Source organism: Streptomyces sp. NPDC001514 (assembly GCF_053597075.1).
Window position 1 is genome coordinate 1 of sequence record NZ_JBSFHO010000013.1, and the last position, 56,685, is coordinate 56,685.

At 70.8% G+C, this 56,685-nt stretch carries 52 protein-coding genes and 7 tRNA genes (1 of these 59 only partly in view); 43 read left to right on the top strand and 16 right to left on the bottom strand.

What is annotated here, in order from left to right; translation table 11 throughout:
* Positions 1-127 precede the first annotated feature (127 nt).
* Positions 128-1,360, bottom strand: coding sequence for a serine/threonine-protein kinase (locus ACWCXB_RS15785; protein ID WP_450723104.1), 1,233 nt, complete (start codon positions 1,358-1,360; stop codon positions 128-130).
* Positions 1,361-1,592: 232 nt separating this feature from the next.
* Between ACWCXB_RS15785 and ACWCXB_RS15790 the strand changes: the two genes are divergently transcribed.
* The 4 genes from ACWCXB_RS15790 (at position 1,593) to ACWCXB_RS15805 (ending at position 4,098) form a co-directional block, all read left to right on the top strand.
* Positions 1,593-1,829 (top strand): hypothetical protein, encoded by a 237-nt coding sequence (locus tag ACWCXB_RS15790; protein ID WP_450723105.1) that lies wholly within the window; start codon positions 1,593-1,595, stop codon positions 1,827-1,829.
* Between the two features lie 233 nt (positions 1,830-2,062).
* Positions 2,063-2,269, top strand: a complete 207-nt coding sequence (locus ACWCXB_RS15795) for a hypothetical protein (RefSeq protein ID WP_450723107.1) — start codon at positions 2,063-2,065, stop codon at positions 2,267-2,269.
* 541 nt (positions 2,270-2,810) lie between these two features.
* Positions 2,811-3,767: a phosphotransferase family protein gene (locus ACWCXB_RS15800; RefSeq protein ID WP_450723109.1), complete on the top strand. Its 957-nt coding sequence runs from the start codon at positions 2,811-2,813 to the stop codon at positions 3,765-3,767.
* Between the two features lie 52 nt (positions 3,768-3,819).
* On the top strand, positions 3,820-4,098 hold the full coding sequence (locus ACWCXB_RS15805; protein WP_450723111.1) for a TFIIB-type zinc ribbon-containing protein: 279 nt from the start codon (positions 3,820-3,822) through the stop codon (positions 4,096-4,098).
* Positions 4,099-4,152: 54 nt separating this feature from the next.
* Here ACWCXB_RS15805 and ACWCXB_RS15810 read toward each other — a convergent pair.
* From ACWCXB_RS15810 to ACWCXB_RS15830, 5 genes are all read right to left on the bottom strand, one after another.
* Positions 4,153-4,224 (bottom strand) — tRNA-Val (locus ACWCXB_RS15810).
* 34 nt (positions 4,225-4,258) lie between these two features.
* A tRNA-Val gene (locus ACWCXB_RS15815) sits at positions 4,259-4,330 on the bottom strand.
* A 21-nt stretch (positions 4,331-4,351) separates the two neighbouring features.
* Positions 4,352-4,423, bottom strand: a tRNA-Val gene (locus tag ACWCXB_RS15820).
* A 1-nt stretch (position 4,424) separates the two neighbouring features.
* Positions 4,425-4,498 (bottom strand) — tRNA-Cys (locus ACWCXB_RS15825).
* Between the two features lie 38 nt (positions 4,499-4,536).
* Positions 4,537-4,609 (bottom strand) — tRNA-Gly (locus ACWCXB_RS15830).
* A gap of 201 nt (positions 4,610-4,810) precedes the next feature.
* Here ACWCXB_RS15830 and ACWCXB_RS15835 point away from each other — a divergent pair.
* From ACWCXB_RS15835 to ACWCXB_RS15845, 3 genes are read left to right on the top strand one after another with little or no spacing between them, the layout of a single operon-like run.
* The gene (locus ACWCXB_RS15835) at positions 4,811-5,857 is read left to right on the top strand and encodes a chorismate-binding protein (RefSeq protein ID WP_450723113.1); all 1,047 of its coding nucleotides are present in this window, start codon (positions 4,811-4,813) and stop codon (positions 5,855-5,857) included.
* Positions 5,857-6,693, top strand: a complete 837-nt coding sequence (locus ACWCXB_RS15840) for an aminotransferase class IV (protein WP_450723115.1) — start codon at positions 5,857-5,859, stop codon at positions 6,691-6,693. Before ACWCXB_RS15835 ends, ACWCXB_RS15840 begins: the two co-directional genes overlap by 1 nt.
* Positions 6,694-6,743: 50 nt before the next feature.
* Positions 6,744-7,589, top strand: a complete 846-nt coding sequence (locus ACWCXB_RS15845) for a GNAT family N-acetyltransferase (RefSeq protein WP_450723117.1) — start codon at positions 6,744-6,746, stop codon at positions 7,587-7,589.
* A gap of 92 nt (positions 7,590-7,681) precedes the next feature.
* Here ACWCXB_RS15845 and ACWCXB_RS15850 read toward each other — a convergent pair whose 3' ends face one another.
* On the bottom strand, positions 7,682-8,203 hold the full coding sequence (locus ACWCXB_RS15850; protein WP_450723119.1) for a DsbA family protein: 522 nt from the start codon (positions 8,201-8,203) through the stop codon (positions 7,682-7,684).
* Positions 8,204-8,429: 226 nt separating this feature from the next.
* Between ACWCXB_RS15850 and ACWCXB_RS15855 the strand changes: the two genes are divergently transcribed.
* Both ACWCXB_RS15855 and ACWCXB_RS15860 read left to right on the top strand, forming a co-directional pair.
* The gene (locus tag ACWCXB_RS15855; protein ID WP_450723121.1) at positions 8,430-8,873 is read left to right on the top strand and encodes a hypothetical protein; all 444 of its coding nucleotides are present in this window, start codon (positions 8,430-8,432) and stop codon (positions 8,871-8,873) included.
* Between the two features lie 225 nt (positions 8,874-9,098).
* Positions 9,099-9,251 (top strand): hypothetical protein, encoded by a 153-nt coding sequence (locus ACWCXB_RS15860; protein WP_450723123.1) that lies wholly within the window; start codon positions 9,099-9,101, stop codon positions 9,249-9,251.
* Between the two features lie 24 nt (positions 9,252-9,275).
* On the opposite strand, the gene ACWCXB_RS15865 is transcribed toward ACWCXB_RS15860, so the two are convergent.
* Complete coding sequence (locus tag ACWCXB_RS15865) at positions 9,276-9,839, bottom strand: CGNR zinc finger domain-containing protein (RefSeq protein WP_450723125.1); 564 nt, start codon at positions 9,837-9,839, stop codon at positions 9,276-9,278.
* Between the two features lie 200 nt (positions 9,840-10,039).
* Positions 10,040-10,453, bottom strand: coding sequence for an SsgA family sporulation/cell division regulator (locus tag ACWCXB_RS15870; RefSeq protein ID WP_003959770.1), 414 nt, complete (start codon positions 10,451-10,453; stop codon positions 10,040-10,042).
* A 189-nt stretch (positions 10,454-10,642) separates the two neighbouring features.
* Between ACWCXB_RS15870 and ACWCXB_RS15875 the strand changes: the two genes are divergently transcribed.
* Positions 10,643-11,122 carry a TIGR02611 family protein gene (locus ACWCXB_RS15875; RefSeq protein ID WP_450723127.1) on the top strand — a complete coding sequence of 160 codons (480 nt, stop codon included), beginning with the start codon at positions 10,643-10,645 and terminating at the stop codon, positions 11,120-11,122.
* 65 nt (positions 11,123-11,187) lie between these two features.
* A tRNA-Val gene (locus ACWCXB_RS15880) sits at positions 11,188-11,262 on the top strand.
* 79 nt (positions 11,263-11,341) lie between these two features.
* Here the strand turns inward: ACWCXB_RS15880 and ACWCXB_RS15885 are convergent.
* A complete protein-coding gene (locus tag ACWCXB_RS15885) occupies positions 11,342-13,930 on the bottom strand; it encodes an SCO7613 C-terminal domain-containing membrane protein (RefSeq protein WP_450723129.1) in 2,589 nt (862 codons plus the stop codon).
* A gap of 105 nt (positions 13,931-14,035) precedes the next feature.
* Between ACWCXB_RS15885 and ACWCXB_RS15890 the strand changes: the two genes are divergently transcribed.
* The 3 genes from ACWCXB_RS15890 (at position 14,036) to ACWCXB_RS15900 (ending at position 16,621) form a co-directional block, all read left to right on the top strand.
* The gene (locus ACWCXB_RS15890; protein ID WP_450723131.1) at positions 14,036-14,497 is read left to right on the top strand and encodes an SRPBCC family protein; all 462 of its coding nucleotides are present in this window, start codon (positions 14,036-14,038) and stop codon (positions 14,495-14,497) included.
* A gap of 39 nt (positions 14,498-14,536) precedes the next feature.
* Positions 14,537-14,608 (top strand) — tRNA-Val (locus tag ACWCXB_RS15895).
* Positions 14,609-14,950: 342 nt separating this feature from the next.
* Positions 14,951-16,621 carry a carbohydrate binding domain-containing protein gene (locus ACWCXB_RS15900; protein WP_450723133.1) on the top strand — a complete coding sequence of 557 codons (1,671 nt, stop codon included), beginning with the start codon at positions 14,951-14,953 and terminating at the stop codon, positions 16,619-16,621.
* A gap of 144 nt (positions 16,622-16,765) precedes the next feature.
* On the opposite strand, the gene ACWCXB_RS15905 is transcribed toward ACWCXB_RS15900, so the two are convergent.
* Positions 16,766-17,494 carry an exonuclease domain-containing protein gene (locus ACWCXB_RS15905; protein WP_450723135.1) on the bottom strand — a complete coding sequence of 243 codons (729 nt, stop codon included), beginning with the start codon at positions 17,492-17,494 and terminating at the stop codon, positions 16,766-16,768.
* A 260-nt stretch (positions 17,495-17,754) separates the two neighbouring features.
* Here ACWCXB_RS15905 and ACWCXB_RS15910 point away from each other — a divergent pair, with 260 nt between their 5' ends.
* The 3 genes from ACWCXB_RS15910 (at position 17,755) to thrS (ending at position 22,010) form a co-directional block, all read left to right on the top strand.
* Positions 17,755-18,318 (top strand): DUF4365 domain-containing protein, encoded by a 564-nt coding sequence (locus tag ACWCXB_RS15910; protein ID WP_450723137.1) that lies wholly within the window; start codon positions 17,755-17,757, stop codon positions 18,316-18,318.
* Positions 18,318-19,586, top strand: coding sequence for a hypothetical protein (locus ACWCXB_RS15915; RefSeq protein WP_450723139.1), 1,269 nt, complete (start codon positions 18,318-18,320; stop codon positions 19,584-19,586). Before ACWCXB_RS15910 ends, ACWCXB_RS15915 begins: the two co-directional genes overlap by 1 nt.
* A gap of 447 nt (positions 19,587-20,033) precedes the next feature.
* Positions 20,034-22,010 (top strand): threonine--tRNA ligase, encoded by a 1,977-nt coding sequence (gene thrS, locus ACWCXB_RS15920; protein ID WP_450723141.1) that lies wholly within the window; start codon positions 20,034-20,036, stop codon positions 22,008-22,010.
* Between the two features lie 43 nt (positions 22,011-22,053).
* Here the strand turns inward: thrS and ACWCXB_RS15925 are convergent, their stop codons facing one another.
* Positions 22,054-22,722 (bottom strand): potassium channel family protein, encoded by a 669-nt coding sequence (locus ACWCXB_RS15925; protein ID WP_450723143.1) that lies wholly within the window; start codon positions 22,720-22,722, stop codon positions 22,054-22,056.
* Positions 22,723-22,788: 66 nt separating this feature from the next.
* Here ACWCXB_RS15925 and ACWCXB_RS15930 point away from each other — a divergent pair, with 66 nt between their 5' ends.
* Positions 22,789-23,352 carry an HIT family protein gene (locus ACWCXB_RS15930; protein ID WP_450723145.1) on the top strand — a complete coding sequence of 188 codons (564 nt, stop codon included), beginning with the start codon at positions 22,789-22,791 and terminating at the stop codon, positions 23,350-23,352.
* A gap of 15 nt (positions 23,353-23,367) precedes the next feature.
* Here ACWCXB_RS15930 and ACWCXB_RS15935 read toward each other — a convergent pair whose 3' ends face one another.
* Both ACWCXB_RS15935 and ACWCXB_RS15940 read right to left on the bottom strand, forming a co-directional pair.
* Positions 23,368-25,026 carry a hypothetical protein gene (locus ACWCXB_RS15935; RefSeq protein WP_450723147.1) on the bottom strand — a complete coding sequence of 553 codons (1,659 nt, stop codon included), beginning with the start codon at positions 25,024-25,026 and terminating at the stop codon, positions 23,368-23,370.
* Positions 25,027-25,251: 225 nt separating this feature from the next.
* Positions 25,252-27,459 (bottom strand): elongation factor G-like protein EF-G2, encoded by a 2,208-nt coding sequence (locus ACWCXB_RS15940; RefSeq protein ID WP_450723149.1) that lies wholly within the window; start codon positions 27,457-27,459, stop codon positions 25,252-25,254.
* 258 nt (positions 27,460-27,717) lie between these two features.
* Here ACWCXB_RS15940 and pgsA point away from each other — a divergent pair, with 258 nt between their 5' ends.
* The 15 genes from pgsA to ACWCXB_RS16015 all read left to right on the top strand — a co-directional run bounded on the left by pgsA (position 27,718) and on the right by ACWCXB_RS16015 (position 43,052).
* On the top strand, positions 27,718-28,383 hold the full coding sequence (pgsA, locus tag ACWCXB_RS15945) for a phosphatidylinositol phosphate synthase (protein WP_450723151.1): 666 nt from the start codon (positions 27,718-27,720) through the stop codon (positions 28,381-28,383).
* Positions 28,380-29,291, top strand: coding sequence for a phosphatidylinositol mannoside acyltransferase (locus ACWCXB_RS15950; RefSeq protein ID WP_450723153.1), 912 nt, complete (start codon positions 28,380-28,382; stop codon positions 29,289-29,291). Before pgsA ends, ACWCXB_RS15950 begins: the two co-directional genes overlap by 4 nt.
* Positions 29,288-30,496, top strand: coding sequence for a glycosyltransferase family 4 protein (locus tag ACWCXB_RS15955; RefSeq protein WP_450723154.1), 1,209 nt, complete (start codon positions 29,288-29,290; stop codon positions 30,494-30,496). Before ACWCXB_RS15950 ends, ACWCXB_RS15955 begins: the two co-directional genes overlap by 4 nt.
* Positions 30,497-30,651: 155 nt before the next feature.
* Positions 30,652-31,194 carry a hypothetical protein gene (locus ACWCXB_RS15960; RefSeq protein WP_450723156.1) on the top strand — a complete coding sequence of 181 codons (543 nt, stop codon included), beginning with the start codon at positions 30,652-30,654 and terminating at the stop codon, positions 31,192-31,194.
* 108 nt (positions 31,195-31,302) lie between these two features.
* Complete coding sequence (pdxS, locus tag ACWCXB_RS15965; RefSeq protein ID WP_450723158.1) at positions 31,303-32,229, top strand: pyridoxal 5'-phosphate synthase lyase subunit PdxS; 927 nt, start codon at positions 31,303-31,305, stop codon at positions 32,227-32,229.
* A 6-nt stretch (positions 32,230-32,235) separates the two neighbouring features.
* Positions 32,236-32,829, top strand: coding sequence for a pyridoxal 5'-phosphate synthase glutaminase subunit PdxT (gene pdxT / locus ACWCXB_RS15970; protein WP_450723160.1), 594 nt, complete (start codon positions 32,236-32,238; stop codon positions 32,827-32,829).
* Positions 32,830-32,892: 63 nt separating this feature from the next.
* The gene (locus ACWCXB_RS15975; RefSeq protein WP_450723162.1) at positions 32,893-33,645 is read left to right on the top strand and encodes a YebC/PmpR family DNA-binding transcriptional regulator; all 753 of its coding nucleotides are present in this window, start codon (positions 32,893-32,895) and stop codon (positions 33,643-33,645) included.
* A gap of 168 nt (positions 33,646-33,813) precedes the next feature.
* Entirely contained in the window at positions 33,814-34,347 is a 534-nt protein-coding gene (gene ruvC, locus ACWCXB_RS15980) for a crossover junction endodeoxyribonuclease RuvC (protein ID WP_450723164.1), read from the top strand.
* Positions 34,344-34,955, top strand: a complete 612-nt coding sequence (ruvA, locus tag ACWCXB_RS15985) for a Holliday junction branch migration protein RuvA (RefSeq protein ID WP_450723166.1) — start codon at positions 34,344-34,346, stop codon at positions 34,953-34,955. The genes ruvC and ruvA overlap by 4 nt, the downstream gene beginning before the upstream one ends.
* A gap of 123 nt (positions 34,956-35,078) precedes the next feature.
* A complete protein-coding gene (gene ruvB, locus ACWCXB_RS15990; protein WP_450723168.1) occupies positions 35,079-36,176 on the top strand; it encodes a Holliday junction branch migration DNA helicase RuvB in 1,098 nt (365 codons plus the stop codon).
* 163 nt (positions 36,177-36,339) lie between these two features.
* Positions 36,340-36,819 (top strand): preprotein translocase subunit YajC, encoded by a 480-nt coding sequence (yajC, locus tag ACWCXB_RS15995; protein WP_450723170.1) that lies wholly within the window; start codon positions 36,340-36,342, stop codon positions 36,817-36,819.
* 147 nt (positions 36,820-36,966) lie between these two features.
* Positions 36,967-38,715 (top strand): protein translocase subunit SecD, encoded by a 1,749-nt coding sequence (secD, locus tag ACWCXB_RS16000; protein ID WP_450723172.1) that lies wholly within the window; start codon positions 36,967-36,969, stop codon positions 38,713-38,715.
* Position 38,716: 1 nt separating this feature from the next.
* Complete coding sequence (gene secF, locus ACWCXB_RS16005; protein ID WP_450723173.1) at positions 38,717-39,838, top strand: protein translocase subunit SecF; 1,122 nt, start codon at positions 38,717-38,719, stop codon at positions 39,836-39,838.
* A complete protein-coding gene (locus tag ACWCXB_RS16010; protein ID WP_450723175.1) occupies positions 39,835-40,377 on the top strand; it encodes an adenine phosphoribosyltransferase in 543 nt (180 codons plus the stop codon). Before secF ends, ACWCXB_RS16010 begins: the two co-directional genes overlap by 4 nt.
* A gap of 167 nt (positions 40,378-40,544) precedes the next feature.
* Positions 40,545-43,052 carry a RelA/SpoT family protein gene (locus tag ACWCXB_RS16015; protein WP_450723176.1) on the top strand — a complete coding sequence of 836 codons (2,508 nt, stop codon included), beginning with the start codon at positions 40,545-40,547 and terminating at the stop codon, positions 43,050-43,052.
* A gap of 171 nt (positions 43,053-43,223) precedes the next feature.
* On the opposite strand, the gene ACWCXB_RS16020 is transcribed toward ACWCXB_RS16015, so the two are convergent.
* A complete protein-coding gene (locus tag ACWCXB_RS16020; RefSeq protein WP_450723178.1) occupies positions 43,224-44,453 on the bottom strand; it encodes a DUF349 domain-containing protein in 1,230 nt (409 codons plus the stop codon).
* Positions 44,454-44,627: 174 nt separating this feature from the next.
* On the bottom strand, positions 44,628-45,419 hold the full coding sequence (locus ACWCXB_RS16025) for a peptidylprolyl isomerase (protein ID WP_450723180.1): 792 nt from the start codon (positions 45,417-45,419) through the stop codon (positions 44,628-44,630).
* Positions 45,420-45,570: 151 nt separating this feature from the next.
* On the opposite strand from ACWCXB_RS16025, the gene ACWCXB_RS16030 reads away from it, so the two are divergent.
* The 10 genes from ACWCXB_RS16030 to mltG all read left to right on the top strand — a co-directional run.
* Complete coding sequence (locus ACWCXB_RS16030; RefSeq protein ID WP_450723181.1) at positions 45,571-46,284, top strand: MBL fold metallo-hydrolase; 714 nt, start codon at positions 45,571-45,573, stop codon at positions 46,282-46,284.
* An 11-nt stretch (positions 46,285-46,295) separates the two neighbouring features.
* On the top strand, positions 46,296-47,564 hold the full coding sequence (gene hisS, locus ACWCXB_RS16035) for a histidine--tRNA ligase (protein ID WP_450723183.1): 1,269 nt from the start codon (positions 46,296-46,298) through the stop codon (positions 47,562-47,564).
* A 148-nt stretch (positions 47,565-47,712) separates the two neighbouring features.
* A complete protein-coding gene (locus ACWCXB_RS16040) occupies positions 47,713-48,360 on the top strand; it encodes a vitamin K epoxide reductase family protein (RefSeq protein WP_450723185.1) in 648 nt (215 codons plus the stop codon).
* A gap of 64 nt (positions 48,361-48,424) precedes the next feature.
* Positions 48,425-49,792, top strand: a complete 1,368-nt coding sequence (locus ACWCXB_RS16045) for a replication-associated recombination protein A (RefSeq protein ID WP_450723187.1) — start codon at positions 48,425-48,427, stop codon at positions 49,790-49,792.
* 370 nt (positions 49,793-50,162) lie between these two features.
* Entirely contained in the window at positions 50,163-50,777 is a 615-nt protein-coding gene (gene rpsD, locus ACWCXB_RS16050; RefSeq protein WP_450723188.1) for a 30S ribosomal protein S4, read from the top strand.
* A 391-nt stretch (positions 50,778-51,168) separates the two neighbouring features.
* Positions 51,169-51,603: a DUF948 domain-containing protein gene (locus tag ACWCXB_RS16055; protein WP_450723190.1), complete on the top strand. Its 435-nt coding sequence runs from the start codon at positions 51,169-51,171 to the stop codon at positions 51,601-51,603.
* Positions 51,604-51,609: 6 nt separating this feature from the next.
* Entirely contained in the window at positions 51,610-51,969 is a 360-nt protein-coding gene (locus ACWCXB_RS16060) for a DUF6167 family protein (protein ID WP_450723192.1), read from the top strand.
* Positions 51,969-54,638, top strand: coding sequence for an alanine--tRNA ligase (gene alaS, locus ACWCXB_RS16065; RefSeq protein WP_450723194.1), 2,670 nt, complete (start codon positions 51,969-51,971; stop codon positions 54,636-54,638). Before ACWCXB_RS16060 ends, alaS begins: the two co-directional genes overlap by 1 nt.
* A 5-nt stretch (positions 54,639-54,643) precedes the next feature.
* The gene (ruvX, locus tag ACWCXB_RS16070) at positions 54,644-55,108 is read left to right on the top strand and encodes a Holliday junction resolvase RuvX (RefSeq protein WP_450723196.1); all 465 of its coding nucleotides are present in this window, start codon (positions 54,644-54,646) and stop codon (positions 55,106-55,108) included.
* 101 nt (positions 55,109-55,209) lie between these two features.
* A protein-coding gene (gene mltG / locus ACWCXB_RS16075; protein WP_450723198.1) for an endolytic transglycosylase MltG crosses the window boundary here: on the top strand, positions 55,210-56,685 show its 5' portion. 291 nt of this gene lie beyond the right edge of the window; 1,476 of the gene's 1,767 nt are visible here — the first part of the coding sequence; the start codon lies at positions 55,210-55,212; its stop codon lies beyond the right edge, outside the window.

The window sequence follows — 56,685 nt, forward strand, 5'->3', positions numbered from 1 at the left end:
CCTGCCTTCGGCGGGGGGACCCCCACCTCCGCCTTGCGATGTACGGCACCAGACCCCGCTCACTGATCCGGCCTGATCGACCGGACAGGACCTAGCCGAGAGGCCGAGAGGGGGCCTGTGGGCGCTGCTAGCCCCGCAGACCCTGCGCCACCGTGATCCCCAGCGCCACGACCAGGGTCACCACGACGAACACGAAGATCCGCTGACGCAGCAGCCGCGGATTCGCGGGCCTGCGCCCGGTGGACGTCGTCCGCACACCGGGCCGGGAGGCGGCGGGACGACCACCCGTGCCCGTGCCGCCCCGGGACTGCGACGGGCGCGAGTCACCCGTGCGCGGCCCCGACGGACGCGAAGTCCCCGAGGAGCGCGACGGATGGGACGGGCGGGACACCCGGTCCCGGGGCGCGGGCGCGCCCGCGGTCCCCGCCGGGCGCCCCTGCGTGTTCCGCTCCGTGTACCGGGCGGTGTGCCGTCCCGACGACAGGTCCTGCTCGGCCCGCTCGCGCTGAGCCGGCGGCCGTGCCTCGGGCAGCAGCCCCTGAGCCTCGCGCGCGGCGATCTCCTTCAGCCGCATCGACAGCTGCAGGGTGCTCGGACGCTGGTCCGGATCCTTGGCCAGACACGCCCGCAGCAGCGGGGCCAGCGCGTCCGGCACGCCGTACAGTTGCGGCTCCTCGTGCACCACCCGGTACAGCATGACCTCGGAACTGCCCTGCCCGAAGGGGGAGTCGCCGGTCGCGGCGTACGCAAGCGTCGCGCCCAGTGAGAACACGTCGGTCGCGGGAGTGACGGCGGCGCCGCGCACCTGCTCGGGCGCGAGGAAGCCGGGCGAGCCCACCGCCGTACCGACGTGCGTGAGCGTGGACGCCCCCGTCGCCCAGGCGATGCCGAAGTCGATGATCCGCGGACCCTTGGGGGAGAGGAGAATGTTCGACGGCTTCAGGTCACGGTGCACGACCCCGGCCTCGTGGACGGCCACCAGGCCTTCCGACAGCGCCGCCCCGATCGCCGCGGTCTCGGCCGCGGTGAGCGAGCCGCTCCCGGCCACCTTGTCGTGCAGCGAGGGCCCGGGCACGTACTGGGTGGCGAACCAGGGCCGGTCGGCCTCGAGATCGGCCGCCACCAGCCGGGCCGTGCAGCCGCCCCGGATCCGCCGCGCGGCGGACACCTCGCGGGCGAAGCGGGAACGGAACTCCTGATCCTCCGCCAGATCCGGCCGGATCACCTTCAGCGCCACACGCTGCCCGCGGCGGTCGGAACCGAGGTACACGACCCCCATCCCGCCCGCGCCGAGCCGCCGGTGCAGCCTGAACGAGCCGACGACACGCGGATCCTCGCGCCGGAGCCGCATCATCGCCATGTCCGTCCCCTACCTACGGTGGGGAGACCCCACCCCCGCAGCCGCGGTTATCCGTTTGACGTGGCACAGCTTACGTATCCGCAGCCCGGTGTGCTCATAGGCCGCGCCCTCGCAAGCCGATCGATTGTCAGTGCCGGGTGGGAAACTTGAAGGGTGGTCAGGAAGCCGTCGGTCCAGGGCTTCCGGTCCGTGCGATTTCCCAATGGTCCGTCGCAGAAGGGGGATTGGATCGATGAAGGGTGACCGGGTGGAGATAGTCGTGGACGCGGGTGACACGACAAGGACGTACGAAGTGGTGGCAAGCCGGGCGGGGCGCCGGGTGGAGACGGCGGTGCGGCGCGGGGTGGTGGAAGTGAGCGAAGTCACGCGCAACGGGACGGTGGTGCGGACGGCCCGCTTCATGGCCAACAGGGTGCTGGCGCTGGTCGAGCAGCCGGTGCCGAGGGAGGACTCCTCGGAGGGCTCGTAGGAGGGCTCGTCGAGGCGTCCCCTCCGGGAAGACCCTCAGGCCTGGGTCCACTTCTCCACCCAGGGGAGTACGTGAGCGGCGGGTGGCTCATCCTCCGGGAGGCCCGGCAATCGGTACGCGGGCATGACGCCCGCGGCCGACCGCGTCCCTAGTGTTGAGGTCAAGCGGCGGGTGGAGCACTCGTCCCCCGAGGTCAGACACCCGCCGCTGCCAACCACGACAGGAGAGGACCCATGGCGGGTACGGCATCGCGGACCATGATCCGCACGCAGGGACGCAAGGCTTTCGCCGCGTTCGGCGGCCGCCCGTCCGGCCGACGTCACCCGTTGGTGGCGACGGTGATGGTGCTCCCTCTCGCGACCCTGCTCGTCGTCGCCTTCGGCGGCTGGGAAGCGGTGGTCACACAGGCGTCGTCCGTGGGCGTGATGCTGGGGCGCTGAGCGGCGCCCCGGACCCGGGAGAGCGGCCCGGGTCGGGGACATCCCACCCATACCCCGTGGGGACGGGGGTGCGGCGGACGACAGCGTTCGGCCGGCCAGCTGGGGAGCTGGCCGGCCAACGCCATGTCTTGTTCCCGGGGCCTGCCGCCCCCGGCCCCCCGCAACCGCCTCCGGACGAGGGTGCCCGGTGCCGTGGTGGCGTCCGGTGTGTCCGTCCCAAAGCTCCCCCTACGCCCTGCGGCGTGGGGGCACCCCCGGACGGGCTGGGTGCGGCTGCTGTGGGTGGGTGGTGGGGCGGGGTCCCTCCGGGCTCGCCTCCTCGAAATCGGTTGGGTACGGCGTCATCCGGCACAAGCCGCCGATTTCTGCGGGGGCGACCCTGCACAGCCCCGCCCCGGTAGTCCGCCGTCCGCCCTGGTTTGTGGGCAGTCGTTCCGCTGGGGGTCCCCCAGGACGAAGTCCTAGGGGGAGGAACGGGTGGACACAAACCACCCACCGGGCCGCAGACGGACACGCACCCCGAGCCCCGTAAGCTCGCAGCGTGGAGCATGGCAACAGCACACTCGTGGGCGTGCTTTCGGAGGTCGCGCGGGGCGCCGCCCACGTACCGGGGCAGGCAGCCTGCCGGGCCTGCGGGCGGGCCACGGACGTACTGGCCGAGCGCGAGGACGGCGTCGTCGTACGGCACGGGCAGGCCGTCGCCAAGGCGCACGCGGCCGGCACCGATCCCGATGGGCACGACATACGCGTCGCCGTCGCCGCGCACCCACGGCTCGCGGGGATTCTGCTGCCGCCCATCCCCCTTACCGCCCCCGCGCTCGACGGGCGCCCCGTCTCCGCCTGGCCGTACGGGACGCCCGTGGACCCCAGGGACCCGGACGCGGCCCCGTGGGAGGAGGCCGGGGCCCTCCTCGCCCGGCTCCACCTCGTGCCGCTCGACGGGCTGCCCGGCCCGCTGCCGCCCATGCGCGGCCCCGCCAAGGCGGCCGCAGCCGTCGCGCGGGCAGCGCAGGCGCACCACCCCGCCGCCCGGCCCGTCCTCGACGCCTGGCGCACACTCCCCGCCTGGGCCCGTGACGAGGCTCCCTCGCCCCGCCCGTCCAGGCTCTGCCATGGAGACCTGCATCTCGGACAGCTCGTCCGCCACCCCGCACACGACGGCCCCTGGCTGCTCATCGACGTCGACGACCTCGGCCTCGGCGACCCCGCCTGGGACCTCGCCCGCCCCGCCGCCTGGTACGCGGCAGGGCTCCTGCCGCCCGACGTCTGGACGCGCTTCCTCACCGCTTACCGGGCCGCCGACGGTCCTGCCGTCCCGCCCGCACCCTACGACCCCTGGCCCCAACTCGACGTCCCCGCCCGCGCCCTGACCGTGCAGAGCGCCGCCCTCGCCCTCGCCAAGAGCGCGGCGGAAGGCCGCGGTCTCGATGACGTGGAACGGCTGATGGTGGACGCCTGTGCCCGAATTGCCTCCCTCCTGCCCGAGTTGGAGGCATGATCCCGTCGTAGGCTGAAACCATCATCCGAACGGCGAGGAGCTGAGCCGAACCATGCAGTGTCCCAAGTGCCATGCACCCATGCACACCTACAACCGCAACGGCGTCCAGATCGAGCAGTGCAGCGGCTGCCGGGGGATATTCCTCGACTACGGCGAGCTGGAGGCGCTGACCCGCCTGGAGTCCCAGTGGACCCAGCAGGCCCCGCCCGCGCCTCCGGCGCCGCAGGCCTACCCCGCGCCCGCCGCCCCGGCCTGGGGTGCCCCGCAGCACGGCCACCACGGCGGCCACTACCGCCAGCGGAGCTTCGGCCGGATGCTCTTCTCCTCCTGAGCGGGCACACGACGGAGCCCCCGGCCGCGATGTGCGGCCGGGGGCTCCGGGCTGTGGACGATACTGGGATTGAACCAGTGACCTCTTCCGTGTCAGGGAAGCGCTCTCCCGCTGAGCTAATCGTCCTCGGGACCACGGCCCGGGGGCCATGGGCACTGCGTGCGCGATACTGGGATTGAACCAGTGACCTCTTCCGTGTCAGGGAAGCGCTCTCCCGCTGAGCTAATCGCGCGGGGGACCCTCGCAGGTCCAGTGGACGATACTGGGATTGAACCAGTGACCTCTTCCGTGTCAGGGAAGCGCTCTCCCGCTGAGCTAATCGTCCTTGGAGGTGGAGACGGGATTTGAACCCGTGTAGACGGCTTTGCAGGCCGTTGCCTCGCCTCTCGGCCACTCCACCAGGAGCTGCAGGGGTTCTCGGGAAGATCCCCCACTTCGAGCGGACGACGAGATTCGAACTCGCGACCCTCACCTTGGCAAGGTGATGCTCTACCAACTGAGCCACGTCCGCCTGTCGTTTCCCGGTCCGCTCTCGCGTCCCGGCGACGTGTTGAACTCTAGCGGATTCCCGGGCCAGCACAAAAACGCGTTTCCGCAGCGTGCTGAGCTGTGTTCACGGCGGGTTCACCACCGGGTGCAGGTCGCAGCCGACGGAAACCGTCCCGGAGCAGGCCCGCAGCGGCCGCCACCGGCCCGCCATAGACTCACAGCCGTGCACGACCTCGCTCCTCTGGCCCGCTTCGGCGGCCTCGTCGCAACCGACCTCAGGGATGTCACCAGTGACCCCGAGGCCCTCGACTCCTCCGGCTTCTGGGCCGTCGCGGCCGACTTCGAAGGCAGCCTCACCTGCGCCCGCTTCGGAGACGTCCGCCCCGCGCCGGTGCCGGCGCCCGACCCGGAGGCCTGGCGCGGGCCCGCGGCCGAGGCCTGGACGTCGTCGCTGGACCGGGCCGCGTACACCGCGGGCGTGCGCCGCATCCGCGAGCACATCGCCGCAGGCGAGGTCTACCAGGCGAACCTCTGCCGCGTCCTGTCCGCACTCCTGCCCGACCCGGACGCCGCCGACGTCGACGCCCTGACCGCTCTCCTGGCGCGCGGCAACCCGGCTCCGTATGCAGGAACGATCCGGCTGCCCGCGCACGGCGTGGAGATCGCCACCGCGTCGCCCGAGCTCTATCTCCGACGTGACGGCCGCACGGTCGAGTCCGGACCGATCAAGGGCACCGGCCGTACGGCCGCCGATCTGCTGGAGAAGGACCACGCCGAGAACGTGATGATCGTGGACCTGGTCCGCAACGATCTGGGGCGGGTCTGTGCCACCGGTTCGGTGACCGTGCCGGCCCTCTGCGCCGTCGAGCCCCACCCGGGGCTCGTCCACCTGGTGTCCACCGTGCGCGGTGAGCTCACCCCCGGCGCGGGCTGGCCCGAGCTGCTCGACGCCACCTTCCCGCCCGGCTCGGTCACGGGCGCGCCCAAATCGAGCGCCCTGCGGATCATCGAGGCCCTGGAGACGGCGCCGCGCGGGCCGTACTGCGGAGGCATCGGCTGGGTCGACGCCGACCGCCGCACCGGCGAGCTGGCGGTCGGGATACGCACCTTCTGGATCGACCGCGCCCTCGGCGTCCTGCGCTTCGGCACCGGCGCCGGCATCACCTGGGGATCCGACCCGGACCGCGAGTGGGACGAGACCGAGCTGAAGGCCTCCCGGCTGCTCGCGGTAGCGTCGGGCACGTACGCGCAGAGTGGAAGGACCGCGTGATGAGGATCTGGGTCAACGGCGGACTGCGGGACGCGGACACCGCCCTGGTGTCCGTGTTCGACCACGGGCTGACCGTGGGCGACGGCATCTTCGAGACCGTGAAGGCGACCGAGGGCCGCCCCTTCGCCCTCACGCAGCACCTCGACCGGCTCACCCGCTCCGCCCGCGGCCTCGGTCTGCCCGACCCGGACCACGACGAGGTGCGCCGCGCCTGCGAGGCCGTCCTGGAAGCCAACCCCATGCCGCTCGGCCGGCTGCGGATCACCTACACCGGCGGGCTCTCGCCGCTCGGCTCGGACCGGGGCAACCAGGGCGCCACCCTCGTCGTCGCGGCCGCCGAGGCCAAGCGCCGTCCCGACACCACTGCCGTGATCACCGTTCCGTGGACCCGCAACGAGCGCGGAGCGCTGGCCGGACTCAAGACCACCTCGTACGCCGAGAACGTCGTCGCCCTGGCCCGCGCTCACGAGCAGGGCGCGTCCGAGGCGCTCTTCGCCAACACGGTGGGGCAGCTCTGCGAGGGCACCGGTTCCAACGTCTTCGTCGTCCTCGACGGCCAGCTGTACACGCCGCCCCTGTCCTCGGGCTGCCTCGCCGGGATCACCCGTGCGCTGACGATGGACTGGACCGGCGCGCTGGAGGCCGATCTGCCGCTGGACGTGCTGGACCGGGCCGAGGAGATCTTCCTGACCTCCACCACCCGTGACGTCCAGGCCGTGCACCGCGTCGACAGCCATGAGCTGTCCCCGACGCCCGGTCCGCTGACGGCCAAGGCCATGCGGATCTTCGAGGACCACGCCGCTGCCGACCCCGATCCGAGGGCCCCGAGCCGGTAACCCGGCAAAACCTGGTGACGGGCAGCCGCGGGACAGGTAGAACACCCCTGATGACCACGACCCTGCGGCCGTCCGGGCCGCTTCAGCTCAGCGACGACGGTGTCCGGTCGCGTACGTACGACGTCTGTGTGAACAGCAGGCCCGTCGGAGCGATCGAGCTCGCCACCGATCCCGGGCTCGGCCCGTCGGCAGGCGTCGTACGGTCCCTGCGCATCGACGAGGCCGATCGGCGGCGCGGAAGGGGCACGGTCGCGGCGCTCGCCGCCGAGGAGGTGCTGCGCGGCTGGGGCTGTACGCAGATCCTCGCCTCCGTACCGGCGGAGGACACCGCGGCGCTGCGCCTGATCACCGCGCTCGGGTACACGGAGCGCAGCCGCAACATGCTCAAGGAACTGCCCGACGGACCACTGCCCGGGCTGCCCCACGGGGTCGAAGGGCGGCCCATGACCGAGGGTGAGTTCCAGGAGTGGCTGACCGCCGCGGTGGAGAACTACACGCGTGAGTGGGTCGCCCGCGGGGTGCCGCACGACCAGGCCCGCGCGAAGTCCGAGGCCGATCACCGCAATCTCCTCCCCGACGGCTTCGCCACCCGCGGCGCCTGGCTGAACGTCCTGGTCGCCGACGGCACGGTGGTGGGGCATGTCTGGGTCGCGGAGCGCGAGGTCCGTCCGGGGGAGCAGGGCGCGTACGTGTACGACGTCGAGGTCGCGGAGGCGCACCGGGGCCGCGGGTACGGGCGGGCGCTGATGCTCCTCGCGGAGCGGGTCGCCCTTGCGGAGGCCGGGGTGTCACTGCTGGGGCTGCACGTCTTCGCGGGCAACACCCCGGCGCTCGGGCTGTACGAGTCGCTCGGTTACCGGACGACTCAGATCAACTACTTCAAGCAGTTGCTGTAGGAGGCTCTTCTTGCCCGTCCGGTGTTCGAGGACGGGCACCCGGGCCCACCGGTCGGTACCGGGCGGGCCGGGGTGAGGGGCGGAGCCCCGGACTACGCGTCGCTCGACTCGGCGAGGAGGCGGTCGGTGATCTCCTCGATCCGCTCGCGCAGGCCTTCCTGGCTCTTGCCGCCGTCGAGACGCTCACCGCCGACGACATACGTGGGCGTGCCCGTGACCCCGATCGCCTTGCCCTCGGCCTGGTCGGCATCGACGATCAGGATGTGGCGACCGTCGACGAGGGCGGTGTCGAACTCGTCCGTGTCCAGGCCGAGTTCCCGCGCGATCTCCAGCAGGAACGGTTCGCCCTTGCCGTCCAGCTCCTCGACCCGGTCGAGGACGGCCTCCACGTAAGGCCACCCCTGACCCTGCACGATGGCCTCCTCGGCGGCCTGCGCGGCGGCGAAGGAGTGCTTGTGCTTCTCCAGGGGGAAGTGGCGCAGCCGCAGCTCGAGCCGGTCGCCGTAGCGTTCGCGCAGCGCGCGCAGATCGGTGAGGGCGGCACGGCAGTCGGGGCACTGCAGCTCGCACCACACGTCCAGGACGATGGGCACGGCGGGGGAGGTGTCACTCATGGGCCCAGTCTTTCAGCAGCGCTCGGGCCGTCCCAACCGGACCGACCGGTTCCGACCCGGCCCCACCGGGACCTGGGGAGGAGTCGCGTCCCGGAGATCTCCCTGATGTGCGGGCGGACCGTGGCCCGCAAGGGCCCGGACAGGGCAGGATGGAAGGGACGTACCGCCTTCCCCCAGAGCATCGCCTGGGGCGTCCCCATTCGCTTCGCTCGGCCTGGAGGACCGGATGCTTGCCGAGACCATTTGTTCCGCGGTGTCCGCGGCCGGGCTGGGCATCGCCGCGATCACGGCGTACCGGAAGCGGTTCCGGACCGCGACCCGTATCGCCGCGTATGCGCTGGTGCCGCTCGGCCTGGTGCTGACGGGTGCCGTCCAATGGATCGCCACCACGGCGTTCAGCTTGACGGCGTGGGTGGGCGTCGGTGTCCTCGGGCTCGCCTGGGTGCTCTTCATGACGACCCGGGTCGCGGAGCGCCGCGCCCTGGGCAAGGCCGCCAAGGACGGCGCACGCCCGGGGGCGATCGCCCCGTCGGCCTCGGCCCCGGCCGGCTCCCCGGCCCTCGGCAGCGCGTCCCGGCCCGCGGCCCGGCCGAAGGGGAAGGCGCGCGCCGCCGACCCGGGAGACGACTTCAGCGACATCGAGGCGATCCTGAAGAAGCACGGCATCTGACCTGCGCGCCGGCTCCGGTCAACATTCGTACCGGGGAGACGAGTTGACGCGCGCACGGCAGAACGTGGGCGCCATCGAGGCGGATGACGCAGGTCAGAGCCCGTGCACGACTCGAAGGTGTCCGCCGACCGGGACCGTCGCGGCCACGGAATGTGATGAACTCGCCGTATCGCAAGGCGTGTTGTTCGATCATCGCGGGGCGCGCTGCGACATCATCGCCCCGAGATGCAGGATACCTCCCGGGGCCAGACCCCCGCCCCCGCCGACGAGCCGCGTGGCTGTCTCTTCGCGCTCTCTCAGCCGCCCCTGATGATCTTTCTCGCGGTGATCGGCTTCCTGCTGCTCATCGCCTCGGTCCACGACCTGTTTCTGCTGTGACGTCCCCGGTGAGGGCGACGACCGTCAGCCGGCGGCCGCCTCCTTGCGGCGCGCACGGTACGCGGCGACGTGCAGACGGTTGCCGCAGGTGCGGCTGTCGCAGTAGCGGCGGGAGCGATTGCGGGAGAGGTCGACGAAGGCGCGCCCGCAGTCCGGCGCCTCGCAGCGGCGCAGCCGCTCCTGCTCGCCCGCGACGACGATGAAGGCCAGCGCCATGCCGCAGTCGGCGGCGAGGTGGTCGGCGACGGAGGCGCCGGGCGCGAAGTAGTGGACATGCCAGTCGTAGCCGTCGTGGTCCGTCAGCTGCGGGGTGGTGCCCGCGGCGGCGACGAGCTGGTTGATCAGCTCGGCCGCGGCACGCGGGTCCTTCGCAGCGAAGGCCTCCGCGAAACGGCCCCTCACCTCCCGTACGGAGTCGAGATCGGCCTCGCCCAGCTCACCCACTCCACTGACGTTGTGGCTTCGTACGAAGTCGTACAGGGACGAGACGTCCTTGAGCGCATCACCCTCTGCTCGCTCCGGCGTGGCGGTGTTCACCAGATCGACGACGGTGTCAAGGGCTATGCGGGTGTCGTGGGGGATCAGCACGATTCGCTCCCTGGCCGGCTGCGGGCGGGCGTCGCCCACCGAATTGCGCTGACTCTAGCGTCTCGCTCACGCACGCGACGGCGCCGTCACCGCGGGATGATCCGCGGTGACAGCGCCGCCGTATGCCGTATGCCGTATGTCGTTGTCCGCAGGGCGCCGTCTCCCCGAGTCGGACGGCGCCGAGCAGCCCTCGGTCTGGCTCAGCTTTCGGCCAGGATGTGCGAGAGCTCCGTATCGAGATCGAAGTGACGATGCTCGGTGCCCGGTGGCACCGCGGCGTCGGTCCGCTTCAGGAAGGACTCGAGGGCCCGCGCCGGGGCCTCGAGCAGGGCTTCGCCCTCCGGGGAGCTCAGCGCGATGCAGACGACGCCCTGGCCATGACTGCGCGACGGCCAGACTCTGACGTCGCCGGTGCCGGTGGGCCGGTGCAGCCCCTCGGCGAGGAGATCACGGGCGAACACCCACTCGACCGTCTCCTCGGCTCCGGTATGGAAGGTGGCGTGCACGGCATAAGGATCGGCCGTGTCATACCGCAGGCCCGCGGGTACAGGCAGTGAGGACTCGCTCGATACAACGAGGCGCAGGTGCAGCTCGCAGCTGACCGTGGTGTTCATAAGCGCCAGGGCCTTTCGCTCAGTGTGCGCTCGGGGATTCGCACGTCGGCGAAATCGACATGCCACCTACGGTGCCGTTGTAAACCCCTCTGTCTGTTTTGTGATCCTTGAGGTACCCCGTACGGAGGAGTCCGACCTACGACCGTGCGGTCATTCCCGAGGGGCCTCCCGTCAGGTACTTTGGGGATCATGAATGCGGAGAGTGACGAGCGGGAGAAGGCGGCCGCGACCTCGGCCGCGGAACCCGTCACGGGGGACGTGACCGCGGACGTGAGCGAGGACGAGGCGGCGCATGAGCGGCCGCTCGGATCGCGGGCGCCCGAGTTCGTGAAGGCGCGCAGGACGCTGCACCTCAGCTGGCAGGTCGGCGTCTTCATCGTCGGCCTCGCCGTGGTGGTGGCCGGCGTGATCATGCTGCCGCTGCCAGGGCCCGGCTGGCTGGTGATCTTCGGCGGTATGGCGATCTGGGCCACCGAGTTCGTCTGGGCGCAGCTCGTCCTGCGCTGGACGAAGCGGAAGGTGACCGAGGCCGCACAGCGGGCACTCGACCCCAAGGTGCGCCGGCGCAACATCACCCTGACCACGATCGGTCTGGTGATCATGGCGGTGCTGATCGGGATCTACGTCTGGAAGTTCGGGTTCATCATGCCCTGGAAGATCGACGAGTGACGCCGGGGTGACGGCCCGATGGTCAGGGAGCACCGCTGACATGCGGTAATGTGTGCGGTGCGCCCGGGCGATTAGCTCAGTGGGAGAGCGCTTCGTTCACACCGAAGAGGTCACTGGTTCGAACCCAGTATCGCCCACCACCCGGACCGAAGGCCCCAGAGACCGAGAGTCTCCGGGGCCTTCGGCGTTTCACCCGTACGGCCCATCGGTGTGTCCGGCTCACCGCATCCGGGTCAGGGTGTCCCGGAGCCTGCGGGCGTCGCGCAGACGCTGTTCGTACGTCGCGCCTGCCGCGAGGAGCAGCAGTCCGGCGAGGGCGGGCGGCAGCCAGCGCGGGAGCGCGCCGACGACCTGTACGACGTACGGGGCGAGCTCGTGCAGTGCGTCCAGCGTCAGAGTCAGCCCGCCGAGCACCAGCAGGGCCTGCAGCCGCAGCCTGGCGCCGGCCAGGGTGACCGCGAGCGCGGCCGCACCGAGGAGCAGCGGGCGCAGCCAGTGCGCGTCCCCCCAGGCCGCGAACAGGCTCGGGACGAGTGTCGCGGCCAGACCGGGACCGTACGCGACCCACGACGAAGCCTCCGGGTCCCTGCGCCGGCGCAGCAGGCCGACGGCGAGCGCCGGAACGGTCACCGGGAGCGTGTACGCCTCGGGCGCGGACACCTCCGACGCCGCGAGCCGCACCCACGTGGCCGCCACGAACAGCACCGCGGCGACATGTCCGGCGGCGGGCCGCCGCTCGGCCCGCACGGCCGTGCCGGCCGCGACGACGCCCGCGAGGGCGAGCACCAGCGCGAGGGTGGGCGGGTGCGGCACCGCCAGACCGATGGCGACCAGTCCGGCCGAGGCTCCGGTGAGCTCGACCGGAAGCGCGACGGCGTGGCGGCGCAGGTGTGCGGCGGCGAGCAGCGCGGTGGCCGCGGGCACCGCGAGGAGCGCGAGTGCGGCCTGGTGGGACGGCAGCCCGGCGGCCGCGGCCGCGGCCCCGACCAGCCCGGTGGCCCACACGACCGCCGCGCACGCCAGAACGGCCTGGACGGCCCCGCGCGCCACGAGCGCCGCCGCGACGGACACGACGGTCAGCACACCGAGCACGGCGAACGTGGCAGGCCGTGCGGTCAGCCCCAGCAGTGCCACGCTCAGCCCGCCGGCCAGGCCGCAGACGAGCGCGGTGAGGGCCGTGGCACCCGGGCGGGCAGGCTCTTCGCCGTGGTCGCCGTGGTCGCCGTGGTCGCCGTGGTCGCCGTGGTCGCCGTGGTCGCCGTCCGGCGTCCGGTCCGGGGCGTCGGCGCGGAGTGCGGGGACCAGCGCCGCAGTCACCAACAGGAGCTGCACCGCGAGCGTGGCCGCGTACGGCAGGGACAGCGTCGCGGGCACGGTGAAGGCGCCGCCCCAGGCGAGGACGAGCGCGATGCAGGACATCGCCGTGCGGGGGAGGGACACGGCCGCGAGGAGGCGGGGCACCGCCCACAGGACGGCGGCCACCGCGGCCAGGACCAGCGGGGCGGTGAACATCCCCGGCAGCGGCGCGGTCAGGGCGGGGGTGCCCGACCAGACGTCGTCGACGACCGCGACCGGGGCCAGGAGCGTGGTCGCCGCGTACGGCAGCGCCCAGGCGGCCGCGGCCCCGTGGACCACGGCCGAGGCGAGGCCGAGGCCGATCAGGATGCCGCGCGGAGCCCGGGACCGTACGGCCGCGAGAAGCGCGAGGAGCGCGACAGCGCACAGCAGATACCCGGGCACGGCCCAGTCGTCCGGCACCGTCGCGCGGAGCACGCCGCCGACGCCCGCGATCAAGGCCAGCCCCGCCACCACGGCCGTTGCGATCGAGGCCGTCGCCGTCGCCGTCGTCGTGGCCGCCGATGCGGCCGGCGCGGCCTGCGGTCCGTTCGGCTGCCCGTCCGGCGAGAGGGTCGGCGTTGCACGCCATGCCGCGACCAGTGCGAGAGCCGAGGCCGCGAGGAGCAGAACGCCAGGCTTCACGGCCTCCGCCGCCGTTCCGGCGCTGACCGACAGCCAGAGCCCGGTCAGCAGCGACCAGCCACCGGTGACCACCGCACCAGCGACCGCCGGCCCTCGGACGGCCGTCGGCTTCACGACGAGCGCGATCACGACATCGATCGCGGCGGTCGCCAGCGTCGCCCACGCGATCGTCCGGGCGCTCGCGTCCGCCGCCAGAGCCCAGAGCGGCAACGGGAGTTGTACGGTCACGACGGCCACCGGCAGCGGTATGCGCAGCTTGCGCAGCGCCAGCCCGTAGGCCGCCCAGAGCACGGCCAGCGTGCCCGAGGCGACGGCCGCGTACCCGACGGCGTGCGTATGCGGCAGCGCCGCGCGGTGGAGGGCGTACGCGTCGAGGACCATCAGGACCAGACCCAGTGCCGCCACCGATTCGGCGGTCGACGAGAGCCCGCGCCGCAGCAGCAGGACCGGCGTGGCGAGAGCCGCCACCGTGACCGCGCCGAGCGCCAGGGAACGTCCGGCGATGCCCATATGACCCCAGCTGACCAGGGTGAAGGCGATCGCGGCGATCGTCAGCAGGATCCCGCCCAGGGTGAGGAGCACGTTCTGAGCGCTCGGGGGCGAGGTCTCGGGGGCGGGGCGAGAAGGCCACGCGGGCCCCCCGGCCCCGACCGGTCCCCCGGCTGCAGCGGCAGCCGCGGCGTGCGGCCGGTGCTGTGTCTGCAGTGCCTGCAGCGTCTGCACCAGCCAGGTCCTGCGGGCCAGCAACTGGGCCCGTCGCGCGTCGAGTTGAGCCAGCTCGCCGTCGAGGAGCCGCAGTTCCTCGGCGGGCGGCAGTACGTTCTCCATGCCGAGCAGTGTGGTGTGCGACACACGACTCCGAAATGCGCGCGGATACTCAGGCGGATACTCAGATCGCGCGTGAGTACGCCCTTCCCTGCGCAGAGTCCGGACATGGACTGGCACCACTACCGCTTCCGCAGCGTCTGGGAGCTGCCCACCGAGCCCCGCCTCGTCTACACCGTGCTGGCGCAGGCCGAGAACTATCCCCGCTGGTGGCCGCAGGTCCGCGAGGTCACCCCCGTGGACGACCGCAGCGGCACCGCCCGCTTCCGCTCCGTCCTCCCGTACGACCTCGTCGTCACCGCCCGCGAACGCCTGCGCGACCCCGACTCCCGGATCCTGGAGGTGGAGCTCGCCGGTGACCTCGTCGGCTGGGCCCGCTGGACCCTGGTGCCGCGCATCGGCGGCGGTACGCGCGCCCGCTACGACCAGGAGGTGGAGGTGCGGCGCAGACTGATGCGGCTGCTGGCCGTACCGGGGCGTCCGGTCTTCCGGGCGAATCACGCGCTGATGATGCGGGGCGGGCGGCGCGGGCTCATCACGTATCTGCGGGAAGCCCCGAAGGGAGTTTGAAGGAAACCCGCCGGTACCTGTATGGTTCAGTGCGTTCCCGGGCGATTAGCTCAGTGGGAGAGCGCTTCGTTCACACCGAAGAGGTCACTGGTTCGAACCCAGTATCGCCCACCGGGAGAGGCCGGTCCGTCAGTCGACGGACCGGCCTCGATCATTTTCCGGCCGGCGCGTGCGACGTGGACCGCGACGTGGGTTGTACCAATGGCGCGTCAGGGCGGGTTCGCCGTGCTCCGGCCCTTGACAAGGCGTAGACCAATCGCCGGGGAATTCACGGGCTGCTGACCGAACGCCAGAACTGCGATGACCGGGGCGAGTTGTGGGCCCCCGGCCTGCCTGCTCGCGCTCTTGACGGGGGCGCGGCGCTTCGCTTCAATCCGCCTGGCAGGTCCAGACCAATCGTGGCGCCGCGACAGGGTCCGCCGAACCGTCCCCCACCCCTCACCGGGAGGTCACGTGCGTTCCAGACACCGGCTCTTGGCCGGCCTCAGCGCGGCGCTGCTGGCCGCGGCCGCCGCCATCGCCCTGCCCAGCACCGCGCAGGCCGCCAATCTGCTCACCAACCCCGGGTTCGAGTCCGGGTCCCTCTCCGGCTGGTCCTGCACCGGCGGACTGGGCTCGATCGTCAGCAGCCCGGTGCACAGCGGTACGAAGGCACTGGCCGGCGCCGCGAGCACCAGTGACAACGCCAAGTGCACCCAGACCGTCGCCGTCCAGCCCAACACCGCCTACACGCTCTCCGGCTGGGTCCGCGGCAACTACGTGTACCTCGGCGTCACCGGCGGCGCCTCCACCTGGACGCCGTCGGCAGCCTCCTACACCCAGCTCACCGTCGGCTTCACCACCGGCGCCTCGCAGACCAGCGCCGAGATCTACCTCCACGGCTGGTACGGCCAAGGCACGTACAACGCCGACGACATCAGCCTCGACGGACCCGGCGGCGGAGGTGGCGGCGACACCCAGGCGCCCACCACGCCGACGAATCTGCGCTCCACCGGCAAGACGTCCTCCAGCGTTTCCCTCGCCTGGAACGCCTCCACCGACAACGTCGGCGTCACCGGCTACGACGTCTACCGCGGTTCCACCCTCGCGACCACGGTGACCGGCACCAGCGCCACCGTCACCGGCCTCGCGGCGAGCACTTCGTACAGCTTCACCGTCCGGGCCCGCGACGCGGCCGGCAACGTCTCTCCCGCGTCGTCCGCCGTGAGCGTCACCACCGACCCGGGCGGTGGCGGCGGTGGCGGCTTCAAGCAGGCCGCGCCGTACCTCTACCTCGGCTGGGGCGACCCGCCGAGCGCCACATCCGTGATGAGCGCCACGGGCATCAAGTGGTTCACGATGGCCTTCATCCTCTCGTCCGGGGGCTGCAACCCCGCGTGGGACGGCAGCAGGCCGCTCACCGGCGGCACCGACCAGTCCACCATCAACGCCATCCGTGCCGCGGGCGGTGACATCGTCCCGTCCATCGGCGGCTGGAGCGGCAACAAGCTCGGCCCCAACTGCTCCACGCCGGAAGCGCTCGCGGGCGCGTACCAGCAGGTGATCAACGCGTACGGGCTGAAGGCCATCGACATCGACATCGAGAACAGCGACGAGTTCGAGAACGAGGCCGTCCAGGACCGCATCCTCAACGCCCTGAAGATCGTCAAGCAGAACAACCCGGGCCTGCGGACCATCATCACCTTCGGCACCTCGACGACCGGCCCGACCTGGTGGGGCAGCCGGCTCATCGAGCGTGCCAACGCGCTCCAGGCGAACATCGACGTCTTCACGATCATGCCGTTCGACTTCGGCGGCGGCGCCGACATGTACGGCAACACCGTGAACGCGACAGAGGGGCTGAAGACCAAGCTGAAGAGCACCTTCGGCTGGGACGACGCCACCGCCTACGCCCACATCGGCATCTCGGGCATGAACGGCCTCAGCGACCAGCAGGAGCTGACCAGCCCGGCGACCTGGACCCAGATCAAGGACTGGGCCAACTCCCACCACATCGCGCGGCTGGCCTTCTGGTCGGTCAACCGTGACCGGCCCTGCCCCGGCGGCGGAGTGGTCAGCAACTGCTCCGGAATCAGCCAGAGCAACTGGCAGTTCACGTCCATCACCGCCGGATTCACCGGCTAGGTCCTGTCCTGTCCTGCCGGTCCGGTCCGGTCGACCGGACCGGACCGGCAGGTACGGCCCGGGCGGAGCGGCCGGACCGGCCGAATCCGCAGCCGTACGGGGCCCCGAAGTGGCGGGGCACCGGTAGTACCGGGCCATCCGCACTCACGCCGCCTGTGCCGGGACCTCCGGCCGCAGCGGCCACGCGGGATCGACCGACTCCTCCGAGCCGTTCCGCGCGAACCACGCCTGCAGGCCACGCGCCTGCGCCGCGTGCCAGACCGCCTGGAGCGTGTGCAACTCCGCCGGAGACAGCCGCTCCAGGCGGGCGGCGAAGCGCCGCCCCACCGCCCGCACGACCTCCAGCGCGGCGGTCGCGTCCGCCGCGGCGTCATGCGCCCCGTCCAGCTCCACCCCGTACTGCGCGCACAGATCCGTCAGAGTGCGCCGGCCCTTGCGGTAGCGGTCCAGATGCTTGTCGAGGACGCGCGGGTCCAGGACGCACATCGGTACGTGTTCCAGATAGTGCGCCAGCGACGAACACCGGTGGCGGCGCAGTTCGCGGTCCAGCAGGGTCAGATCGAACGGCGCGTTCATGACGACGAGCGGCCGGCCCGCCGCACACTGCTCGGCAAGAGCCCGGCCTATCTCCTCCATCACCGGCGCGGGCCAACGGCCGTTGTGCTGCAGATGCTCATCGGTCAGTCCGTGAACGGCGGTGGCCTCCGCAGGCACCGGTATGCCCGGATTGACCAGCCAGCTGGTGACGCGCGGGCGACTTCCCGCCGAATCCTGGACGACCAGCGCGGCGGACACGATCCGGTCCGCCTCGACGTCCACGCCTGTCGTCTCCGTGTCAAATGCCGCCAGGGGCCCCTCGTACCAGAGTGTCATCCCCGAACTCCTCGCCCTTGCCTGGCAGATGGCGTGATTCCCCTGCCCGAATCGGTGATACCCGGACTGTTTGCGCAGTACGCAAGCGGGTGACAACACAGATGACGGGGCGCGAAGTTGACGGCCCGTCGCGTGAGCCGAAGGGGCGCGCGGCTGTTGAGGGCGAGCACCATCGACCGTCGACAGACGCTTGAGCGGCCCGGAGGCGAAGCGGAGCAAGGGGCAAATCGATCGGCACAGCCCGGAAGGCAGACGGAGCCATGGCGCTCGCGCAGCCCGAACCGGGTGCGCTGCCCGAGCGGACCGTACCGCTGCGCGGAGCACTCGCCACCACCGCCTGCATGGAGACCCTCCAGGTGGGGTATCTCCACGCGGTGGCGGCTGCCGCCGGCTGCTCGTTGTCCCAGCCGTTCCCGGACAACGGGATCGACTGGCACGTCAGCCACAGCGCTCCCGGACACATCGTCGACGACGAAGTCACCATCAAGGTGCAACTGAAGGCGACCTACCAGATCCCGCCGCACCCACCGGGTCCGGCTTTCTCTTTCACCCTCGACAACGAGCACCTGGTGAAGCTGGCCCGGACACCGGTGTCTGTGCACAAGATCCTCGTCGTGATGATCGTGCCGAGGAGTCAGGACGAATGGCTCCGGGCCAGCCATGACCGGCTCGACCTGCGGCACTGCTGCTACTGGATCAACCTGGCCGGCCACCCGGTGACGGGCCGGCGCAGGACCAACGTGCGGATCCCGACCTCGCGCATCTTCGACGACCGGGCGCTCTGCGAGATCATGACCCGGGTCGGGGCGGGAGGGAGACCGTGATGCACCGGCCGATCGACGAACCCGTACAGCCATACGCAGGCTCCCACCCGCTGCCGCACCCGCATCCCCTGCCGCTGCCGCTCCCTGACGACGTGCCCGCGCCCTGGTACGGGAGCGACGGGCCCGATCCCGCGCACGTCGACCCCGTCGTGCTGGGCGCTCTTCTCGACCGGCACGGGTGGCGGCGGCGCGGGGGAGCGGCGGGGCGGTACGCCCGCTGGACCCCACCCGGCCCGGCCGCCGGGGGCACGAGCCTGCTCGTCCCGGAGAGCCGGGCCTTCCCGGACAGCGAGGACCTGCTGAGCGAGGCGCTCACCGCGCTCGCCCGGTCCGCCGCGCCGTCGGCCCGAGAGGTACTCGTCGGGCTCGCCGTGCCCAGCGACGAGATCCGCTGGTGGCGGGACGTGCCGCAGGGGCCTTCGGGTGCGGCGGCCTGGACCGTGCAGGAACAGCTGCGCTCGGCCGCCCGGCAGATGCTGCTCGCGGGCGCGCTCGCCGCACGCGGACGGGCCGGGTACTACGGAGCGCGGCACCGCCGGCAGGCGCTGGCGGCGCTGGGGGGCATCCTGGTCGGGCCGGCGCCGGGCGGGCGGGGGCTCACCGCGTTCGTTCCCGTGGAGACCGGGCGGGCCGTCGCCGTCAGCCTGCACCACGCGCTGCACGCCACCCGCGAGGCGGTCGACTACCAGCGGGCCACCGGCGGCATGGAGGCCTTCGACGCCGCCGTGGTGGCCGGGGTCAGCCGTGAGCTGACCGAGGCCGTCGTGGCGCTGGTGCGCGGTGCCGAGGGCGCGCGGATCGCCCTGGCCTGGTCACCGTCGGCGGGAGTACCGGAAGGCTGCGCGGCCCGTCCGGAGCCCATCGAGTTCTCGCCGGGCGATCTGCCCGCCCTCCGCGAGGCCGGCGCCCGTTATCTCCGCGACGAGCCGTCCGTCCCCGTCCGGATCACCGGCGCGGTGGTGCGGATGCGCCGCTCGGGCACGCGCGGCGAGGGCACCGTACGGCTGCGCGTCCTGGCGGGTGCGGAGGTCCCTCACGTCCGCGCGGTCCTCGACGAGGAGTCCTACCGCACGGCGGGCCACGCCCACCTTGTGGGCCTGCCCATCCGGGTCATCGGCCGCCTCGAGAGCCGTGGGGGGTTCCGGCGCCTCACCGATGCGACCGGTGTCGTGCCGGTGCAGGTCGACGAGGCCGAGCGCGACCGCCTGATGAAGTCGCTCCACGAGAACCTCGACTTCTTCGAGGAGGCCTGCGGCGGCGAGGACTGACGGACCTGCTGCCGGCTCCCGCGTTCCGGGCGTCGCCTGCGGCGTGCCTCTCCCCGCCCCGCCCCTTCCCGAACCGGGGCTGCGCCCCCAGACCCGTCGGGGCTCCGCCACGGGCCCCGCTTTGCGGGGGCTCCGCCCCGGTCCTTCTCTGCGCCCTGCGGGCGTGGGGGCCGGCGGGGCTCCTTCGGAGCCCGTCCGGCGTTCGAGGACGGACGCCCCGGCTCGCCGGGCGGTGCCGGCTCCTGTTGAGCCGGTCCGGCGTTCGAGGACGGACACGCGGGCCCACCACGCGGCCCCCGGGCACAGCCCCGGGGCCCGGGGGCCGGCCCCCAGGCCCCCCGCCCCGCCGCGCGGACCGTTTCGCGGGCGGGGCACGGGGCTCGGTAGCATGACGTATTGCGTGCGTCATACGACAGCGTGCGCATCCCCATCAGGCAGGAGAGACCGGTGTCAGACGTCCGTGTGACCATCCAACGCGATTCCGAGCGGGAAGAGCGCCTGGTGACGACGGGCACTACGGCAGCCGAGCTCTTCGCCGGTGAGCGGACCGTCATCGCCGCGCGCGTCGGCGGCGAGCTGAAGGACCTCGCGTACGAGGTCAAGGACGGCGAGGCGGTCGAGCCCGTCGAGATCTCCTCCGAGGACGGTCTCAACATCCTGCGCCACTCCACCGCACACGTCATGGCCCAGGCCGTGCAGGAGCTCTTCCCCGAGGCCAAGCTCGGCATCGGACCGCCGGTCAAGGACGGGTTCTACTACGACTTCGACGTCGAGAAGCCGTTCACTCCCGAGGATCTCAAGGCCATCGAGAAGAAGATGCAGGAGATCCAGAAGCGCGGCCAGCGCTTCTCGCGGCGCGTCGTCACCGACGAGGCCGCCCGTGAGGAGCTCGCGCGCGAGCCGTACAAGCTGGAGCTCATCGGCATCAAGGGCTCGGCGTCGCACGACGACGGCGCGGACGTCGAGGTGGGCGGCGGCGAGCTGACCATCTACGACAACCTGGACGCCAAGACCGGCGAGCTGTGCTGGAAGGACCTCTGCCGCGGTCCCCACCTTCCCACCACCCGCAACATCCCGGCGTTCAAGCTCATGCGCAACGCCGCCGCGTACTGGCGCGGCAGCGAGAAGAACCCGATGCTGCAGCGCATCTACGGCACCGCCTGGCCCTCCAAGGAGGAGCTGAAGGCGCACCTGGACTTCCTCGCCGAGGCCGAGAAGCGCGACCACCGCAAGCTGGGCAACGAGCTGGACCTGTTCTCCTTCCCTGACGAGGTCGGCTCGGGTCTCGCCGTCTTCCACCCCAAGGGCGGCGTCATCCGCCGGGTCATGGAGGACTACTCGCGCAAGCGCCACGAGGAGCACGGCTACGAGTTCGTGTACTCGCCGCACGCGACCAAGGGCAAGCTGTTCGAGAAGTCGGGCCACCTGGACTGGTACGCCGAGGGCATGTACCCGCCCATGCAGCTCGACGAGGGCGTGGACTACTACCTCAAGCCCATGAACTGCCCAATGCACAACCTGATCTTCGACGCGCGCGGGCGTTCCTACCGTGAACTGCCGCTGCGTCTCTTCGAGTTCGGCACGGTGTACCGGTACGAGAAGTCGGGCGTCGTGCACGGCCTGACCCGTGCCCGCGGCTTCACCCAGGACGACGCGCACATCTACTGCACCAAGGAGCAGATGGCGGAGGAGCTGGACTCCACCCTCACCTTCGTCCTCGACCTGCTGCGCGACTACGGCCTGACCGACTTCTACCTGGAGCTGTCCACCAAGGACCCGAACAAGTTCGTCGGCTCCGACGAGGTCTGGGAGGAGGCCACCGAGGTGCTGCGTCAGGTGGCCGAGAAGCAGGGCCTCCCGCTCACCCCGGACCCCGGCGGCGCGGCCTTCTACGGCCCGAAGATCTCCGTCCAGGCGAAGGACGCGATCGGCCGCACCTGGCAGATGTCGACGGTCCAGCTCGACTTCAACCTGCCGGAGCGCTTCAACCTGGAGTACACCGGCCCCGACGGCACCAAGCAGCGTCCGGTCATGATCCACCGCGCGCTGTTCGGCTCCATCGAGCGCTTCTTCGCGGTGCTCCTCGAGCACTACGCGGGCGCGTTCCCGGCCTGGCTGGCGCCCGTCCAGGCGCTGGGCATCCCGATCGGTGACGCCCACGTCCCGTACCTGCATGAGTTCGCCGCCAAGGCGAGGAAGCAGGGGCTGCGCGTCGAGGTGGACGGCTCCTCGGACCGGATGCAGAAGAAGATCCGCAACGCCCAGAAGCAGAAGGTGCCCTTCATGGTCATCGCGGGCGACGAGGACATGGAGAACGGTGCGGTGTCCTTCCGCTACCGCGACGGCTCGCAGGAGAACGGCATCCCGGTCGACGAGGCGATCGCCAAGATCGTGAAGGTCGTCGAGGAGCGCGCACAGATCTGAGGCCGGCGGCTTCGCAAGCCGCGGCGAGGGCCCCCGGAGGACGTCATTCCCCCGGGGGCCCTTTCTCGTCCTCCCGGGTGAAGACCTGGATCAGCCAGGACGAGAACGAGCCGGTCACGGCGCCGAGCAGGGCCAGCCCGCACATCATCATCCCCACCGCGATGAGCCGCCCCGTCCTGGTCACGGGCGTCACATCCCCGTAGCCGACCGTGGTCAGCGTCTCGCATGCCCACCACAGGGAATCCCCGAAGGTACGGATCGTCGCCTCCGGCGCCGAGTGCTCCGCGTGGTAGACGGTGAGAGCTCCGGAGTAGCCCAGCAGGACCGCCGTCACCCCGGCGTATGCGATCACACGTGCGTACAGGCTCAGCCGCGCGCGGTCGCGCCGTCGCTGCACCGCCGTGTACACCTTGACGAGGCGCAGGGGACGCAGGAGCGGCAGGATCAGGACCAGGGTGTCCAGCCAGTGCCTCCGCAGGAACCGTGGCAGTCGCTGACCGCTCAGCCGCAGGCGCACGGCGTAGTCGGCCGCGAAGATCAGCCACATCAGCAGCATCAGAGCGAGCGCGAGGTTCCGCCAGATCACGTCCACGTCCTGGGCCAGCACCCGCACCGAGTACCCGCCCAGGAACAGCAGCGAGCCCCAGAACAGTGGCAGCTCCACCCGCTGCTCCCAGCGCGCGAGGGGGGTGTCCGCGTCGTCGGCGTCCATCGGCCCAGGATCTCCGGCGGCTGCCCGGCCCCGCCCCGGCGACACGCTCCGTACGGGCGAAGTCATATGCTGCACCACATGACGAGTGAGCCGGAGCAGCAGATCGGAGTCGGTATCCAGGACGCCTTCCAGCGTCTGTGGACGCCCCACCGGATGGCGTACATCCAGGGTGAGAACAAGCCGACCGGACCGGGGGCCGACGACGGCTGTCCCTTCTGCTCCATCCCCGCGAAGTCCGACGAGGACGGACTCGTCATCGCGCGCGGCGACAGCGTTTACACGGTGCTCAATCTGTACCCGTACAACGGCGGGCATCTGATGGTGGTGCCCTACCGGCACGTCGCCGACTACACGGACCTCGACGACGCGGAGACCGCCGAGCTCGCCGCGTTCACCAAGCGGGCGATGACGGCGCTGCGTACGGCCTCCGGGGCGCACGGCTTCAACATCGGCATGAACCAGGGCAGCGTCGCCGGGGCCGGTATCGCCGCCCATCTGCACCAGCACGTCGTGCCGCGCTGGGGCGGCGACACCAACTTCATGCCGGTCGTCGGCCACACCAAGGTGCTGCCCCAACTCCTCGCCGACACGCGGAAGATGCTCGCGGACGCCTGGCCCGACACCCCCTGACGGCCCGCCCGGTCGTCAGGCGTCGTACACGTCCGCCTTGCGTGGCGCCGGGTCCTGGACCAGCCCGCTCACGATCATGGAGCGGTTGCTGAAGCGCTCGGTGTCCACGCCGTTCTCCTCCAGCACCCGCATCGCCGCCGCAAGCGTCACCCGCAGCACGGGCGTCGCCGCGCGCATCGCGTCGTCCGCCATGAAGCGGTGCCGCCAGGGCTTGTCCGCCCAGGCGTGCCGCAGGCCGAACGGCTCCGGGAGCACGAGCTTCCCGCCCAGGAAGTCCAGCAGCGGCGGGTACCAGGTGAACGGCGCCCGGACCATCAGCCGGACCACCTCGGGAGTCTCCACCAGCGGCAGCTGACGCTTGGTGGTCTCCCAGAACCGGACGGTCTTGGCGACCTCGACGGTCTTGGGCTCGGGCTTGGTGGTGAACAGGGAGTGCACCGGGCCGAGCGCGTGTCCGGTCACCTCGATGCGCAGCGTCTCGTAGAGCACCGTCACGGTGATCATCATCGTGATCACCAGCTGGCCGTCCCACAGCGTGAACTGCACGCCCAGATAGTGGCGGTTTCCGCTGCCGAACTGCTGGTGGTCGCAGATCCGCTGTATCTCGTGGCGCTTGACCTGGAACTTGTTCTCCACGTCCTGGCCCGCGGGCCTGGCCACCTCCGTCGCGTTCTCCCCGACCGGCACCACGACCCAGTGCTTCACCGAGGGCGGCGGGAAGCCCCCCGTGTTCAGCGGGCCGCGCTGCAGCAGCGTCAGCTGGTCGTGGATGACCTTGATGACGTCCCAGCTGCGGAACTGATGGAACTCCTTGTGGGGCGCCTTCGGCACCAGCTCCTCGGCGAGCTGCCAGCTGCCCCAGCGGGTCCCCATGCCGAGTATGCCCTTGGGGCCCGCGTAGAAGACCGAATTGGAGTGCTGCTCGGCGGTGAGCAGCTCCAGGCCCTGGCGCAGCTGCTCGGCCGCGGTCTCGTTCGGGTTCCCCGGGACGGCCTCCGGCACCTTCGCGCCGATGCCGCCGCCGGAGAGCAGACTGCCCCAGCGCTCGCGCATGTCCTTCGCCGTGGACTCGCAGATCCGCTTCGCGAGCAGCCAGCCGACGACCGGGGCCACGATCATGCCGCGCAGGTAGTACCCCCAGAATCCGGTGAACGGCAGCCGGAGCAGGAAGACCACCGCCAGGAGGCCGACCGCGGCCAGCAGCGCACCACCCAGCGCCCCCGTCTTCTTGTCCTGCGCCCCCGCGATGGTCCGGCGCAGCTGGAACACACCGATCCAGAGCAGCATCCCCGGCAGGAACAGCAGCCCGAACAGCGCCATGATCCCGGTGAGTCTCGCGTCCCGTTCCTTGCGGATCCGGGTCGCCGCGAGCGCGTGCTCGACCACGGCCTGCGGCTCGGTGCCGAACGACTGGATGAGCGGCTTGCGCCCGCCGCCGAGCATCCGTACCTGGACCGCCCGCGAGAAGGCCTCGCCCAGATTCGGTTCGAACAGCGAGAACTTGGGCTTGGTGACCTTCGACTCGTGCCACTCGCTGTTGGCCTTGAGGATGTCCTCCAGCTTGCCGTCGCGGTACGCGGCCGAGGCGAGGGCGTGCGTCGCCGCCGTCTGACCGGCCGCGCCCTGCAGCGGGACCTGCGCCCCTGGAGAGAAATCGAATGCCTGGTCCGCCACTGCACCGCCCCCATCGCCGCAACCGTCCGCTCTGCGGCCTGTTCCCCACTACGGAGCCCCGCACACCTTCTGAGCTGGGCACCACAGCGTATCGAGGACTCGCCGTGCGCGTGCCGTCACCATGAAGCTTCGTCCGGGGGAGCGCCCCCCGGACGCGCGAAGTGCCGCCCGCCGCAAGGGGGGTACGGCGGGCGGCACGCTCAACCGGTAGGGCAGCACCCCCAACTAGGAGCCGGCTTCCGCCTGTTCGCGGATCCTGTCGGCCAGTTGCGGAGGCATCGCCTCATGGCGTGCGTACGAGCGGTCGAAGCGCCCCGTGCCGTGCGAGATCGACCGCAGATCGACCGCGTACCGCCCGATCTCGATCTCCGGCACCTCGGCCCGCACCAACGTCCGGCCGGGGCCCGCCTGTTCGGTGCCGACCACCCGGCCGCGCCGGCCCGACAGATCGCTCATCACCGGGCCGACGTACTCGTCGGGCACCATCACCTGCACCTCGGCCACCGGCTCCAGCAGATGGATCCGCACATCGGCCGCCGCCTCGCGCAGCGCCAGCGCACCCGCCGTCTGGAACGCGGCGTCCGACGAGTCCACGGAATGCGCCTTGCCGTCCAGCAGCGTCACCCGCACGTCGACGAGGGGATAGCCCGCCGCGACGCCTTTCGCCGCCTGCGCCCGGACGCCCTTCTCCACCGACGGGATGAACTGCCGGGGGACCGCGCCGCCCACGACCTTGTCGACGAACTCGATCCCGGAGCCTGCCGGCAGCGGTTCGACCTCGATCTCGCAGATCGCGTACTGGCCGTGGCCGCCGGACTGCTTCACATGGCGGCCGCGCCCCGCCGACCGCTCGCCGAACGTCTCCCGCAGCGACACCTTGTGCGGGACCACGTCGACCTGGACCCCGTACCGGCTGCGCAGCCGCTCCAGCGCCACATCCATATGGGCCTCGCCCAGGCACCACAGCACCACTTGATGCGTGTCCTGGTTCTGCTCGAGCCGCATCGTCGGATCCTCGGCGACCAGCCGCGAGAGCCCCTGCGAGAGCCGGTCCTCGTCCGCCTTGCTGTGCGCCTGGATGGCCACCGGCAGCAGCGGGTCGGGCATGGCCCAGGGCTCCATCAGCAGCGGGTCGTCCTTCGAGGAGAGCGTGTCCCCGGTCTCCGCGCGCGCCAGCTTCGCGACGCACGCGAGGTCGCCCGCGATGCACTCGCCGACCGTGCGCTGCTGTTTGCCGAACGGCGACGACAGCGCGCCGATGCGCTCGTCGACGTCATGGTCCTCATGGCCGCGGTCCGCCAGCCCGTGCCCCGACACATGCACCGTCTCGTCCGGGCGCAGCGTCCCGGAGAACACCCGGACCAGCGACAGCCGGCCGACGTACGGGTCGGACGCGGTCCTGACCACCTCGGCGACCAGCGGCCCCGTCGGGTCGCAGCTGATCGCGGGGCGCTCCTTGCCCTCCGGTGTCGTGACCGCGGGGGCCTGACGCTCCAGCGGGGTCGGGAAACCGCCGGTGATCAGCTCCAGCAGCTCGACCGTGCCGAGCCCCTTCTTCCCGCCGTCGGTGGCGGGCGCCGCGGCCAGCACCGGATGGAAGACGCCGCGTGCGACGGCCTTCTCCAGGTCGTCGATGATCGTCTTGAGGTCGATCTCCTCGCCGCCCAGATAGCGGTCCATGAGGGTCTCGTCCTCGCTCTCCGAGATGATCCCCTCGATGAGCCGGTTGCGGGCCTCCTCGATCAGCGGCAGCTGGTCGGGACCGGGCTCACTCTCCGTACGCACGCCGGAGGAGTACTCGAACAGCTTCTGTGACAGCAGCCCGATCAGCCCGGTCACGGGCGCGTGCCCGTCCGCGGCCTCGGGGCCGTGCAGGGGCAGATAGAGCGGCAGTACGGCGTCGGGGTCGTCGCCGCCGAAGATCTGTCCGCAGACCCGCGTCAGCTCCTCGAAACCGGTACGGGCCGTCTCCAGGTGCGTGACCACGATCGCCCGGGGCATGCCGACCGCCGCGCACTCCTCCCACACCATGCGGGTCGAACCCGCGACGGCGTCGGCCTCCTGGGCCGCGGAGACGACGAAAAGGGCCGCGTCCGCGGCTCGCAGACCGGCCCTGAGTTCCCCGACGAAGTCGGCGTATCCGGGGGTATCCAGCAGGTTGATCTTGTACCCGCCCCATTCGACCGGGACGAGGCTGAGCTGTACGGAGCGTTGCTGCCGGTGCTCGATCTCGTCGTAGTCCGAGACCGACGCCCCGTCTTCGACCCGGCCGGCCCTGTTGACCGCCCCCGCGGTCAGTGCGAGAGCCTCGACCAGCGTCGTCTTGCCCGATCCACTGTGGCCGACCAGCACCACATTCCGTACGGATGTCGGCCGGTCGGCCGTTGTCGCCCTGCCGGCGGCTCCGGGGTGTGCGTTCGCCTTGTCGCCCATGATTGTCCTCCCGACTGCTTGCACGGTGAGGTGTGAGGGCGCGGACCCGGGGGAGCCGACTGGGGATGCCCTCGGCCGATGGCGAGGGGGGAGCTCCGGCGATGCCCGCGGTGGTCTTTCGAGCTTTCCACTCCCGTCATGGTGCGTCCATACGTCGTACGCGACCGGGGGAGTCAGCTGGCGTGGGACGGTCGTGACTACGATGGGCCCGCCGGCGGCCGTAGGGGCCGCTCGGCCCTCCGACCCCTCGGGAAGGCCATGCTGAACAAGTACGCGCGTGCGTTTTTCACGCGTGTCCTCACGCCGTTCGCCGCGTTTCTTCTCCGTCGCGGAGTGAGCCCGGACGCGGTCACGCTCATCGGCACGGCCGGGGTCATGGTGGGCGCGCTGGTGTTCTTTCCGCGCGGAGAGTTCTTCTGGGGGACCATCGTCATTACCCTGTTCGTCTTCTCGGACCTCGTCGACGGGAACATGGCGCGCCAGGCCGGGGTCTCCAGCCGCTGGGGCGCCTTCCTCGACTCGACGTTGGACCGGGTCGCGGACGGTGCGATCTTCGGCGGCTTCGCCCTCTGGTACGCGGGCAACGGCGACGACAACGTGTTGTGCGCGGTGGCCATCTTCTGTCTGGCAAGCGGGCAGGTGGTCTCGTACACGAAGGCGCGCGGCGAGTCGATCGGACTGCCGGTCGCGGTGAACGGGCTGGTGGAGCGGGCCGAGCGGCTCGTCATCTCGCTGGTCGCCGCGGGCCTGGCGGGGCTTGGCGCCTTCGGGGTGCCCGGGGTCAGCGTCCTGCTGCCGATCGCGCTGTGGATCGTTGCGGTGGGGTCGCTGGTCACTCTGGGCCAGCGGGTGGTGACGGTACGCCGGGAGGCGGCCGAGGCGGACGCGGCGGCGTCCTCGGAGGGGAGTGGGGCGGCCTCATGAAGGACCGGCTGACGGACACGCTGTACGGGCTCGGCTGGGCCACGGTGAAGAAGCTCCCCGAGCCGGTGGCGGCGGCACTGGGCCGGGCCGTCGCCGACACGACCTGGAAGCGGCGCGGCAAGGGCGTCCTGCGCCTCGAGGCGAATCTGGCCCGGGTGGTGCCCGACGCGAGTCCCGAGCGGCTCGCCGAGCTCTCGAAGGCCGGCATGCGCTCGTACATGCGCTACTGGATGGAGTCGTTCCGGCTGCCCACCTGGAGCCAGGAGCGCGCCAGGCAGAGCTTCGACCTCATGGGCCTGAACCGCCTCACCGACGGTCTCGCCGCCGGCAAGGGCGTGGTCGTTGCGCTGCCCCACCTCGCCAACTGGGACCTCGCCGGGGTCTGGCTCAGCCGCGCCCAGGGGATCCCGTTCACGACGGTCGCCGAGCGGCTCAAGCCGGAGACCCTGTACGACCGGTTCGTCGCCTACCGCGAGTCGCTGGGCATGGAGGTCGTGCCGCACACCGGCGGCTCCGCCTTCGGCACGCTGGCGCGCCGGCTGCGGGACGGCGGTGTGGTCTGCCTGGTCGCCGACCGTGATCTGTCCGCGTCGGGTGTCGAGGTCAAGTTCTTCGGCGAGACGGCCCGGATGCCCGCAGGGCCCGCGCTCCTCGCGCAGCAGACCGGGGCGCTCCTGATGCCCGCGACCCTCTGGTACGACGACACCCCGGTGATGAAGGGCCGCATCCATCCGCCCATCGATGTACCCGAGACAGGTACCCGGGCCGAGAAGACGTCTGTCATGACACAGGCGCTGGCCGATGCCTTCGCCACCGGGATCGCCGACCATCCGGAGGACTGGCACATGCTGCAGCGCTTGTGGCTGGCGGACCTCGACACCACAGGGCCCGAGGAGCGGCGGACGTGAAGATCGGCATCGTCTGCCCGTACTCGTGGGACGTTCCGGGCGGCGTCCAGTTCCACATCAGGGACCTGGCCGAGCATCTGATCCGGCTCGGCCACGAGGTGTCGGTCCTCGCCCCGGCGGACGACGACACACCGGTGCCTCCGTACGTCGTCCCGGCCGGCCGCGCCGTGCCCGTGCCGTACAACGGCTCGGTCGCCCGGCTCAACTTCGGCTTCCTGTCCGCGGCGCGGGTGCGCCGGTGGCTGCACGACGGCACCTTCGACGTCATCCACATCCACGAGCCGGCCTCGCCGTCGCTCGGGCTGCTGACCTGCTGGGCGGCCCAGGGCCCGATCGTCGCCACGTTCCACACGTCGAACCCGCGGTCGCGGGCGATGATCGCCGCGTATCCGATCCTCCAGCCCGCCCTGGAGAAGATCAGCGCACGCATCGCGGTCAGCGAGTACGCGCGGCGGACCCTCGTCGAACACCTGGGCGGCGACGCCGTCGTCATCCCGAACGGTGTCGACGTCGACTTCTTCGCCCGGGCCGAGCCGCGGGCGGAGTGGCAATCAGAAGAGGCGCGAAGCCCGGCTGCGGGCGGTGGTGGGAGACGGGCGGGCGGCACGATCGGCTTCATCGGCCGCATCGACGAGCCCCGCAAGGGTCTTCCGGTGCTCATGAAGGCGCTCCCGAAGATCCTTGCGGAGCGGCCGGAGACACGGCTGCTCGTGGCGGGGCGCGGCGACGAGCAGGAGGCCGTCGAGTCCCTCCCGAAGGAGATGCGCTCCCGCGTGGAGTTCCTCGGAATGGTGAGTGACGAGGACAAGGCGCGGCTGCTGCGCAGCGTCGACTTGTACGTCGCCCCCAACACCGGCGGCGAGAGCTTCGGCATCATCCTGGTCGAGGCGCTGTCGGCGGGCGCGCCGGTGCTCGCCTCCGACCTGGACGCCTTCGCCCAGGTCCTGGACCAGGGCGTGGTGGGCGAGCTCTTCACCAACGAGGACGCGGACGCGCTCGCCGCGGCGGCGCTGCGGCTCCTGGCCGACCCGGCGCGCCGGGAGGAGCTGCGGGCGAAGGGCAGCGCGCATGTGCGGCGCTTCGACTGGTCGACGGTGGCGGCGGACATCCTCGCGGTCTACGAGACGGTGACGGACGGCGCGGCCTCCGTCGCCGCGGACGAACGCCCGGGCCTGATGGCCCGCTTCGGCCTGGCGCGGGACTAGGCCCTGTCCGGCCGATCTTGCCGGGCTGATCCGGCCTGATCGACCGGACAGGACCTAGGTGGGGGCGGAGCCCCGGTCCAGGCGCCGTGCGGGGCCGGTCGGGACCGCACGGGGCCGTCCGGAGGCACCCCGCACCCCCGGTAGATTGACCCGCCGTGACCGCAACCCTGATCTGGATCCTCGTCGCGCTCGTCGTCATCGGCCTCTACCTGAGCTGGACCGCCGGCCGCCTCGACCGCCTGCACGCGCGGATCGACGCCGCCCGTGCCGCCCTGGACGCGCAGCTCCTGCGCAGGGCCTCGGTCACCCAGGAGCTGGCCACATCGGGCGTGCTCGACCCTGCCGCGTCGATCGTGCTGTACGAGGCCGCGCACGCCGCCCGCCAGGCCGACGAGGAGCACCGCGAGGTCGCCGAGAGCGAGCTGAGCCAGGCTCTGCGGGCCGTGTTCGGGGAGCCGGAGCAGGTGGAGGTCGTACGGGAGGCACCCGGTGGCGACGACGCCGCGAACGAGCTTGCGGCGGCGGTACGGCGCGTGCCCATGGCCAGGCGGTTCCACAACGACGCCGTACGCGCCGCACGGGCGCTGCGCCGCCATCGCAAGGTCCGCTGGTTCCGGCTGGCAGGCCACGCGCCGTTCCCGCTGGCGTTCGAGATGGACGACGAGCCGCCGACGGCGCTGGCGGACCGTCCCTCGTAGCCGTTCGCCCGCCTTTCGCCGAAAAGGAGCCACACGCTCCACATTGGCACTTGCAGTGGCCTGGTGCCGGACGGTTTCCTCTTCGGAGCACCAACCCGTCGTCACCGAATGAGGTCGATCGTGTCCAGCACGTTCTCCAACTCCCCGCAGGCCCCCGAGACCGGCACCGCGCGCGTCAAGCGCGGCATGGCCGAGCAGCTCAAGGGCGGCGTGATCATGGACGTGGTCAACGCCGAGCAGGCGAAGATCGCCGAGGACGCGGGCGCCGTCGCCGTCATGGCCCTGGAGCGGGTCCCGGCCGACATCCGCAAGGACGGCGGCGTGGCCCGTATGTCCGACCCGAACATGATCGAGGAGATCATCGAGGCGGTCTCCATCCCGGTCATGGCCAAGTCCCGGATCGGCCACTTCGTCGAGGCCCAGGTCCTGCAGTCCCTCGGCGTCGACTACATCGACGAGTCCGAGGTCCTGACCCCGGCCGACGAGGTCAACCACTCCGACAAGTGGGCCTTCACGACCCCGTTCGTCTGCGGCGCCACCAACCTGGGCGAGGCCCTGCGCCGTATCGCCGAGGGCGCGGCCATGATCCGCTCGAAGGGCGAGGCCGGCACCGGCAACGTCGTCGAGGCCGTCCGCCACCTGCGTCAGATCAAGAACGAGATCGGCCACCTGCGCGCCCTGGACCACAACGAGCTGTACGCCGCCGCCAAGGAGCTGCGCGCCCCGTACGAGCTCGTCGCCGAGGTCGCCCAGCTCGGCAAGCTTCCGGTCGTGCTCTTCTCCGCCGGTGGCGTCGCCACCCCGGCCGACGCCGCCCTGATGCGCCAGCTCGGCGCCGAGGGCGTCTTCGTCGGCTCCGGCATCTTCAAGTCGGGCGACCCGGCCAAGCGTGCCGCCGCCATCGTGAAGGCCACCACCTTCTACGACGACCCGAAGATCATCGCGGACGCCTCCCGCAACCTGGGCGAGGCCATGGTCGGCATCAACTGCGACACCCTGCCCGAGGCCGAGCGCTACGCCAACCGCGGCTGGTAATCACCCATGAACACCCCCGTGATCGGTGTCCTGGCACTCCAGGGCGACGTACGGGAGCACCTGATCGCCCTGGCCGCGGCTGACGCCGTGGCCAGGCCGGTCCGGCGCCCCGAGGAGCTCGCCGAGGTCGACGGCCTCGTCATACCGGGCGGCGAGTCCACCACCATCTCCAAGCTGGCCCATCTCTTCGGCATGATGGAGCCGCTGCGTGAGCGCGTGCGCGCCGGAATGCCGGTGTACGGCACCTGCGCCGGCCTGATCATGCTCGCCGAGAAGATCCTCGACCCGCGCTCGGGCCAGGAGACCATCGGCGGGATCGACATGATCGTGCGCCGCAACGCCTTCGGCCGCCAGAACGAGTCCTTCGAGTCCGCCGTCGACTTCACGGGCATCGAGGGCGACCCCGTCGAGGGCGTCTTCATCCGCGCCCCGTGGGTCGAGTCCGTGGGCGCCACCGCCGAGGTGCTCGCCGAGCACGGCGGCCACATCGTCGCCGTACGGCAGGGAAACGCGCTCGCCACGTCGTTCCACCCGGAACTGACCGGAGACCACCGCGTGCACGCCCTGTTCGTGGACATGGTGCGCGGCGCCGCGCACTGACCCGGTCCCGGTAGGATCACTGGCGAACGCAGCAGAGATTGGTTACGCGAAGGAGACAGGCAGATGTCCGGCCACTCTAAATGGGCCACGACGAAGCACAAGAAGGCCGTGATCGACGCCAAGCGCGGCAAGCTCTTCGCGAAGCTGATCAAGAACATCGAGGTCGCGGCCCGCACGGGCGGCGCCGACGTCGACGGCAACCCGACCCTCTTCGACGCCATCCAGAAGGCGAAGAAGAGCTCGGTACCGAACAAGAACATCGACTCGGCGGTCAAGCGCGGCGCGGGTCTCGAGGCCGGTGGCGCCGACTACGAGACGATCATGTACGAGGGTTACGGCCCGAACGGTGTCGCGGTGCTCATCGAGTGCCTCACCGACAACCGCAACCGCGCCGCCTCCGACGTCCGTGTCGCCATGACCCGCAACGGCGGTTCCATGGCCGACCCCGGCTCGGTGTCGTACCTCTTCAACCGCAAGGGCGTTGTCGTCCTGCCCAAGGGCGAGCTGTCCGAGGACGACGTCCTGGGTGCGGTCCTGGACGCCGGTGCCGAGGAGGTCAACGACCTCGGTGAGAGCTTCGAGGTCATCAGCGAGGCCACCGACCTGGTCGCGGTCCGCACCGCGCTCCAGGAGAACGGCATCGACTACGACTCGGCCGAGGCCAACTTCGTCCCGACCATGCAGGTCGAGCTGGACGAGGAGGGCGCGCGCAAGATCTTCAAGCTCATCGACGCGCTGGAGGACAGCGACGACGTGCAGAACGTCTTCGCCAACTTCGACGTCTCGGACGACGTCATGGAGAAGGTCGACGCCTGACGCAGGCCCGACGAGCACACCGCCGGCCCGACGGATCCCTCCGTCGGGCCGGTCGGCTTTTCGGCCCCGCGGCCCCGCGGCCCCGCGTCGCCGCGCCCCCGCGCCGCGCGGACCGGCCTGTCAGTGGCACCGGGTAGCCTGCACCAGTTGACGAAGGAAGGAGGGGGAGTGCGCGTTCTGGGGGTCGACCCGGGGCTGACCCGGTGCGGCATCGGCGTGGTCGAGGGCGTCGCCGGCCGCCCGTTGACGATGCTCGGCGTCGGTGTCGTCCGTACCCCGGCCGACGCGGACATCGGCCATCGGCTGGTCGCCATCGAGCGCGGCATCGAGGAATGGCTGGATACGCACCGGCCCGAACTGGTCGCGGTGGAGCGGGTGTTCAGCCAGCACAATGTGCGTACGGTCATGGGTACGGCGCAGGCGAGCGCGGTCGCCATGCTGTGCGCGGCCCGCCGTGGACTGCCCGTCGCCCTCCACACCCCCAGCGAGGTCAAGGCCGCCGTCACCGGCAGCGGCCGCGCCGACAAGGCCCAGGTCGGCGCCATGGTCACCCGGCTGCTGCGGCTCGACGCGCCACCGAAGCCCGCCGACGCGGCCGACGCGCTCGCCCTCGCCATCTGCCACATCTGGCGCGCCCCCGCGCAGAACCGCCTCCAGCAGGCGGTCGCCGCACACCACGCACTGAAAGGCCGAACCGCATGATCGCCTTTGTGAGCGGCCCGGTCGCCGCTCTCGCCCCGACGACCGCCGTGATCGAGGTCGGCGGCATCGGCATGGCCGTGCAGTGCACGCCGAACACACTGTCCGAGCTGAGGATCGGTCAGGAGGCCAGGCTCGCCACGTCGTTGGTCGTCCGGGAGGACTCGCTGACGCTGTACGGCTTCGCCGACGACGACGAGCGTCAGGTCTTCGAGCTGCTCCAGACCGCGAGCGGCGTCGGCCCCCGCCTCGCCCAGGCGATGCTCGCGGTGCACAGCCCCGACGCCCTGCGCCGCGCGGTGGCCACGGACGACGAAAAGGCGCTGACGGCCGTGCCCGGCATCGGCAAGAAGGGCGCCCAGAAGCTGCTCCTGGAACTGAAGGACCGCCTCGGCGAGCCCATCGGATCCGCTGCCCGCGCGGTCGGATCGCCGGTCACCCAGTCCTGGCGCGATCAGCTGCACGCCGCGCTCATCGGCCTCGGCTACGCGACACGCGAGGCCGACGAGGCCGTCACCGCGGTGACGCCCCAGGCGGAGGCGGCAGCCGGCGAGCCTCAGATCGGCCGGCTGCTCAGGGCCGCTCTCCAGACCCTGAACCGCACCCGCTGAGTCCGCTCCCCGGCAGGTCCGGGGAGCAGACCGACACCGAGACCGACCACCAGCGGTCCCGCCCGCGCCGCATCGCCGGCAGCGGGCCCGGGACCGGCCCGAGAAGACCGCGAGGCACACCTCATGGATTGGGACGACACCAGCAGCGAGACGCAGGCCGCCGCCGCGGCCGAGCGACTCGTCGGGGCATCCGCCGACGGCGAGGACCAGGCCGTCGAGGCCGCCCTGCGGCCCAAGTCGCTGGACGAGTTCGTCGGCCAGGAGCGCGTGCGCGAGCAGCTCGACCTCGTCCTGAAAGCGGCCCTCGCGCGCGGCGCCACCGCAGACCACGTCCTGCTCTCCGGCGCGCCCGGGCTCGGCAAGACCACCCTCTCCATGATCATCGCCGCGGAGATGGGCGCCCCGATCCGCATCACCTCGGGGCCCGCCATCCAGCACGCGGGCGACCTCGCCGCGATCCTGTCCTCGCTCCAGGAGGGCGAGGTGCTCTTCCTCGACGAGATCCACCGGATGTCCCGGCCCGCCGAGGAGATGCTGTACATGGCGATGGAGGACTTCCGCGTCGATGTCATCGTCGGCAAGGGACCCGGTGCCACCGCCATTCCGCTGGAGCTTCCGCCGTTCACCCTGGTCGGCGCCACCACCCGGGCCGGACTGCTGCCCCCGCCGCTGCGCGACCGCTTCGGGTTCACCGCGCACATGGAGTTCTACGAGCCCGCCGAGCTGGAGCGCGTCATCCACCGCTCGGCCCGGCTCCTCGACGTGGAGATCGATACGGACGGCGCCGCCGAGATCGCCGGCCGCTCCCGCGGCACGCCCCGTATCGCCAACCGGCTGCTGCGCCGTGTGCGGGACTACACCCAGGTCAAGGCGGACGGCCGGATCACCCGCGACATCGCCGCCGCCGCCCTCGGGGTGTACGAGGTGGACGCGCGCGGGCTCGACCGGCTCGACCGCGCCGTGCTCCGGGCACTCCTCAAGCTGTTCGGCGGCGGGCCCGTCGGCCTGTCCACGCTGGCCGTGGCCGTGGGGGAGGAGCGCGAGACGGTCGAGGAGGTCGCCGAGCCCTTCCTCGTACGGGAGGGCCTGCTCGCCCGTACCCCGCGCGGCCGGATCGCGACGCCCGCGGCATGGGCGCATCTCGGCCTCGTACCGCCCCAGCACGGCGGGGGAGCGAACGGCACGGGTGCAAGCGGACAACAGGGTCTGTTCGGGGCGTGACGGCGCGGAGGGTCGCCGGGCCGGGAACCACGGTGCCATGCTGGGCGTTGTTCCATCGATGCGGACTCGCTTAGACTCCGCCGATGCCGCCCTTCAAGGTCGGCGTGCCCACCCCCGTAGATCAGGCCGCTACCAGCGCGGTCGTGCGAAGGAATTCCGTCCCGTGGATATCGTGACCCTCCTCCCCTTCATCGTGCTCATCGGGGCCATGTTCCTGATGACCCGCTCTGCCAAGAAGAAGCAGCACGCGGCGGCCCAGATGCGCAACCAGATGCAGCCCGGCACGGGTGTGCGGACCATCGGGGGCCTGTACGCCACCGTCAAGGAGGTCACCGAGGACACGGTCCTCCTCGAGGCCGCGCCCGGCGTCCACCTCGTCTTCGCGAAGAACGCCATCGGTGCGGTCCTCGACGACGAGGAGTACAACCGGATCGTGCACGGCGACGGTGACGACGACCTCAAGAGCGACACCCCGGTCGTCCCGGACGACGCCTCCTCCCTGACCGAGGACGCCAAGGACGGCAAGATCGACCTGGGCAAGAAGGACGAGGCGGACGACGCCGGCACCGCACCCGAGGTCAAGGACGCCAAGGACGACGTCAAGGACGACGAGAAGACCGACGGCGACACCGACGCGAAGTAACAGCGACCGGGGACCGCGGGGCGCCTGATCGGCGACGACCGCGGTCCCCAGTTCGTGCCGACACTGCGGGGGCAGGTCCCCACAACACTTCGTGGCCGCCCCGTCGCACACCCGGCGCGGGACGGTTGGACAGGGAGAAACGAGAAGGTGGCAGCACCGAAGAAGGGCCGAAAGGCGCCGGGGGGTCAGGGGAGGCCGGGGCGTACCCTCGCGCTGATGCTGATCGTCATGGCCGCTCTCATCGGCGGGATGTTCTGGTCCGGGGACACCACACCGCGACTGGGTATCGACCTCGCGGGCGGTACGACGATCACGCTCAAGGCCGTGGCGGAGCCCGGCAAGGAGAGCGCGGTCAACGAGACCAACATGAACACGGCGGTCGGCATCATCGAGCGCCGTGTCAACGGTCTGGGAGTCTCCGAGTCCGAGGTCCAGACCCAGGGCGAAGAGAACATCATCGTCAACATCCCCAAGGGGACGAATTCGGAGCAGGCCCAGAAGCAGGTGGGCACCACGGCCCAGCTGTACTTCCGGCCCGTCCTGAATGTCGCGGCCGGTGGCCCTGTGACGCCGGAGCCCTCCGCGAGCACGTCCCCGAGCGCCAGCCCTTCGGGCAAGGGTGACGACGGCAAGGACAAGGCGACCGCCCCGTCCGGTGCGCCGACCGCCAGCCCCACCACGCAGGGACGTGCCGTCACCGACGCGCTGAAGGCCCCTTCGCCCACGCCGACCGGCTCCGCGTCGAACCCGCCCGCGGCGACGCCGACTCCGACGCCGACGGCCGACGCGGCGACCGTCGCGCTCCAGAAGAAGTTCACCGAGCTGAACTGCCTCGACTACAAGGCCCGTGTCAGCGTGGCCAGGGGCACCAAGCCCGAGGACCCGATCGTCGCGTGCGGCAAGAACAGCGCGGGCCAGTGGGAGAAGTACCTCCTGGGCCCGGCCGAGGTCGACGGCCGTGACGTCGACGACGCGAAGGGCGTGCTCGACCCGCAGCGCGGCATGTGGATCGTCCAGATGAACTTCACGAGCGAGGGCTCGAAGAAGTTCTCGAAGATCACCAGCAAGCTGTCGCAGCTGCCCTCGCCGCAGAACCAGTTCGCGATCGTTCTCGACGGCGATGTCGTCTCGGCCCCGCAGGTCAACCAGACGCTCAGCGCGAACGCCGAGATCTCCGGCAGCTTCACCCAGCAGTCCGCCCAGGACCTGGGCAACATCCTGAGCTACGGTGCGCTCCCGCTGAGCTTCGACCAGCAGAGCGTCACCACCGTCACCGCCGCGCTCGGCGGCGAGCAGCTCAAGGCCGGCCTCATCGCCGGCGCCATCGGCCTCGCGCTCGTCGTGATCTACCTGGTGGTCTACTACCGCGGTCTGTCGATCGTCGCCCTGCTCAGCCTCCTGGTCTCGGCGATCCTCACGTACACCTTGATGTCGCTGCTCGGCCCGGCGATCGGCTTCGCGCTGAACCTCCCGGCGGTCTGCGGCGCCATCGTCGCAATCGGTATCACCGCCGACTCGTTCATCGTGTACTTCGAGCGCATCCGCGACGAGATCCGCGAGGGCCGGACGCTCCGCCCGGCCGTCGAGCGTGCCTGGCCGCGCGCCCGGCGCACGATCCTGGTGTCCGACTTCGTGTCGTTCCTCGCCGCCGCGGTGCTCTTCATCGTCACCGTCGGCAAGGTCCAGGGCTTCGCGTTCACGCTCGGCCTGACCACCCTGCTCGACGTCGTCGTGGTGTTCTTCTTCACCAAGCCGCTGATGACGCTCCTCGCCCGCAGGAAGTTCTTCGCGAGCGGTCACCCCTGGTCCGGACTGGACCCGAAGCGACTCGGGGCCAAGCCGCCGCTGCGCCGCTCGCGCCGTGTCTCCGCCCCCATCGACCCGAAGGAGGCGTGAGATGTCGCGTCTCGGCACCATCGGCGCCAGGCTCTACCGCGGCGAGGTCGGCTACGACTTCATCGGCAAGCGGAAGATCTGGTACGGCATCTCGATCCTGATCACCATCACGGCCATCCTCGGCCTGGCGGTGCGGGGTCTCAACATGGGCATCGAGTTCAAGGGCGGTGCCGTCTTCACCACCCCGAAGACGAGCGTGTCCGTCTCCCAGGCCCAGGAGTACGCGCAGGAGGCCTCCGGGCACCCCGCGATCGTCCAGAAGCTCGGCAACGACACGCTGCGGATCCAGGTCAGCGAGCTGGGCACCGCCGAGGCCAGCGAGGTGGGCAAGCAGCTCGCCGAGGACATGAACATCAAGGGCGAGATCAACGCCGAGCTGGTCGGCCCCAGCTGGGGTGAGCAGATCGCCAACAAGGCGTGGACCGGCCTCGCCGTGTTCATGCTCCTCGTGGTGATCTATCTGGCGATCGCCTTCGAATGGAGAATGGCGCTCGCCGCCCTCGTGGCCCTGATCCACGACATCACGATCACGGTCGGTATCTACGCCCTGGTCGGGTTCGAGGTCACGCCGGGTACGGTGATCGGTCTGCTGACCATCCTCGGTTATTCGCTGTACGACACGGTGGTCGTCTTCGACAGCCTCAAGGAAGGCACGAAGGACATCACCAAGCAGACCCGCTGGACGTACAGCGAGATCGCCAACCGTTCCATCAACGGCACGCTGGTGCGCTCGATCAACACCACGGTCGTGGCGCTCCTGCCGGTCGCCGGTCTGCTGTTCATCGGCGGCGGCTTCCTCGGCGCGGGCATGCTCAACGACATCTCGCTGTCGCTGTTCGTCGGTCTCGCGGCCGGTGCGTACTCGTCGATCTTCATCGCCACTCCGCTGGTCGCCGACCTGAAGGAGCGCGAGCCGCAGATGAAGGCCCTGAAGAAGCGGGTCCTCGCCAAGCGCGCGGCCGCCGCCGCCAAGGGCGAGTCCGCCGAGGACGCGGATGCGGACGGGGAGGGCCCGGGGGCCGAGCCGCACGACGCGGTGTCCGGCGCGACCGCCACGGGCGGCACGGTCGTCGGTCAGCGCGGCCATGGCCGCGGACGTCCCTCGTCGGGGAAGCGCCGATGACCCCCGGTAAGCGGGAGCTGCTGCTCAGCCGCATCCGTGACGTGCCGGACTACCCGAAGCCGGGCGTGATGTTCAAGGACATCACGCCGCTGCTCGCGGACCCGGCCGCGTTCACGGCGCTGACGGAGACCCTCGCCGAGCTGTGCGTCCGCCACGGCGCGACGAAGATCGTCGGCCTGGAGGCCCGCGGCTTCATCCTGGCCGCGCCCGTCGCGGTCCGGGCCGGGATCGGTTTCATCCCCGTACGCAAGGCGGGCAAGCTCCCCGGAGCGACCCTGGCGCAGGCGTACGAGCTGGAGTACGGCACGGCCGAGATCGAGGTGCACGCCGAGGACCTCGGCGCGGACGACCGTGTCATGGTCATCGACGACGTCCTCGCCACGGGCGGCACGGCGGAGGCCTCGCTGGAGCTGATCCGCCGGGCCGGCGCCGAGGTCGCGGGCGTCGCGATACTGATGGAGCTGGGCTTCCTCGGCGGGCGTGCCCGGCTGGAGCGCGCTCTGCGAGGCGCCCCGCTCGAGGCTCTGATCACGATCTGAGCAGCTCAGGACCCGCATACGGCGGTTCGGAACGGGCACCCGGGAACACCGGGTGCCCGTTCCGCGTTGTGGACAGTCCCCGTCCCGGGGCGAGGTGAACGCCCGGGGTCGATACCATGGCCTTTCCGGGCCTGACCGGGGGACCCGGATCCGCACGAGGAGTGCTCTTGCCAGACGAGGCCCAGCCCGCCACCGCGCAGCCCGAGCAGCACGCCGACAAGGCTGTGGCGGCTCCTGTCACGCCCGAGAAGAAGTCCGCGGAGCAGCCCGAGGCCGCGGCCCCGCCGGAGCGTGCGAACGGCTCGGCCCCCGCACCCGCCCCCGTATCCGCCGCGAAGCCCACGCCCGCCCCGGCGACGCGCTCCGGCGGAGGTTCCTCGAACCGGGTCCGCGCCCGCCTCGCCCGTCTCGGTGTGCAGCGCTCCAGCCCGTACAACCCGGTCCTGGAGCCCCTGCTCCGGATCGTCCGGAGCAACGATCCGAAGATCGAGACGTCCACGCTCCGCCAGATCGAGCGGGCCTATCAGGTCGCCGAGCGCTGGCACCGCGGCCAGAAGCGCAAGAGCGGCGACCCGTACATCACGCACCCCCTCGCCGTCACCACCATCCTCGCCGAGCTCGGCATGGACCCGGCGACGCTGATGGCGGGCCTGCTGCACGACACCGTCGAGGACACCGAGTACGGCCTGGACACCCTGCGCCGCGACTTCGGCGACCAGGTCGCGCTCCTCGTCGACGGCGTCACCAAGCTCGACAAGGTCAAGTTCGGCGAGGCCGCGCAGGCCGAGACCGTACGCAAGATGGTCGTCGCCATGGCCAAGGACCCGCGCGTCCTGGTCATCAAGCTCGCCGACCGCCTGCACAACATGCGCACCATGCGCTATCTCAAGCGGGAGAAGCAGGAGAAGAAGGCCCGCGAGACCCTGGAGATCTACGCTCCGCTGGCGCACCGGCTGGGCATGAACACCATCAAGTGGGAGCTGGAGGACCTCGCCTTCGCGATCCTCTACCCCAAGATGTACGACGAGATCGTGCGGCTCGTCGCCGAGCGCGCGCCCAAGCGCGACGAGTACCTCGCCATAGTGACCGACGAGGTCCAGTCCGACCTGCGCGCCGCCCGCATCAAGGCCACCGTCACCGGCCGCCCGAAGCACTACTACAGCGTCTACCAGAAGATGATCGTCCGCGGCCGTGACTTCGCGGAGATCTACGACCTGGTCGGCATCCGCGTCCTCGTCGACACCGTCCGCGACTGCTACGCGGCGCTCGGCACCGTCCACGCCCGCTGGAACCCGGTCCCGGGGCGGTTCAAGGACTACATCGCGATGCCGAAGTTCAACATGTACCAGTCGCTGCACACGACGGTCATCGGACCCAACGGCAAGCCCGTCGAGCTCCAGATCCGTACGTTCGACATGCACCGCCGTGCCGAGTACGGCATCGCCGCGCACTGGAAGTACAAGCAGGAGACCGTCGCCGGCGCCTCCAAGATCCGTACCGACGTGCCCAAGGCCGCCAGGGGCAGCGCGGGCCACGACACCGTCAACGACATGGCGTGGCTGCGGCAGCTCCTGGACTGGCAGAAGGAGACCGAGGACCCGGGCGAGTTCCTGGAGTCCCTGCGCTTCGACCTGTCCCGCAACGAGGTCTTCGTCTTCACGCCGAAGGGCGACGTCATAGCGCTCCCCGCGGGCGCCACCCCCGTCGACTTCGCGTACGCCGTCCACACCGAGGTCGGCCACCGCACCATAGGCGCCCGCGTCAACGGCCGTCTCGTACCGCTCGAATCCACCCTGGACAACGGTGACTTGGTGGAGGTCTTCACCTCCAAGGCCACCGGCGCCGGACCGTCCCGGGACTGGCTCGGCTTCGTCAAGTCGCCGCGGGCGAGGAACAAGATCCGGGCCTGGTTCTCCAAGGAGCGCCGGGACGAGGCGATCGAGCAGGGCAAGGACGCCATCGCCCGCGCCATGCGCAAGCAGAACCTGCCGATCCAGCGCATCCTCACCGGCGACTCGCTGGTGACGCTGGCGCACGAGATGCGCTACCCCGACATCTCCTCGCTGTACGCGGCGATCGGCGAGGGCCATGTCGCCGCCCAGGGCGTCGTCCAGAAGCTCGTCCAGGCCCTCGGCGGCGAGGAGGCCGCCACCGAGGACATCGCCGAGTCCGTCCCGCCGTCCCGCACCCGCGGCCGCAAGCGCCGCGCCGCCGCCGACCCCGGTGTCGTCGTCAAGGGCACCGAGGACGTCTGGGTGAAGCTCGCCCGCTGCTGCACGCCCGTCCCCGGCGACCCGATCATCGGCTTCGTCACCCGCGGCAGCGGCGTCTCGGTCCACCGCGCGGACTGCGTCAACGTGGACTCGCTGTCCCAGCAACCCGAGCGGATCCTCGAGGTCGAGTGGGCGCCCACCCAGTCCTCGGTCTTCCTGGTCGCCATACAGGTCGAGGCCCTGGACCGCTCCCGGCTCCTCTCGGACGTCACCCGCGTCCTGTCGGACCAGCACGTCAACATTCTGTCGGCGGCCGTCCAGACCTCCCGCGACCGCGTCGCCACCTCGCGCTTCACCTTCGAGATGGGCGACCCCAAGCACCTCGGCCACGTCCTCAAGGCGGTCCGGGGCGTGGAGGGCGTGTACGACGTGTACCGGGTGACGTCGGCGAGGCGCCCGTAGCACCTGTGGGGCTCGTTGTGAGCCCGTCCGGGGTCCTTTCCCCTCACGCCCGCAGGGCGTAGGTGGAGATCGAGGACGGACACGCGGGCCGACCGCGGTGGTCACCGCCCCGCCTCGCACGTACGAAGGCCCCGGTACGGATTCCCGTACCGGGGCCTTCGTCACGGCCTGTCAGCCGCCGAACTCCTCCAGGCCCTTCAGCGCCTGGTCCAACAGCGCCTGCCGGCCCTCGAGCTCCTTCGCGAGCTTGTCCGCCCTGGCGTTGTTGCCGGCCGCACGCGCCGCGTCGATCTGCTGACGCAGCTTGTCGACCGCCGCCTGCAGCTGGCCCGTCAGACCCTCGGCACGCGCCCGCGCCTCCGGGTTGGTGCGGCGCCACTCGGCCTCCTCGGCCTCCTGGATCGCGCGCTCCACCGTGTGCATCCTGCCCTCGACCTTCGGGCGAGCGTCACGCGGGACATGACCGATGGCCTCCCAGCGCTCGTTGATGGAACGGAAGGCGGCACGGGCGGCCTTCAGATCCGTCACCGGCACGAGCTTCTCGGCCTCGGCCGCGAGCTCTTCCTTGAGCTTCAGGTTCTCGGTCTGCTCCGCGTCGCGCTCGGCGAAGACCCCACTGCGGGCGGCGAAGAAGACGTCCTGGGCGCCGCGGAAACGGTTCCACAGGTCGTCCTCGTGCTCGCGCTGGGCGCGGCCCGCGGCCTTCCACTCGGTCATCAGCTCGCGATAACGCGCTGCCGTGACACCCCAGTCCGTCGAACCGGACAGCGACTCGGCCTCGGCGACCAGCCGCTCCTTCGTCTGCCGGGCCACCTCGCGCTGCGCGTCCAGCGAGGCGAAGTGCGCCTTGCGGCGCTTGGAGAACGCCGAGCGCGCGTGCGAGAAGCGGTGCCACAGCTCGTCGTCGGACTTCCGGTCGAGCCGGGGCAGGCCCTTCCAGGTGTCCACCAGCGCCCGCAGCCGCTCACCGGCCGCCCGCCACTGCTCGCTCTGCGCCAGCTCCTCGGCCTCCGCGACCAGCGCCTCCTTGGCGTGCCTGGCCTCGTCGGTCTGCTTGGCCTTCTGTGCCTTGCGCTCCTCGCGGCGCGCCTCGACGGTCGCGACGAGCGCGTCCAGGCGCTTGCGCAGAGCGGCGAGGTCACCGACGGCGTGATGCTCGTCGACCTGCTGACGGATGTGATCGATGGCGGCCATCGCGTCCTTGGCCGACAGGTCGGTGGTCTTCACCCGCTTCTCGAGGAGGCCGATCTCGACAACCAAGCCCTCGTACTTGCGCTCGAAGTAGGCCAGTGCCTCCTCGGGAGTACCGGCCTGCCACGATCCGACGACCTGCTCGCCCTCGGAAGTCCGCACGTACACGGTGCCCGTCTCGTCGACGCGGCCCCACGGGTCGCTGCTCACAGCGCCTCCTCCACATGATGCCTGCGAGGGGGGTACTCCCCCTGGGCATCGTCCACAGTTTCCTGGACGGGCCTCGCCCGTCTTCCACAACGCGAGCCGGCCCGCGCTGCACAACGCCAATCTAGGCGACCGGCCGCCCGGCTGTCCGCACTCGGCGCCGCCGAATTCGCCGGGTCACGCCTTGCTGACCGCCGCCTTCTTGATGGTGACCGCCTTCTTGGGAGCGCCGTCCGTCGCGCCGCCTTCGACACCGCCCGCGGCGACCGCCTTGACCGTGTCCAGGCCGGTCTTGTCCATGGTGCCGAACGGCGTGTAGCCGGGAGGCAGTTTGCTGTCCTTGTAGACGAGGAAGAACTGGCTGCCGCCGCTGTTCGGCTGTCCGGTGTTCGCCATCGCCACGGTGCCGGCCTTGTATGTCACGGTGCCGTCCGCGGCCGCCTTGCCGAGTCCCGTGAGGTTCTCGTCCGGGATCGTGTAGCCGGGGCCACCGGTGCCGTCTCCCTTCGGGTCGCCGCACTGCAGCACGAAGATGCCGTCCGTGGTGAGCCGGTGACACTTCGTGCTGTCGAAGAAGCCCTTGTCCGCGAGGTGCTTGAACGAGTTCACCGTGCGCGGCGTCTTCGCGGCGTCCATCGCGACGGAGATGTCGCCCTGGCTGGTCTTGAGCGACATCGTGTACTTGGCCTTCGCGTCGATGGCCATCGCGGGCTCCGGCGAGCTGCTCTCGCCGTCCGTGGGCGTTGCGGAGGGGGTCGACTCGGCCGCCGAGTCACTGCTGCCGGAGTCACCGTCCGCAAGGCCGACCGAGGCATACGCCGCGGCGCCCGCGGCCAGTGCCACGGCGAGTGCTGCGGCGATGACGGTGTTGCGGCGCTTGGCCTTCCGCCGGCCCTCTTCTCGGCGCTGCTGCTGCCGCTCGAACTTCTCCCTGGCGAGCTGCCGCCGCCGCTGATCGCTGCTGACCACCGGGTCTTCTCCTCGTAATGGTGTGATCCGTTCGGGCGCGTGTGCCCGTACCGTATACGGGTTGGCTGTGAAATGAGCAGCGCCGGTAGGCTCTGACCTGTTGCAATTCGATACAGCAACATCCCCGTCGGACGACACATCGAGGACGATCGTGCTTATTGCCGGGTTCCCCGCAGGGGCCTGGGGGACCAACTGTTACCTGGTCGCCCCGGCCGCAGGCGAGGAGTGCGTGATCATCGACCCGGGCCACCAGGCCGCCCAGGGAGTCGAGGAGACGCTCAAGAAGCATCGGCTCAAGCCTGTCGCCGTGATGCTCACCCACGGCCACATCGACCATGTCGCCTCCGTCGTCCCGGTCTGCGGAGCCCATGACGTACCGGCGTGGATCCACCCCTCCGACCGGTACATGATGAGCGACCCGGAGAAGGCGCTCGGCCGCTCCATCGGGATGCAGCTCATGGGCGAGCTGACGGTGGGGGAGCCGGACGACGTCCACGAGCTGACGGACGGCGCCTCGCTGAAGCTGGCGGGTCTGGAGCTGACCGTGTCGCACGCGCCCGGCCATACCAAGGGGTCGGTGACCTTCAGCCTGCCCGAGGCCGCGGACATCCCGCCGGTCTTCTTCTCGGGCGATCTGCTCTTCGCCGGCTCCATCGGACGCACCGACCTGCCCGGCGGTGACATGGCCGAGATGCTCGACTCGCTGGCCCGCGTGTGCCTGCCCCTCGACGACTCGACCGTGGTGCTGTCCGGCCACGGCCCCCAGACGACCATCGGCCGCGAGCGCGCCGCCAACCCCTACTTGAGGGAAGTGGCCGCCGGCCAGGGAGACGGAACGACCGCCGCTCCCCGACGAGGAATGTGACGAGACTTTTCGTGAGTACTTTCCAGGCCCCCAAGGGCACGTACGACCTGATCCCGCCGGACTCCGCGAAGTACCTGGCGGTGCGTGAGGCGATCGCCGCGCCGCTGAGGAACTCCGGCTACGGCTACATCGAGACGCCGGGCTTCGAGAACGTCGAGCTGTTCGCTCGCGGTGTCGGCGAGTCCACCGACATCGTCACCAAGGAGATGTACGCCTTCGAGACCAAGGGTGGCGACAAGCTCGCTCTGCGCCCCGAGGGAACCGCGTCCGTGCTGCGCGCGGCGCTGGAGGCCAACCTCCACAAGGCGGGCAACCTGCCCGTCAAGCTCTGGTACTCGGGCTCGTACTACCGCTACGAGCGCCCGCAGAAGGGCCGCTACAGGCACTTCTCGCAGGTCGGCGCCGAGGCGATCGGTGCCGAGGACCCGGCGCTCGACGCCGAGCTGATCATCCTGGCCGACCAGGCGTATCGCTCGCTGGGCCTGCGCAACTTCCGCATCCTGCTGAACTCGCTCGGTGACAAGGAGTGCCGTCCCGTCTACCGCGACGCGCTCCAGGGCTTCCTGCGTGGCCTTGACCTGGACGAGGACACCCGGCGCCGCGTCGACATCAACCCGCTGCGGGTTCTCGACGACAAACGCGACGCGGTCCAGAAGCAGCTGGTGGGCGTGCCGCTGCTGCACGACTACCTGTGCGACGCGTGCAAGGCGTACCACGAGGAGGTGCGCGAGCTGCTCACCGCGGCGGGTGTGGTGTACGAGGACGACGAGAAGCTGGTGCGCGGCCTGGACTACTACACGCGCACGACGTTCGAGTTCGTCCACGACGGTCTCGGCTCGCAGTCCGCGGTGGGCGGCGGCGGGCGCTACGACGGTCTGTCCGAGATGATCGGCGGCCCGGCGCTGCCTTCGGTGGGCTGGGCGCTGGGTGTGGACCGTACGGTCCTGGCGCTGGAGGCCGAGGGCATCGAGCTCGAACTCCCCGCCAGCACCAGCGTGTTCGCGGTCCCGCTCGGCGAGGAGGCGCGCCGCGTCCTCTTCGGTGTCGTCACGCAGCTGCGCAAGGAGGGCGTCGCCGCGGACTTCTCGTACGGCGGCAAGGGCCTCAAGGGCGCGATGAAGAGCGCGAACAGGAGCGGCGCGCGGTTCGCGATCGTTGCCGGCGAGCGGGATCTCGCGGAGGGCGTCGTCCAGCTCAAGGACATGGAGTCCGGTGAGCAGACTGCGGTTGCCGTGGACAACGTGATCACGGAGATCCGGGCGAAGCTCGTACGGCTGTGAGTGCGAGGGCCCGGACCGTTCCACCGCGGTCCGGGCCTTCGCCATGGCCGGCTACCGCGCTTGCTTATGTCCATCGAACGGTGGACAGGGCCTCTCGTGCGGCAGAATGACCGTGCCCCCAGCAGCCACCGAGTGATGGAACAGCGATATGACGACTGCAGCGGTTGACGGCGTGTCCTCCGGCGAGGAATCGGAGGGCGTGCGGGGCGCGGTCGGAGGCAGCCGTGCCTTTGCCTGGCTGCTCGTGATCACCGGCGCGGCCGGCCTGCTGGCCGCCTGGGTCATCACGATCGACAAGTTCAAGATCCTCGAGGCCAAGATCGCGGGGGAGACCTTCACCCCCGGCTGCAGCCTCAACCCGATCGTCTCCTGCGGCAGCGTCATGGAGAGCGACCAGGCGTCGGCCTTCGGCTTCCCCAACCCGATGCTCGGGCTCGTCGCCTACGGCATCGTGATCTGCGTCGGCATGAGCCTGCTCGCCGGCGCCCGCTTCCGCCGCTGGTACTGGCTGACCTTCAACGCGGGCACGCTCTTCGGCGTCGGATTCTGCACCTGGCTCCAGTACCAGTCGCTGTACAACATCAACGCCCTGTGCCTGTGGTGCTGCCTGGCCTGGGTCGCGACGATCTTCATGTTCTGGTACGTGACCTCGCACAACATCCGCAAGGGCCTCCTGCCGGCCCCCGCCTGGGCGAAGGACTTCCTCTCCGAGTTCACCTGGGTCCTGCCGGTGCTGCACACCGGAGTCATCGGGATGCTGATCCTGACCCGCTGGTGGGACTTCTGGACCGGCTGACGGTCCCCGGCCGGCCGACGGGCCCGGGCCGGGTTGTCAGTGCCCTCACTTAGGCTTCATCCCTGTGGAGCCCGATCTCTTTACCGCTGCTGCCGAGGAACGCCAGGAGAAGGACCCGTCCGCGAGTCCCCTGGCCGTCAGGATGCGTCCGCGCACTCTGGACGAGGTCGTCGGCCAGCAGCATCTGCTGAAGCCGGGTTCGCCGCTGCGGCGTCTTGTGGGCGAGGGCGGCGGCGGACCGGCGGGCGCCTCCTCGGTCATCCTGTGGGGCCCGCCCGGCACGGGCAAGACGACCTTGGCGTATGTGGTCTCCAAGGCGACCAACAAGCGGTTCGTGGAGCTCTCCGCGATCACCGCGGGTGTCAAGGAGGTCCGGGCGGTCATCGACGGAGCCCGCCGCGCGGCCGGCGGCTTCGGCAAGGAGACCGTCCTCTTCCTCGACGAGATCCACCGCTTCAGCAAGGCCCAGCAGGACTCCCTGCTGCCGGCCGTCGAGAACCGCTGGGTGACGCTCATCGCGGCCACGACCGAGAATCCGTACTTCTCGGTGATCTCCCCGCTGCTCTCCCGCTCCCTGCTGCTGACGCTGGAGCCGCTCACCGACGACGATCTGCGTGGCCTGCTGCGGCGGGCGCTGCCCGCGGAGCGCGGCCTCGGCGGCGCGGTGACGCTGCCCGAGGACGCCGAGGCGCATCTGCTGCGCATCGCCGGGGGTGACGCCCGACGGGCGCTGACCGCCCTCGAAGCCGCCGCGGGCGCCGCCCTGGCCAAGAGGGAGCAGGAGATCTCCCTGCAGACCGTGGAGGAGACCGTCGACCGGGCCGCGGTGAAGTACGACCGCGACGGCGACCAGCACTACGACGTGGCGAGCGCACTCATCAAGTCCATCCGGGGTTCCGACGTGGACGCCGCGCTGCACTACCTGGCGCGGATGATCGAGGCGGGGGAGGACCCCCGGTTCATCGCGCGGCGCCTGATGATCTCGGCCAGCGAGGACATCGGTCTCGCCGATCCGACCGCTCTGCCCACGGCCGTCGCCGCCGCCCAGGCCGTCGCCATGATCGGCTTCCCCGAGGCCGCGCTGACCCTCAGCCACGCCACCATCGCCCTGGCCCTCGCCCCCAAGTCGAATGCGGCGACCACCGCGATAGGCGCGGCGCTGGCCGACGTGCGCGGCGGGCTGGCCGGCCCGGTCCCGTCCCATCTGCGTGACGGCCACTACAAGGGCGCGGCCAAGCTCGGCCACGCGCAGGGGTACGTGTATCCGCACGACGTCCCCGGCGCCATCGCACCGCAGCAGTACGCACCGGACGCGGTCCACGGCAAGCGCTACTACGAACCGACGAGGTACGGAGCGGAGGCGCGGTACGCGGACGTGGTGGAGAAGGTCCGGGAGCGCCTGCGCGGTGAGGGCGCGGCCGAAGGCCGCTGATCAACGGCGCCGGGTGCTCCCGCGTACGTAGCACCTCGTACGACCTGTAGACTGGCCCGCAGCGCTGCGTCCCGTGTCCGGTTTCGACCGGCACCACCAGAACGGGACATCCAGCCGGAGTCCCCATGCCTTTCGAGCCGGAGACTCCAGGAGCGTCGCGCACCGTCGAAGGTGTCGCGGGCAGCCCACCACCCCTGCCAAGGCGGTCGGTGGGCCACTCGCGTGCTGCACGTATGTGCCCAGACCAGGGGAGCGGCTGCCTACCGAGTCTGCCATTCCACGGCAGGACCCGATGGGTTTCCCCGGCTGCGGATGCGACCTCCCTTAACCCTGGTGAAGCCGATTTCACAGAGACAAGAGAGGTTGGTTCATGCCGAACCAGTCCCGCCCCAAGGTCAAGAAGTCCCGTGCCCTTGGTATCGCGCTGACGCCGAAGGCCGTCAAGTACTTCGAGGCTCGCCCCTACCCGCCGGGTGAGCACGGCCGTGGCCGCAAGCAGACCTCGGACTACAAGGTCCGTCTGCTCGAGAAGCAGCGCCTTCGTGCGCAGTACGACGTGTCCGAGCGTCAGCTGGTCCGCGCCTACGAGCGCGCCAGCAAGGTCCAGGGCAAGACCGGTGAGGCGCTGATCATCGAGCTCGAGCGCCGTCTCGACGCCCTGGTGCTCCGCTCCGGTATCGCCCGCACGATCTACCAGGCCCGTCAGATGGTCGTCCACGGCCACATCGAGGTGAACGGCAGCAAGGTCGACAAGCCTTCCTTCCGTGTCCGCCCGGACGACGTCGTCACGGTCCGCGAGCGCTCCCGCGAGAAGCACCCCTTCCAGGTCGCCCGCGAGGGTGGCTACGCGCCCGACGGTGAGACCCCGCGCTACCTGCAGGTCAACCTCAAGGCGCTCGCCTTCCGCCTGGACCGGGAGCCGAACCGCAAGGAGATCCCGGTGATCTGCGACGAGCAGCTCGTCGTCGAGTACTACGCCCGTTGATCCAGCGGTCGTAGCACCACCGGCCTCACGCGCCCGAGCCCGTCGCTTCCCCGCCCTACGGCGGGGGAGCGGCGGGCTTCCGCGTTCCCGCAACCGGCCGCGCGCCCAGGCCCTGTCCGGCCGATCTTGCCGGGCTCGCTGTTCGAACCCGTCGCGCGCGAGCGGGAGTTGGCCGTCGGCGAGACTGCCGACCACGAATTGCCCGGAACCGCCGCGGGATTGCTGCATGACATGGGGCCACGGAGCGTGCTCGGACGTGAGCGCTGCGTACAATCGGCCTGCGTAACTCCCCTCCTGGAGGCCGCCGATCCGGTACGGGGTGCGACCTTCGGCGCGATAGGGTCGGAGGACGACTTTCGAAGGCCCGACGACGAGCAGAGAGCGGTGCAGCGTGACCGGTGGAGAGGTTGCCGGGATCCTGGTGGCCGTCTTCTGGGCGATCCTGGTCTCCTTCCTCGCCGTGGTGCTGGTGAGGCTGGCCCAGACGCTCAGGGCGACCACCAAGCTGGTGGCGGACGTGACGGAGCAGGCCGTGCCGCTCCTGGCGGACGCCTCCCAGGCCGTACGCTCCGCACAGACCCAGCTCGACCGGGTCGACGCCATCGCCTCCGACGTCCAGGAGGTCACCTCCAACGCGTCGGCGCTCTCCACGACCGTCGCCTCGACCTTCGGCGGGCCGCTCGTCAAGGTCGCGGCGTTCGGCTACGGCGTACGCCGGGCGATGAGCCGCAGCAAGACCGACGAGGCGCCGCCCGAGCGGGTCCGGCGCACGGTCATCGTCGGCCGCACCGTGCCGGCCGCGAGGCGCCGGAAGCAGAAGGGCTAGACCGCGATGTTCCGTCGTGCGTTCTGGTTCACCGCAGGCGCCGCCGCCGGTGTGTGGGCCACCACCAAGGTCAACCGCAAGCTCAGGCAGCTGACCCCCGAGAGCCTGGCCGCCCAGGCCGCCAACAAGGCGATCGAGACCGGGCACCGCCTCAAGGACTTCGCCCTCGATGTCCGGGCCGGGATGGTCCAGCGAGAGGCCGAGCTCGGCGAGGCACTCGGCATCGAGGCAACCGCACACCACGGGCTGCCCCCGCAGCGGGGCCTGACCGCCCTCGAAAGCCGACGCGAAAACCAGAAGCAGGACGAGAAGCACTACGGGATGCTTGACAAGAAGCACTCGTACAACCGGAATGAGGACCACTGATGGAGTCGGCTGAAATCCGCCGCCGCTGGCTGAGCTTCTTCGAGGAGCGCGGGCACACCGTCGTGCCTTCGGCGTCGCTCATCGCGGACGACCCGACTCTGCTGCTGGTCAACGCGGGCATGGTTCCCTTCAAGCCGTACTTCCTCGGCGAGGTCAAGCCGCCCGCTCCGCGCGCCACCAGCGTGCAGAAGTGTGTGCGTACGCCCGACATCGAAGAGGTCGGCAAGACCACCCGCCACGGCACGTTCTTCCAGATGTGCGGCAACTTCTCCTTCGGCGACTACTTCAAGGAAGGCGCCATCAAGCTCGCCTGGGAGCTGCTCACCGCCCCGGTGGCGGACGGCGGCTACGGGCTGGAGCCGGAGAAGCTCTGGATCACCGTCTACCTCGACGACGACGAGGCCGAGCGCATCTGGCGCGAGGTCATCGGCGTCCCCGCCGAGCGCATCCAGCGCCTCGGCAAGAAGGACAACTTCTGGTCCATGGGCGTCCCCGGCCCCTGCGGCCCCTGCTCGGAGATCAACTACGACCGCGGCCCCGAGTTCGGCCCCGAGGGCGGCCCCGCCGTCAACGACGAGCGCTACGTGGAGATCTGGAACCTGGTCTTCATGCAGTACGAGCGCGGCGAGGGCTCCGGCAAGGAGGACTTCGAGATCCTCGGCGACCTGCCGAGCAAGAACATCGACACCGGTCTCGGCCTCGAGCGCCTCGCCATGATCCTGCAGGGCGTGCAGAACATGTACGAGACCGACACCCTGCGCGTCGTCATGGACAAGGCCACCGAGCTCACCGGCGTGCGCTACGGCGCCGACCACGCCTCGGACGTCTCGATGCGCGTGGTCGCCGACCACATCCGGACGTCCGTGATGCTCATCGGCGACGGCGTCACCCCCGGCAACGAGGGCCGCGGCTACGTCCTGCGCCGCATCATGCGCCGGGCCATCCGCAACATGCGGCTGCTCGGCGCCACGGAGCCGGTCGTCGGTGCGCTCATCGACGTGGTCATCAAGACCATGGGCCAGCAGTACCCGGAGCTGGAGACCGACCGCAAGCGCATCGAGACGGTCGCCCTCGCCGAGGAGGCCCGCTTCCTCAAGACGCTGAACGCCGGTACGAACGTGCTGGACGGTGCCGTCACCGAGGCCAGGAGCGCCGGCTCCAAGGTGCTCTCCGGTGACAAGGCCTTCCTGCTCCACGACACCTGGGGCTTCCCCATCGACCTCACCCTCGAGATGGCCGCCGAGCAGGGCCTGACCGTGGACGAGGACGGCTTCCGCCGCCTGATGAAGGAGCAGCGGGAGCGCGCCAAGGCCGACGCCAAGGCCAAGAAGACCGGCCACGCCGACCTGTCCGCCTACCGCGAGGTCGCCGACACCGCCGGCTCCACCGAGTTCACGGGCTACGCCAACAACGAGGGCGAGTCGACCATCGTCGGCCTGCTCGTCGACGGCGTCCCGTCGCCCGCCGCCTCCGAGGGCGACGAGGTCGAGGTCGTCCTCGACCGCACCCCGTTCTACGCCGAGGGCGGCGGCCAGCTTGCCGACCAGGGCCGGATCAAGCTCGACACCGGCGCCGTCATCGAGATCCGCGACGTGCAGCAGCCCGTACCCGGCGTCTCCGTGCACAAGGGCTCGGTGCAGGTCGGCGAGGTGACCGTGGGCGCCTCCGCCTACGCCGCCATCGACGTCAGGCGCCGCCGTGCCATCGCCCGCGCCCACAGTGCCACGCACCTCACGCACCAGGCGCTGCGCGACGCCCTCGGCCCGACGGCCGCCCAGGCCGGTTCCGAGAACTCGCCCGGCCGCTTCCGCTTCGACTTCGGCTCGCCGTCCGCCGTCCCCGGCACGGTCCTCACCGACGTCGAGCAGAAGATCAACGAGGTGCTCGCCCGTGAGCTCGACGTCCAGGCCGAGATCATGAGCATCGACGAGGCCAAGAAGCAGGGCGCCATCGCCGAGTTCGGCGAGAAGTACGGCGAGCGGGTCCGTGTCGTCACCATCGGCGACTTCTCCAAGGAGCTCTGCGGCGGTACGCACGTGCACAACACCGCCCAGCTGGGTCTGGTGAAGCTGCTCGGCGAGTCGTCGATCGGCTCGGGCGTGCGCCGTATCGAGGCCCTCGTCGGCGTCGACGCGTACAACTTCCTGGCCAGGGAGCACACGGTCGTCGCCCAGCTCCAGGAGCTGGTCAAGGGTCGCCCCGAGGAACTGCCGGAGAAGATCGCCACCGTGCTCGGCAAGCTCAAGGACGCCGAGAAGGAGATCGAGAAGTTCCGCGCGGAGAAGGTCCTCCAGGCCGCCGCCGGGCTCGTCGAGTCCGCCAAGGACGTCCGGGGCACGGCCCTGGTCACCGGCCAGGTCCCGGACGGCACGTCCGCCGACGACCTGCGCAAGCTGGTCCTCGACGTCCGCGGCCGCATCCCGGGCGACCGCCCGGCCGTTGTGGCGCTTTTCACCACGGCGGGCGGCCGCCCGCTGACCGTCATCGCCACCAACGAGGCCGCCCGTGAGCGCGGCCTCAAGGCCGGCGAGCTGGTGCGTACGGCCGCCAAGACCCTCGGCGGCGGCGGTGGCGGCAAGCCGGACGTCGCCCAGGGTGGCGGTCAGAACCCGGCCGCGATCGGCGACGCCATCGACGCCGTCGAGCGCCTGGTCGCCGAGACGGCCTGATCGCGATGCGAAGAGGACGTCGTCTCTCGATCGACGTCGGGGACGCCCGGATCGGGGTCGCCTCGTGCGACCCCGACGGGGTCCTCGCCACCCCGGTGGAGACCGTGCCGGGACGTGACGTCCCGGCCGCCCACCGACGGCTGCGACAGCTCGTCGAGGAGTACGAACCGCTCGAGGTCGTCGTCGGCCTGCCCCGCTCGCTCAGCGGTGGCGAGGGCCCGGCGGCGGTCAAGGTGCGGGCCTTCGCCCAGGAGCTGGCACGCGGCATCGCCCCGGTGCCGGTGCGGCTCGTGGACGAGAGGATGACCACAGTGACGGCTGGTCAGGGGCTCCGGGCGTCGGGCGTGAAGTCCAAGAAGGGCCGGTCCGTCATCGATCAGGCGGCCGCTGTGATCATCCTTCAGAATGCTCTTGAGACCGAACGGGTATCGGGTAATCCGCCCGGCGAGAGCGTCGAAGTGGTCATCTGATCGCGATACGGTAACGTTCCGCGCGATGCGGCGGCGTTCGAACAGCTGCCGCACGACGTAGAGGCGGACCGTCCGGTCCCCTCGCGGCTGTTTGGGGATCGATGACTGATTATGGCCGGGGCTCCGGCTCCGAACCGTGGCATCCCGAGGACCCGTTGTACGGGGACCAGGGATGGAGAGGTCAGCAGGGCCCGGGCGGCCATGCCGAGCCGTACGGTGCCCAGCAGCCGCAGCCCCAGCAGCCCCAGCAGCCGTATCCCGGTCAGCAGCCGCAGCCGCACCAGCCGCAGCAGTACGGCGGCGGGTACCAGGACCCGTACCAGGACCCCTACCAGCAGCCGTACGGTGACCAGAACCAGCAGTACGGCGGCGGCACCCAGGGCTACGCCGGCCCGCAGCAGTACGGCCACGGCCAGCAGCAGCCCTACGGCGGCCCCCAGCAGTACAGCGGCCCCCAGCAGTACGGCGACCAGCAGTACGGCGCCGGGGGCTGGGACACCGGGCAGCATGCCGCGATGCCGTACGAGCCCGTGCAGGGCGCGCCCTACGGCCAGGCCCCCGACCCCTACAGCACTCCCGAGGCGTACCCGCCGCCCCAGCCGCCCGGCCGCCGCAGGGCACCGGCCAGGGAGCCCGAGGCCGCGTGGGAGACGGAGCAGGAGGAGGAGACCCACCCCTTCTTCACCGGTGAGGACGGCCCGGACGACGACTCCGACTACGACGACGAACCGGGTGGATCCCGCCGCGGCGGGGGCCGTGACGGCCGCGGTTCGTCCAAGAAGCAGAAGAAGGGCCGCAACGGCTTCGCCTGCCTCGTCGTCGCCGTGGTCCTGGTGGGCGGTGTCGGCGGCCTCGGCTATGTCGGTTACCAGTTCTGGCAGGACCGTTTCGGCGCGGCGCCCGACTTCACGGGTGAGGGCAGTGGCAGTGTCCAGGTCGAGATCCCGCAGGGCGCGACCGGCGCCACCATCGGCAACGCCCTCAAGGCGGCGGGTGTCGTGAAGAGCGTCGACGCCTTTGTCGCCGCCCAGGAGAAGAACCCCGACGGGAAGAAGATCCAGGCGGGCGTCTACATCCTCAAAAAGGGAATGTCGGCGGCGAATGCCGTCGAGGCCATGCTCAATCCCGCGAGCCGCAATTCCCTGATCATTCCCGAAGGCAAGCGGAATGCCTGGGTCTACGAGCAGATCGACACCCGGCTCCAACTCGACGAGGGCACGACCGCGAAGGTCGCGAAGGAAAAGGCGAAGAGTCTCGGCCTGCCCGACTGGGCGACCGGCCACCCGGACGTCAAGGACCCGCTGGAAGGTTTCCTCTTCCCGGCCGCCTACCCGGTCGCCAAGGGCACCAAGCCCGAGGACGTCCTCAAGAAGATGGTCGCCCGGGCGAACCAGGAGTACAACAAGACCGATCTCGACGCGCAGGCCAAGAAGCTCGGTCTCGAAGGGCCTTGGCAGCTGATCACGGTCGCGAGCCTGGTGCAGGCGGAGGGCAAGTCGAAGGACGACTTCCGCAAGATGGCCGAAGTCGTCTACAACCGACTCAAGCCCACCAACACGGAGACGAACCAGCTGCTC

Bases quoted from the DNA above. Each gene is read 5' to 3' on its own strand.
- ACWCXB_RS15910 (WP_450723137.1), top strand. From the start codon at position 17,755: ATGGCGCTCGCGCAGCCCGAACCGGGTGCGCTGCCCGAGCGGACCGTA.
- ACWCXB_RS15975 (WP_450723162.1), top strand. From the start codon at position 32,893: ATGTCCGGCCACTCTAAATGGGCCACGACGAAGCACAAGAAGGCCGTG.
- ACWCXB_RS15795 (WP_450723107.1), top strand. From the start codon at position 2,063: ATGGCGGGTACGGCATCGCGGACCATGATCCGCACGCAGGGACGCAAG.
- ACWCXB_RS15805 (WP_450723111.1), top strand. From the start codon at position 3,820: ATGCAGTGTCCCAAGTGCCATGCACCCATGCACACCTACAACCGCAAC.
- ACWCXB_RS15925 (WP_450723143.1), bottom strand. From the start codon at position 22,722: ATGGACGCCGACGACGCGGACACCCCCCTCGCGCGCTGGGAGCAGCGG.
- ACWCXB_RS16060 (WP_450723192.1), top strand. From the start codon at position 51,610: ATGTTCCGTCGTGCGTTCTGGTTCACCGCAGGCGCCGCCGCCGGTGTG.
- rpsD (WP_450723188.1), top strand. From the start codon at position 50,163: ATGCCGAACCAGTCCCGCCCCAAGGTCAAGAAGTCCCGTGCCCTTGGT.
- ACWCXB_RS15785 (WP_450723104.1), bottom strand. From the start codon at position 1,360: ATGGCGATGATGCGGCTCCGGCGCGAGGATCCGCGTGTCGTCGGCTCG.
- ACWCXB_RS15950 (WP_450723153.1), top strand. From the start codon at position 28,380: ATGAAGGACCGGCTGACGGACACGCTGTACGGGCTCGGCTGGGCCACG.
- ACWCXB_RS15870 (WP_003959770.1), bottom strand. From the start codon at position 10,453: ATGAACACCACGGTCAGCTGCGAGCTGCACCTGCGCCTCGTTGTATCG.
- pdxT (WP_450723160.1), top strand. From the start codon at position 32,236: ATGAACACCCCCGTGATCGGTGTCCTGGCACTCCAGGGCGACGTACGG.
- ACWCXB_RS16010 (WP_450723175.1), top strand. From the start codon at position 39,835: ATGACCCCCGGTAAGCGGGAGCTGCTGCTCAGCCGCATCCGTGACGTG.
- ACWCXB_RS15905 (WP_450723135.1), bottom strand. From the start codon at position 17,494: ATGACACTCTGGTACGAGGGGCCCCTGGCGGCATTTGACACGGAGACG.
- ACWCXB_RS15790 (WP_450723105.1), top strand. From the start codon at position 1,593: ATGAAGGGTGACCGGGTGGAGATAGTCGTGGACGCGGGTGACACGACA.
- ACWCXB_RS15840 (WP_450723115.1), top strand. From the start codon at position 5,857: ATGAGGATCTGGGTCAACGGCGGACTGCGGGACGCGGACACCGCCCTG.
- ruvA (WP_450723166.1), top strand. From the start codon at position 34,344: ATGATCGCCTTTGTGAGCGGCCCGGTCGCCGCTCTCGCCCCGACGACC.
- pdxS (WP_450723158.1), top strand. From the start codon at position 31,303: ATGAGGTCGATCGTGTCCAGCACGTTCTCCAACTCCCCGCAGGCCCCC.
- ACWCXB_RS15885 (WP_450723129.1), bottom strand. From the start codon at position 13,930: ATGGAGAACGTACTGCCGCCCGCCGAGGAACTGCGGCTCCTCGACGGC.
- ACWCXB_RS15940 (WP_450723149.1), bottom strand. From the start codon at position 27,459: ATGGGCGACAAGGCGAACGCACACCCCGGAGCCGCCGGCAGGGCGACA.
- ACWCXB_RS15930 (WP_450723145.1), top strand. From the start codon at position 22,789: ATGCTGCACCACATGACGAGTGAGCCGGAGCAGCAGATCGGAGTCGGT.
- ACWCXB_RS15875 (WP_450723127.1), top strand. From the start codon at position 10,643: ATGAATGCGGAGAGTGACGAGCGGGAGAAGGCGGCCGCGACCTCGGCC.
- ACWCXB_RS15855 (WP_450723121.1), top strand. From the start codon at position 8,430: ATGCTTGCCGAGACCATTTGTTCCGCGGTGTCCGCGGCCGGGCTGGGC.
- secF (WP_450723173.1), top strand. From the start codon at position 38,717: ATGTCGCGTCTCGGCACCATCGGCGCCAGGCTCTACCGCGGCGAGGTC.
- ACWCXB_RS15850 (WP_450723119.1), bottom strand. From the start codon at position 8,203: ATGAGTGACACCTCCCCCGCCGTGCCCATCGTCCTGGACGTGTGGTGC.
- ACWCXB_RS15860 (WP_450723123.1), top strand. From the start codon at position 9,099: ATGCAGGATACCTCCCGGGGCCAGACCCCCGCCCCCGCCGACGAGCCG.
- ACWCXB_RS15915 (WP_450723139.1), top strand. From the start codon at position 18,318: ATGCACCGGCCGATCGACGAACCCGTACAGCCATACGCAGGCTCCCAC.
- alaS (WP_450723194.1), top strand. From the start codon at position 51,969: ATGGAGTCGGCTGAAATCCGCCGCCGCTGGCTGAGCTTCTTCGAGGAG.
- ACWCXB_RS16040 (WP_450723185.1), top strand. From the start codon at position 47,713: ATGACGACTGCAGCGGTTGACGGCGTGTCCTCCGGCGAGGAATCGGAG.
- pgsA (WP_450723151.1), top strand. From the start codon at position 27,718: ATGCTGAACAAGTACGCGCGTGCGTTTTTCACGCGTGTCCTCACGCCG.
- ruvB (WP_450723168.1), top strand. From the start codon at position 35,079: ATGGATTGGGACGACACCAGCAGCGAGACGCAGGCCGCCGCCGCGGCC.
- ruvX (WP_450723196.1), top strand. From the start codon at position 54,644: ATGCGAAGAGGACGTCGTCTCTCGATCGACGTCGGGGACGCCCGGATC.
- ACWCXB_RS15845 (WP_450723117.1), top strand. From the start codon at position 6,744: ATGACCACGACCCTGCGGCCGTCCGGGCCGCTTCAGCTCAGCGACGAC.
- ACWCXB_RS15890 (WP_450723131.1), top strand. From the start codon at position 14,036: ATGGACTGGCACCACTACCGCTTCCGCAGCGTCTGGGAGCTGCCCACC.